General features: G+C 62.9%; 54 protein-coding genes and 1 tRNA gene (2 of these 55 cut by a window edge). 19 read left to right on the plus strand and 36 right to left on the minus strand.

The genetic code is table 11. The annotated features are described in order from the left end of the window. A tRNA-Met gene (locus tag AC1RMG_RS09750) sits at nt 1-17 on the minus strand; it reaches 160 nt to the left of the window's first position. A 295-nt stretch (nt 18-312) separates the two neighbouring features. On the opposite strand from AC1RMG_RS09750, the gene dinB reads away from it, so the two are divergent. Beyond that, nucleotides 313-1,380, plus strand: coding sequence for a DNA polymerase IV (gene dinB, locus AC1RMG_RS09755; RefSeq protein WP_493169107.1), 1,068 nt, complete (start codon nt 313-315; stop codon nt 1,378-1,380). Between the two features lie 64 nt (nt 1,381-1,444). Here the strand turns inward: dinB and AC1RMG_RS09760 are convergent, their stop codons facing one another. The 4 genes from AC1RMG_RS09760 to AC1RMG_RS09775 form a co-directional block, all read right to left on the minus strand. Then, the gene (locus AC1RMG_RS09760) at nt 1,445-2,398 is read right to left on the minus strand and encodes a hypothetical protein (protein ID WP_011059599.1); all 954 of its coding nucleotides are present in this window, start codon (nt 2,396-2,398) and stop codon (nt 1,445-1,447) included. A 17-nt stretch (nt 2,399-2,415) separates the two neighbouring features. Next, nucleotides 2,416-4,131: a proline--tRNA ligase gene (locus AC1RMG_RS09765; protein ID WP_493169109.1), complete on the minus strand. Its 1,716-nt coding sequence runs from the start codon at nt 4,129-4,131 to the stop codon at nt 2,416-2,418. Between the two features lie 129 nt (nt 4,132-4,260). Continuing rightward, nucleotides 4,261-5,826 carry an AmpG family muropeptide MFS transporter gene (locus AC1RMG_RS09770; RefSeq protein ID WP_125062673.1) on the minus strand — a complete coding sequence of 522 codons (1,566 nt, stop codon included), beginning with the start codon at nt 5,824-5,826 and terminating at the stop codon, nt 4,261-4,263. Nucleotides 5,827-5,868: 42 nt separating this feature from the next. Further along, the gene (locus AC1RMG_RS09775) at nt 5,869-6,222 is read right to left on the minus strand and encodes an MGMT family protein (protein WP_015634389.1); all 354 of its coding nucleotides are present in this window, start codon (nt 6,220-6,222) and stop codon (nt 5,869-5,871) included. A gap of 160 nt (nt 6,223-6,382) precedes the next feature. On the opposite strand from AC1RMG_RS09775, the gene AC1RMG_RS09780 reads away from it, so the two are divergent. Next, entirely contained in the window at nt 6,383-7,390 is a 1,008-nt protein-coding gene (locus tag AC1RMG_RS09780) for a DUF481 domain-containing protein (RefSeq protein WP_026020131.1), read from the plus strand. Nucleotides 7,391-7,494: 104 nt separating this feature from the next. Here the strand turns inward: AC1RMG_RS09780 and AC1RMG_RS09785 are convergent, their stop codons facing one another. Continuing rightward, entirely contained in the window at nt 7,495-7,704 is a 210-nt protein-coding gene (locus tag AC1RMG_RS09785) for a cold-shock protein (RefSeq protein ID WP_002554837.1), read from the minus strand. 352 nt (nt 7,705-8,056) lie between these two features. Here AC1RMG_RS09785 and dcd point away from each other — a divergent pair, with 352 nt between their 5' ends. Next, complete coding sequence (dcd, locus tag AC1RMG_RS09790; RefSeq protein ID WP_011059604.1) at nt 8,057-8,623, plus strand: dCTP deaminase; 567 nt, start codon at nt 8,057-8,059, stop codon at nt 8,621-8,623. A gap of 106 nt (nt 8,624-8,729) precedes the next feature. Beyond that, nucleotides 8,730-8,942, plus strand: a complete 213-nt coding sequence (locus tag AC1RMG_RS09795) for a hypothetical protein (protein WP_011059605.1) — start codon at nt 8,730-8,732, stop codon at nt 8,940-8,942. Nucleotides 8,943-8,994: 52 nt separating this feature from the next. On the opposite strand, the gene AC1RMG_RS09800 is transcribed toward AC1RMG_RS09795, so the two are convergent. The 7 genes from AC1RMG_RS09800 to AC1RMG_RS09830 all read right to left on the minus strand — a co-directional run bounded on the left by AC1RMG_RS09800 (nt 8,995) and on the right by AC1RMG_RS09830 (nt 16,820). Next, the gene (locus tag AC1RMG_RS09800) at nt 8,995-9,759 is read right to left on the minus strand and encodes an ABC transporter ATP-binding protein (RefSeq protein ID WP_015634391.1); all 765 of its coding nucleotides are present in this window, start codon (nt 9,757-9,759) and stop codon (nt 8,995-8,997) included. A gap of 14 nt (nt 9,760-9,773) precedes the next feature. Next, nucleotides 9,774-10,892, minus strand: coding sequence for a succinylglutamate desuccinylase/aspartoacylase family protein (locus AC1RMG_RS09805; protein ID WP_011059607.1), 1,119 nt, complete (start codon nt 10,890-10,892; stop codon nt 9,774-9,776). Nucleotides 10,893-10,915: 23 nt separating this feature from the next. Then, the gene (locus AC1RMG_RS09810) at nt 10,916-11,626 is read right to left on the minus strand and encodes an ABC transporter permease (protein WP_011059608.1); all 711 of its coding nucleotides are present in this window, start codon (nt 11,624-11,626) and stop codon (nt 10,916-10,918) included. Beyond that, nucleotides 11,623-12,351, minus strand: coding sequence for an ABC transporter permease (locus AC1RMG_RS09815; RefSeq protein WP_011059609.1), 729 nt, complete (start codon nt 12,349-12,351; stop codon nt 11,623-11,625). The genes AC1RMG_RS09810 and AC1RMG_RS09815 overlap by 4 nt, the downstream gene beginning before the upstream one ends. Nucleotides 12,352-12,407: 56 nt before the next feature. Next, nucleotides 12,408-13,190, minus strand: a complete 783-nt coding sequence (locus AC1RMG_RS09820) for a transporter substrate-binding domain-containing protein (protein ID WP_493169112.1) — start codon at nt 13,188-13,190, stop codon at nt 12,408-12,410. Between the two features lie 325 nt (nt 13,191-13,515). Next, complete coding sequence (locus AC1RMG_RS09825; protein ID WP_053149396.1) at nt 13,516-15,945, minus strand: penicillin acylase family protein; 2,430 nt, start codon at nt 15,943-15,945, stop codon at nt 13,516-13,518. Between the two features lie 233 nt (nt 15,946-16,178). Next, on the minus strand, nt 16,179-16,820 hold the full coding sequence (locus AC1RMG_RS09830; RefSeq protein WP_015634395.1) for a glutathione binding-like protein: 642 nt from the start codon (nt 16,818-16,820) through the stop codon (nt 16,179-16,181). A gap of 141 nt (nt 16,821-16,961) precedes the next feature. Between AC1RMG_RS09830 and AC1RMG_RS09835 the strand changes: the two genes are divergently transcribed. Then, entirely contained in the window at nt 16,962-17,531 is a 570-nt protein-coding gene (locus AC1RMG_RS09835) for a cysteine hydrolase family protein (protein ID WP_125062677.1), read from the plus strand. 38 nt (nt 17,532-17,569) lie between these two features. On the opposite strand, the gene AC1RMG_RS09840 is transcribed toward AC1RMG_RS09835, so the two are convergent. The 4 genes from AC1RMG_RS09840 to AC1RMG_RS09855 all read right to left on the minus strand — a co-directional run bounded on the left by AC1RMG_RS09840 (nt 17,570) and on the right by AC1RMG_RS09855 (nt 19,305). Continuing rightward, a complete protein-coding gene (locus tag AC1RMG_RS09840; RefSeq protein WP_007923047.1) occupies nt 17,570-17,770 on the minus strand; it encodes an SEC-C metal-binding domain-containing protein in 201 nt (66 codons plus the stop codon). 6 nt (nt 17,771-17,776) lie between these two features. Continuing rightward, nucleotides 17,777-18,262, minus strand: coding sequence for an LEA/WHy family protein (locus tag AC1RMG_RS09845; RefSeq protein WP_015634397.1), 486 nt, complete (start codon nt 18,260-18,262; stop codon nt 17,777-17,779). A 64-nt stretch (nt 18,263-18,326) separates the two neighbouring features. Beyond that, nucleotides 18,327-18,803, minus strand: a complete 477-nt coding sequence (locus tag AC1RMG_RS09850; RefSeq protein ID WP_011059615.1) for a YchJ family protein — start codon at nt 18,801-18,803, stop codon at nt 18,327-18,329. A 4-nt stretch (nt 18,804-18,807) separates the two neighbouring features. Then, complete coding sequence (locus AC1RMG_RS09855; RefSeq protein ID WP_174394836.1) at nt 18,808-19,305, minus strand: DUF6231 family protein; 498 nt, start codon at nt 19,303-19,305, stop codon at nt 18,808-18,810. A gap of 190 nt (nt 19,306-19,495) precedes the next feature. On the opposite strand from AC1RMG_RS09855, the gene AC1RMG_RS09860 reads away from it, so the two are divergent. From AC1RMG_RS09860 to AC1RMG_RS09870, 3 genes are all read left to right on the plus strand, one after another. Continuing rightward, on the plus strand, nt 19,496-20,185 hold the full coding sequence (locus AC1RMG_RS09860) for a PA1041 family peptidoglycan-binding anchor lipoprotein (protein ID WP_011059617.1): 690 nt from the start codon (nt 19,496-19,498) through the stop codon (nt 20,183-20,185). A 249-nt stretch (nt 20,186-20,434) separates the two neighbouring features. Next, nucleotides 20,435-20,713, plus strand: coding sequence for a DUF1145 domain-containing protein (locus tag AC1RMG_RS09865; RefSeq protein WP_011059618.1), 279 nt, complete (start codon nt 20,435-20,437; stop codon nt 20,711-20,713). After that, nucleotides 20,706-21,464 (plus strand): hypothetical protein, encoded by a 759-nt coding sequence (locus AC1RMG_RS09870; protein WP_026020132.1) that lies wholly within the window; start codon nt 20,706-20,708, stop codon nt 21,462-21,464. Before AC1RMG_RS09865 ends, AC1RMG_RS09870 begins: the two co-directional genes overlap by 8 nt. A 58-nt stretch (nt 21,465-21,522) precedes the next feature. Here AC1RMG_RS09870 and AC1RMG_RS09875 read toward each other — a convergent pair whose 3' ends face one another. Beyond that, complete coding sequence (locus AC1RMG_RS09875) at nt 21,523-21,987, minus strand: CopD family protein (protein ID WP_011059620.1); 465 nt, start codon at nt 21,985-21,987, stop codon at nt 21,523-21,525. A gap of 99 nt (nt 21,988-22,086) precedes the next feature. On the opposite strand from AC1RMG_RS09875, the gene dinG reads away from it, so the two are divergent. The 5 genes from dinG to pdxH all read left to right on the plus strand — a co-directional run bounded on the left by dinG (nt 22,087) and on the right by pdxH (nt 30,080). After that, a complete protein-coding gene (gene dinG / locus AC1RMG_RS09880; protein ID WP_015634399.1) occupies nt 22,087-24,231 on the plus strand; it encodes an ATP-dependent DNA helicase DinG in 2,145 nt (714 codons plus the stop codon). Nucleotides 24,232-24,324: 93 nt separating this feature from the next. Next, entirely contained in the window at nt 24,325-26,712 is a 2,388-nt protein-coding gene (locus tag AC1RMG_RS09885; RefSeq protein WP_493169115.1) for a beta-galactosidase, read from the plus strand. A gap of 160 nt (nt 26,713-26,872) precedes the next feature. Continuing rightward, nucleotides 26,873-28,018 (plus strand): EstA family serine hydrolase, encoded by a 1,146-nt coding sequence (locus tag AC1RMG_RS09890; RefSeq protein WP_011059623.1) that lies wholly within the window; start codon nt 26,873-26,875, stop codon nt 28,016-28,018. Nucleotides 28,019-28,158: 140 nt separating this feature from the next. Beyond that, complete coding sequence (locus tag AC1RMG_RS09895; protein WP_053149407.1) at nt 28,159-29,409, plus strand: OmpA family protein; 1,251 nt, start codon at nt 28,159-28,161, stop codon at nt 29,407-29,409. Between the two features lie 23 nt (nt 29,410-29,432). Next, nucleotides 29,433-30,080, plus strand: coding sequence for a pyridoxamine 5'-phosphate oxidase (gene pdxH, locus AC1RMG_RS09900; protein ID WP_011059625.1), 648 nt, complete (start codon nt 29,433-29,435; stop codon nt 30,078-30,080). Between the two features lie 12 nt (nt 30,081-30,092). On the opposite strand, the gene AC1RMG_RS09905 is transcribed toward pdxH, so the two are convergent. After that, a complete protein-coding gene (locus tag AC1RMG_RS09905; RefSeq protein WP_011059626.1) occupies nt 30,093-30,329 on the minus strand; it encodes a hypothetical protein in 237 nt (78 codons plus the stop codon). Nucleotides 30,330-30,503: 174 nt separating this feature from the next. On the opposite strand from AC1RMG_RS09905, the gene AC1RMG_RS09910 reads away from it, so the two are divergent. Then, nucleotides 30,504-30,968 carry an outer membrane lipoprotein gene (locus tag AC1RMG_RS09910; RefSeq protein WP_011059627.1) on the plus strand — a complete coding sequence of 155 codons (465 nt, stop codon included), beginning with the start codon at nt 30,504-30,506 and terminating at the stop codon, nt 30,966-30,968. A 79-nt stretch (nt 30,969-31,047) separates the two neighbouring features. Here AC1RMG_RS09910 and nhaA read toward each other — a convergent pair whose 3' ends face one another. Then, on the minus strand, nt 31,048-32,235 hold the full coding sequence (gene nhaA, locus AC1RMG_RS09915) for a Na+/H+ antiporter NhaA (RefSeq protein ID WP_011059628.1): 1,188 nt from the start codon (nt 32,233-32,235) through the stop codon (nt 31,048-31,050). A 321-nt stretch (nt 32,236-32,556) separates the two neighbouring features. On the opposite strand from nhaA, the gene AC1RMG_RS09920 reads away from it, so the two are divergent. Beyond that, complete coding sequence (locus AC1RMG_RS09920) at nt 32,557-33,651, plus strand: PLP-dependent cysteine synthase family protein (protein ID WP_011059629.1); 1,095 nt, start codon at nt 32,557-32,559, stop codon at nt 33,649-33,651. Nucleotides 33,652-33,783: 132 nt separating this feature from the next. On the opposite strand, the gene AC1RMG_RS09925 is transcribed toward AC1RMG_RS09920, so the two are convergent. The 3 genes from AC1RMG_RS09925 to AC1RMG_RS09935 form a co-directional block, all read right to left on the minus strand. Continuing rightward, nucleotides 33,784-35,397, minus strand: coding sequence for an NAD(P)/FAD-dependent oxidoreductase (locus tag AC1RMG_RS09925; protein ID WP_011059630.1), 1,614 nt, complete (start codon nt 35,395-35,397; stop codon nt 33,784-33,786). A gap of 113 nt (nt 35,398-35,510) precedes the next feature. Beyond that, on the minus strand, nt 35,511-36,188 hold the full coding sequence (locus tag AC1RMG_RS09930) for a COG3650 family protein (RefSeq protein ID WP_041120567.1): 678 nt from the start codon (nt 36,186-36,188) through the stop codon (nt 35,511-35,513). A gap of 195 nt (nt 36,189-36,383) precedes the next feature. After that, entirely contained in the window at nt 36,384-36,983 is a 600-nt protein-coding gene (locus AC1RMG_RS09935; protein WP_011059632.1) for a short chain dehydrogenase, read from the minus strand. A gap of 102 nt (nt 36,984-37,085) precedes the next feature. On the opposite strand from AC1RMG_RS09935, the gene AC1RMG_RS09940 reads away from it, so the two are divergent. After that, the gene (locus AC1RMG_RS09940; protein ID WP_019094469.1) at nt 37,086-37,994 is read left to right on the plus strand and encodes a LysR family transcriptional regulator; all 909 of its coding nucleotides are present in this window, start codon (nt 37,086-37,088) and stop codon (nt 37,992-37,994) included. A 70-nt stretch (nt 37,995-38,064) separates the two neighbouring features. On the opposite strand, the gene AC1RMG_RS09945 is transcribed toward AC1RMG_RS09940, so the two are convergent. The 9 genes from AC1RMG_RS09945 to AC1RMG_RS09985 all read right to left on the minus strand — a co-directional run bounded on the left by AC1RMG_RS09945 (nt 38,065) and on the right by AC1RMG_RS09985 (nt 45,715). Then, on the minus strand, nt 38,065-38,574 hold the full coding sequence (locus AC1RMG_RS09945) for a DoxX family protein (RefSeq protein WP_493169118.1): 510 nt from the start codon (nt 38,572-38,574) through the stop codon (nt 38,065-38,067). A gap of 2 nt (nt 38,575-38,576) precedes the next feature. Beyond that, nucleotides 38,577-39,347, minus strand: coding sequence for an HvfC/BufC N-terminal domain-containing protein (locus tag AC1RMG_RS09950; protein WP_011059635.1), 771 nt, complete (start codon nt 39,345-39,347; stop codon nt 38,577-38,579). Further along, nucleotides 39,344-40,234 carry an MNIO family bufferin maturase gene (gene bufB / locus AC1RMG_RS09955; RefSeq protein ID WP_368994217.1) on the minus strand — a complete coding sequence of 297 codons (891 nt, stop codon included), beginning with the start codon at nt 40,232-40,234 and terminating at the stop codon, nt 39,344-39,346. The genes AC1RMG_RS09950 and bufB overlap by 4 nt, the downstream gene beginning before the upstream one ends. Nucleotides 40,235-40,259: 25 nt before the next feature. Further along, the gene (locus AC1RMG_RS09960; RefSeq protein WP_011059637.1) at nt 40,260-40,562 is read right to left on the minus strand and encodes a BufA1 family periplasmic bufferin-type metallophore; all 303 of its coding nucleotides are present in this window, start codon (nt 40,560-40,562) and stop codon (nt 40,260-40,262) included. 152 nt (nt 40,563-40,714) lie between these two features. Then, a complete protein-coding gene (locus tag AC1RMG_RS09965) occupies nt 40,715-41,416 on the minus strand; it encodes an ABC transporter ATP-binding protein (RefSeq protein WP_015634412.1) in 702 nt (233 codons plus the stop codon). Beyond that, entirely contained in the window at nt 41,417-42,184 is a 768-nt protein-coding gene (gene livG, locus AC1RMG_RS09970; RefSeq protein ID WP_011059639.1) for a high-affinity branched-chain amino acid ABC transporter ATP-binding protein LivG, read from the minus strand. Further along, on the minus strand, nt 42,181-43,437 hold the full coding sequence (locus tag AC1RMG_RS09975) for a high-affinity branched-chain amino acid ABC transporter permease LivM (protein WP_011059640.1): 1,257 nt from the start codon (nt 43,435-43,437) through the stop codon (nt 42,181-42,183). The genes livG and AC1RMG_RS09975 overlap by 4 nt, the downstream gene beginning before the upstream one ends. Next, on the minus strand, nt 43,434-44,357 hold the full coding sequence (livH, locus tag AC1RMG_RS09980; RefSeq protein ID WP_011059641.1) for a high-affinity branched-chain amino acid ABC transporter permease LivH: 924 nt from the start codon (nt 44,355-44,357) through the stop codon (nt 43,434-43,436). Before livH ends, AC1RMG_RS09975 begins: the two co-directional genes overlap by 4 nt. 230 nt (nt 44,358-44,587) lie before the next feature. Then, entirely contained in the window at nt 44,588-45,715 is a 1,128-nt protein-coding gene (locus AC1RMG_RS09985) for a branched-chain amino acid ABC transporter substrate-binding protein (RefSeq protein WP_011059642.1), read from the minus strand. A gap of 340 nt (nt 45,716-46,055) precedes the next feature. Between AC1RMG_RS09985 and AC1RMG_RS09990 the strand changes: the two genes are divergently transcribed. Continuing rightward, nucleotides 46,056-46,361, plus strand: a complete 306-nt coding sequence (locus AC1RMG_RS09990; RefSeq protein WP_493169121.1) for a DUF2288 domain-containing protein — start codon at nt 46,056-46,058, stop codon at nt 46,359-46,361. 274 nt (nt 46,362-46,635) lie between these two features. Here the strand turns inward: AC1RMG_RS09990 and AC1RMG_RS09995 are convergent, their stop codons facing one another. Beyond that, on the minus strand, nt 46,636-48,816 hold the full coding sequence (locus AC1RMG_RS09995; protein ID WP_011059644.1) for a hypothetical protein: 2,181 nt from the start codon (nt 48,814-48,816) through the stop codon (nt 46,636-46,638). 198 nt (nt 48,817-49,014) lie between these two features. On the opposite strand from AC1RMG_RS09995, the gene AC1RMG_RS10000 reads away from it, so the two are divergent. Beyond that, entirely contained in the window at nt 49,015-49,911 is an 897-nt protein-coding gene (locus tag AC1RMG_RS10000; protein ID WP_401018632.1) for an NAD(P)-dependent oxidoreductase, read from the plus strand. Here AC1RMG_RS10000 and AC1RMG_RS10005 read toward each other — a convergent pair. Both AC1RMG_RS10005 and AC1RMG_RS10010 read right to left on the minus strand, forming a co-directional pair. Then, nucleotides 49,802-52,081 (minus strand): putative bifunctional diguanylate cyclase/phosphodiesterase, encoded by a 2,280-nt coding sequence (locus AC1RMG_RS10005; protein WP_493169123.1) that lies wholly within the window; start codon nt 52,079-52,081, stop codon nt 49,802-49,804. The genes AC1RMG_RS10000 and AC1RMG_RS10005 overlap by 110 nt on opposite strands. A gap of 142 nt (nt 52,082-52,223) precedes the next feature. Further along, a complete protein-coding gene (locus tag AC1RMG_RS10010) occupies nt 52,224-52,592 on the minus strand; it encodes a YkgJ family cysteine cluster protein (protein ID WP_015634416.1) in 369 nt (122 codons plus the stop codon). A 327-nt stretch (nt 52,593-52,919) separates the two neighbouring features. Between AC1RMG_RS10010 and AC1RMG_RS10015 the strand changes: the two genes are divergently transcribed. After that, nucleotides 52,920-54,302 (plus strand): spinster family MFS transporter, encoded by a 1,383-nt coding sequence (locus AC1RMG_RS10015; RefSeq protein WP_011059648.1) that lies wholly within the window; start codon nt 52,920-52,922, stop codon nt 54,300-54,302. Between the two features lie 84 nt (nt 54,303-54,386). Here AC1RMG_RS10015 and rapA read toward each other — a convergent pair whose 3' ends face one another. Beyond that, nucleotides 54,387-55,217 carry the 3' end of an RNA polymerase-associated protein RapA gene (gene rapA, locus AC1RMG_RS10020; RefSeq protein ID WP_015634418.1) on the minus strand. Its footprint extends 2,019 nt past the window's final position, so 831 of the gene's 2,850 nt are visible here — the last part of the coding sequence; its start codon lies beyond the right edge, outside the window; it ends in the stop codon at nt 54,387-54,389.

The raw sequence follows: 55,217 nt of genomic DNA on the forward strand, positions 1-55,217 counted from the left end.
GACTGCTCCATCCCGCGTCTGTGTGGCCGAATTCTACAGAGCTGGCAGATCCTGTCAATCATTAAATTTTGAAAATTGCTTCCGGTTCAATCGCTTAGCTTCCTTGAAGGGGCTTTTCAGAAGGCTCGGGCCTAGCTAGAACGGGGCTTGTAGCTCTATTGATGGCGTTGCTGTCATTGAGCAAATAAATTCAGCCGGACCTGATGAAGGTCAGCGCGAAGATGCAAGGTACTGGTGCTATATACAGGTGTCGGTAGATACTTGCCTTCTGCTTTCATTGCGACCTGTGCCTTCCATGATCTCTGCCTTTATATGATGCAGCGCAAAATCATCCACATTGACTGCGATTGCTTCTACGCCGCCATCGAAATGCGCGATGCCCCGCACCTGGCCAGCAAGCCGCTGGCGGTGGGCGGGTCTGCGGATCGACGGGGGGTGATTGCTACCTGCAATTATGAGGCGCGGGCCTATGGGGTGCGCTCGGCCATGTCCTCCCGGCACGCCCTGACCCTGTGCCCGGACCTGGTGATCGTCAAGCCGCGCATGGAGGCCTATCGGGAAGCCTCCAAAGAGATCCATACGATCTTTCGCGACTACACCGACCTGATCGAGCCCCTGTCGCTGGACGAGGCCTACCTGGATGTTTCCGAAAGCCCGAGCTTTGCCGGCAGCGCCACGCGTATCGCCCAGGACATTCGCCGTCGGGTTTCCAATCAGTTGCACATCACCGTGTCGGCCGGGGTGGCGCCGAACAAATTCCTGGCGAAGATCGCCAGTGACTGGAAAAAGCCCAACGGTCTGTTTGTGATCACCCCTGACCAGGTGGAGGATTTCGTCTCCGAGCTGCCAGTGAGCAAGCTGCACGGTGTGGGCAAGGTCACGGCGGACAAGCTTGGGCGCCTGGGCATTGTCGACTGCCTGCAATTGCGGGACTGGAGCAAGCTGGCGCTGGTGCGCGAGTTCGGCAGTTTTGGCGAGCGTCTGTGGAGCCTGGCCCGGGGCATCGATGAGCGGCCAGTGCAGAACGATAGCCGGCGGCAGTCGATCAGCGTGGAGAATACCTACGACGTGGACCTGCCGGATCTGGACAGTTGCCTGCAGAAGTTGCCGGAACTGATGGAGATCCTGGCGGGGCGCATGGCGCACATCGACAGCAGCTACCGGCCGGGCAAGCCTTTCGTCAAAGTGAAGTTTCATGATTTTACCCAGACCACCCTGGAACAGGCGGGGGCGGGGCGTGACCTGGAGAGTTATCGGCAATTGCTGACCCAAGCCTTCAAGCGCGGCGGCAAGCCGGTGCGCCTGCTGGGAATTGGCGTGCGTTTGCAGGATATGCGCGGCGCTCATGAACAGCTGGAGCTGTTCCGAGGGGGGGGGTAGGGGCTGGCCGGTTGCGATCCATCCGAGGCATCGCTTTCGCCGGCAAGCCGGCTCCTACAGGGGGTCAGTTGCTGCCGGGGTCGGCCACCAGGCGGCCGGCATTCTTGGTCAGGGACTTGAGGAACTCGTTCTGCAGCTCCGGATCGTTGCGGGTCAGCTCGATCAGGCTTTGCTCCAGTTCGCTGGCTTCTTCCTCCAGGCCCAGCTCCGACAGGCGCTTGACCCGGTGCACCCACTGGCTCACCTCATCATCTTCCAGGTCGTCGTAGATCAGTGCATGGGCTTCCTGCAACTTGCTGCGCAGGCCGCTGCTGATGCTCAGGGAGGAGTCCGAATGCACTTCGTCCTGAGCGTCTTCGACACTGATCTGCAGCTTGCCGATGTGATTCAGGTCCTGCTCGGAAAACGGATTGTCCAGCAGGTTCAAGCGCAGCACGCCATTGCGGTCGGTGCTCAGCTCGTAGGTCTGCTTGCCGGCCTTGACCTGCACCGGACGCTCGCTCCATGGCAGGCTCGAATACTCCAGGCGCTTGTCGCGCTGGACTTCATCGATGGCTGCCAGGTTCTGCTGGGCACGGCCATGGGAGGGCATGTTCATGAACGGGTTGAGTCCGGACACGCCGTAGCTGATCCAGTCTTTGGTCACGCTGTCCGGCAGGTTGCCCAGGGCGAACACATTGACCACATTGGCCCCGACGCCCGCCACCAGTGCCACCGCGCCCAGCGGGATCTCGTAGATCTCGCGCCAGGGTTGGTAGGGCGTGTAGCGATCGTAGCGGCGGGTGACCTCGAACTCGGTGACTTCGAAGGTCTTCTGTTCGTGAATGCGCACTCGGCGTTGCGGCAGCTCAAGCACCTTAGGCTCACCGACATCGATCTGCAGGCTGTGATCGAGCAGTTTGCGCTCGACACGTTCCTCGTGTTCGCTGCGTTGCGACATCTGGTTGGCACAGCCGCTGACCAGCAGGGCGCCGCATAAAGCGGCGCCCCCGAGGCTTAAGGTGTTTCGCTTGAACATGACTTCTCTATCTGGTTTCAGCGACGGATACGGGCTTGGAGGAAGGACAGCACGTCGGCCACGGGCAGTGCTTGCGCCTCGGCTTCGGTACGGCTCTTGTATTCCAGGTTGCCTTCGGCGAGGCCGCGGTCGCTGACCACGATCCGGTGAGGAATGCCGATCAGCTCCATGTCCGCGAACTTGATGCCCGGGCTGGTCTTCTTGTCACGATCGTCCAGCAGCACTTCGAAGCCGGCAGCGGTGAGTTCCGCGTAGAGCTTGTCGGTGGCTTCGCGAACCTGCTCGGTTTCGTAGCGCAGTGGCACCAGGGCAATCTGGAACGGCGCCAGGGTGTCGCTCCAGATGATGCCGTTGGCATCGTTGTTCTGCTCGATGGCAGCAGCCACCACACGGGATACGCCAATGCCGTAGCAACCCATTTCCAGGGTCACCGGCTTGCCGTTTTCGCCCAGCACTTCGCACTTCATCGCCTTGCTGTACTTGTTGCCCAGCTGGAAGATGTGCCCGACTTCGATGCCGCGCTTGATTTCCAGGGTGCCCTGGCCGTCCGGGCTCGGGTCGCCGGCCACCACGTTACGCAGGTCGGCCACGGTCGGAACCGGAAGATCGCGTTCCCAGTTGACGCCGAAGTAGTGCTTGTCGTCGATGTTCGCACCGATACCGAAGTCGCTCATCAGCTCGACCGAGCGGTCGATGATGATCGGCAGCGGCAGGTTCAGCGGGCCGAGGGAACCGGCGCCGGCGCCAATGGCGTCACGCAGTTCGGCATCGGACGCCATGACCAGCGGGCTGGCAACGCCAGGCTGGTTGGCGGCCTTGATTTCGTTGAGTTCGTGGTCGCCACGGATGATCAGGGCAATCAGCTTGCCTTGCTCTTCGGCGTGGACGATCAGGGTCTTGATGGTCTTTTCAATCGGCAGATTGAATTTTTCCACCAGCGCGGCAATGGTCTTGGTGTCTGGCGTATCGACCAGGCGCAGTTCTTCGGCTGGCGCTGGGCGCGAGGTTTCGCGAGGCACGGCCTCGGCCTTCTCGATGTTCGCCGCGTAGTCGGAGCCGTTGCTGAAGACGATATCGTCTTCACCGGATTCGGCCAGCACGTGGAATTCGTGGGAGCCGGCGCCGCCGATGGAGCCGTTGTCCGCTTCAACCGGGCGGAACTTCAGGCCCAGGCGGGTGAAGACATTGCAATAAGCCTGGTGCATGCGGTCGTAGGTGACCTGCAAGGACGCCTGGTCGGCGTGGAAGGAGTAGGCGTCCTTCATGATGAACTCGCGGCCGCGCATCAGACCGAAGCGTGGGCGGATTTCATCGCGGAATTTGGTCTGGATCTGGTACAGGTTCAGCGGCAGCTGCTTGTAGCTGCTCAGCTCGTTGCGAGCCAGATCGGTGATCACTTCTTCGTGGGTCGGGCCGGCGCAGAAATCGCGACCGTGACGGTCTTTGAAGCGCAGCAGCTCCGGGCCGTATTCTTCCCAGCGACCGGATTCCTGCCACAGCTCAGCCGGCTGAGTGCTCGGCATCAACACTTCAAGCGCGCCCGCGGCGTTCATTTCTTCGCGAACGATGGCTTCAACCTTGCGCATCACCCGCAAGCCCATCGGCAGCCAGGTGTACAGGCCGGAAGCCAGTTTACGGATCATGCCGGCGCGCAGCATCAGCTGATGGCTGATCACGACCGCGTCGGAAGGCGTTTCTTTCTGTGTGGCGAGCAAATATTGACTGGTGCGCATGGTAGGCCGTTGTCGGTTGCTGAAGACTGGAAGTGACGGAGCATTGTACGGGCGAGTTCCGCTGGCGTACAGGATTGCGCTCGGAGGGGGCAGGGGCTACTGCGAAAAGTGCGCAACCCCCGGGATTTTCTAGGATTCTTCGCCGACTGCAGTGCTGTTGGCGGAGCTTTCGGGCTCGGGTTTCGGCCCGGCGCGGCGGCTCTCCTGGAACCAGTGAATGGCGATCAGGATCAGTGTCGGTACCCCGAGGATCGCGGTGATGAGAAAGAAGTCGTGATAGCCGAACTTTTCCACCATGACTCCGGAATAGCCGCCGATCAGGCGCGGCAGCAGCAGCATGATGGAACTGAGCAGGGCGTACTGGGTGGCGGAGAACTTGAGGTTGGTCAGGCTCGACAGGTAGGCGACGAAGGCTGAAGTGGCCATGCCTGAACTGAAGTTGTCCAGGGAAATGGTGACGATCAGCATCTTCAGGTTCGGGCCCATGTCGGCAAGCATGAGGAACAGCAGGTTGGTCCCGGCCGATGCGGCGCCGCCGATGAACAGGATCGGCAGGATGCCGAACCGCACGATCAGCAGGCCGCCCATGCCGGCGCCGAGCAGGGTCATGATCAGCCCGAAGATCTTGCTGACCCCGGCGATCTGGTCTTTGGTGAAACCCTGGTCGATGTAGAACACGTTGGCCATGACGCCCATGACCGTGTCCGACATGCGATAGGTGGCAATCAGCCCCAATAGCAGAAAGGCTTGCCAGCGATAGCGCAGGATGAAGTCGTTGACCGGCGTCAGCACCGGCGCCAGGCCCCGGCGGCCCATGGCCGAGAGGCACAGGGTGCTGAGTGTGATGTAGAGGATGGCCCGCAGGAAGGCGCGGTCTTCCAGCAGCAGGTCCAGCAGGCTGACGCCGTCGAAGATCACGCTGGCGAAGTCGGTGTTGTACAGCTGGGTGAAGGTTGCGGGAACGGAAACCAGTAGCACGATCAGCACGAATACCGAGATCAACTGGTGAGCGAAGCTGTAGCGCCCGGCGGACAGTTGGGTGCGCAGCGGCACCGCGGGTTCACGCATCAGCAAGGTGGTGATCAGGGCCGGGATCATCAGCGCCCCGAACAGCACGTAGGTGCCGGTCCAGGCCGAGTGCTTGTAGCTGAAACCGGTGGAACCGAAGCCCTCGGCGAAAAACAGTGCGCCGGCAGTGGCCAGCAGCACGGCAACTCGATAGCCGGACATGTAACTGGCTGCCAGGGCGGCCTGGCGGCTGTCGTCGGCGATTTCCAGGCGGTAGGCGTCGATGGCGATGTCCTGGGTGGCCGAGGCGAATGCCACGATCACCGCAATGGCAATCAGCCAGGAAAGGTGCTTTTGCGGGTCGCAGAAACCCATGCCGATCAGGCCGAGAATCACCAGGGTTTGCGCCAGTACCAGCCAGGAACGACGTCGACCGAGCTTGCCCAGGAGGGGCAGGCGCCATTGGTCGAGCAGGGGCGACCATACCCACTTGAAGGCATAGGCCAGGCCGATCAGGCTGGCATAACCGATGGTTTCACGGGCCACACCGGCCTCGCGCAACCAAACCGAAAGAGTCGAGAACACCAGCATGTAAGGCATGCCGGCGGCGAAACCAAGCAGCAACAGCACGAGCGTCGAGGGGCTGGCATAGGCGGCAAGTGCGGCGCGCCAGGTTTTACGGGGCATGGGCTGAAGTCTGCCTCAGATTACGGAAACAAAGCGCGCACTCTAACCGCTGTGCTCCACCGGGCGCCAGCCATGGCGCTGAATATCCACGCGATTGTTCAGGATAGAGACACCTTCGCCACGCAGTCTGGCCCGCTGTTCGTCGCCCGAGGGACTGCCGGCCGGCAAGCTCAGGCGACCACCGGCGCCGAGCACTCGATGCCAGGGCAGGCTGGTGTCGGCGGGTAACTGGCTGAGGGTGCGCCCGACCCAGCGTGCCGCCCGTCCCAGGCCTGCCATCTCCGCCAGTTGGCCGTAGCTCACCACCCTGCCTTCGGGGACCTGGGCCAGGGTCAGGTACAGCGCCGTACGTCGGATCTGTGCAGGGCTTTGCGGCTCTTCGCTGTGTTCGGTCACATTCGCGGTTCCAGATAATAGAGGAGGGACGCTGGTCGGCTGTGGTGATCAAAGCCGGATGAGTATTGAACTCACTCTCAATACCCGGGTCAGTCCTGACTAAGGCTTGTTCAGCAGGAATAATGCCGTTTTTTTCGCAAGATCGAGTCCTCTATTGCTTATGTTGCCTAGAACTTTGCTGTGTTTCGCGGTGCTCAGCGCCTCCATGCCTGTATTGGCCGATACCGTGTGGTTGAAGAACGGTGATCGCCTGAGTGGCAAGATCAAGGTGTTCGACGGCGGCAAGCTGTTGATCCAGACCGACTATGGCGGCGCCATCAATATTGACTGGAAGCAGGTCAAGACTCTGGAGAGCGACCAGGAGCTGCTGGTCAAGCAGGATGCCTACACCGGGGAGAAGGCCAAGTCGCTGCAGGCGGCGGACGAAGGCAAGGTGATCCTGGCCAACGGCGAGGCGCCCAAGACGGTGGAGCTGGCGAGCATCCAGCAGATCATGAAGCCCAAGCCGCTGGTGGAAGACATGGTCTGGAAAGGCAACGTCGATGTGGCCATGGACTACAAGCGCGCCGAAAAGAACACCGATGACTACGACATCGACTTCAAGACCTCGGCACGTCACGGGGCCTGGCGCCACAATGCCCAGGGCGAATACAACCGTGAGTTCCAGGATCATGTGGTGACCACGGACAACTGGAGCGCCGAGTACGCTCTGGACCGTTTCATCACGGAAAAGTGGTTCTGGGAAGGGCGCCTGACCTACAAGCGGGACAAGGTCGAGGACCTGGCGCGGCAGCGGGTGGTGGGTACCGGCCCCGGCTACCAGTTCTGGGATGATGAGCTGGGTGCGTTCTCCCTGGGCTCGCTGCTCAACCGTACCGATTACGAGTACGCCGATGGCGGCAAGGACAACTTCTATTCCCTGGCGATGAAGTGGGACTACAACCGTTACCTGATCGGCAAGCGGGTGGAGTTCTTCACCAATGGCGAGGTGGGGCGGCCGCTTTCGGGGGTGGCCGACTATGCACTGGATGCCGAGATGGGGCTGCGCTACAAGGTCACCGACTGGGCTTCATTGAACCTCAAGGCGGAAAAAGACCTGATCCGCGGTACCGAAGACAGCGATCTGGACAAGACCCGCTACACCGTGGGCTTTGGCGTGACCTGGTAACCCGGGACGCATGGGCGCCTTTTCAACGAGGGCGCCGACAAAAGTGACGGGCACAAAAAAGCCCCGCTGTTGAGGGCGGGGCTTTTTTACTGGATCAGTACAAGTTAGATAACTTGAACTTCTTCAGCTTGCATGCCTTTCTGACCGCGGGTAGCGATGAAAGAAACCTGTTGGCCTTCTTTCAGGCTTTTGAAGCCGTCGGATTGGATAGCTTTGAAGTGTACGAACAGGTCGTCACCGGATTGTGGAGTGATGAAGCCGAAGCCTTTTTCATCGTTGAACCACTTAACGGTACCGGTTTGGCGATTAGACATGGTGTATCTCCTTGGACAAAGTTAACTGCGACTCAGGAAAAGCCCTGGCCGAGACTGAGTGCAAAGAGCAGGAAAAATTCTTGGAGATGGTTGGATCGAAATTCAACATCGTGTAGAGATTCTCAGTGACACAAGCAGCACAGTGGCGCCACCTTAACCCTTTTTCCTGAACGTGCCAATGGTCAGTGCGAAGGTTTCTCGGTTTTCGTGACTGACGGCGGGGCGCTCGTCGCCCAGCCCTTGAAAATCGTGGCGTGAGGCGAGAAAAACGTCCCAGACTTTGAACCCGACCTCGCGCCCCGGTAAGATGCCAGACCGTTTTTTTTCACCTCGCTATTTCAGGACACCCGCCATGAGCATCAAATCGGACAAGTGGATTCGCCGCATGGCGCAAGAGCACGGCATGATCGAGCCCTTCGTAGAGCGCCAGATGCGTGGCGAAGGCCAGGATCGGCTGATCTCCTTCGGGGTGTCGAGCTACGGCTACGACGTGCGTTGCGCCGACGAATTCAAGGTGTTCACCAACATCAATTCGGCCACTGTCGATCCGAAGAACTTCGATGAAAAGAGCTTCGTCGACATCAAGAGCGACGTCTGCATCATTCCGCCGAACTCCTTTGCCCTGGCACGCACCGTCGAGTACTTCCGCATTCCGCGCAACGTGCTGACCATCTGCCTGGGCAAGAGCACCTATGCCCGTTGCGGCATCATCGTCAACGTGACCCCGCTGGAACCCGAGTGGGAAGGCCACGTGACCCTGGAATTCTCCAACACCACCACCTTGCCGGCGAAGATCTACGCCAACGAAGGCGTGGCGCAGATGCTGTTCCTGGAGTCGGACGAAGAGTGCGAAGTGTCCTACAAGGACCGTGGCGGCAAATACCAGGGCCAGCGTGGCGTGACCCTGCCACGCACCTGAGTTCGTCTGTCTGACGAATAGCGGGAATTCCTGAGCCGGCAGGCACTCTATTGGAGGTACTGCCGGTACGCGCAAGGCGTACCCGGCACAGCTCAGGAGTGCCCTCATGAAGATAGATCCGCGAATCAGTGCCACCTTGGCCAGGCTGGAACCCAATCAGGTTGGCGTACTGGCCTGGACCCTGCTGGCGCATCCTCCCGTCAGCATGGCCGGTGGCATTCCCGGCCAGCCGGATCCCGATTCCCCGCAACCCCTTGAACCCACCGAGCCGGGCGAACCGACCCTGCCCGACGAGCCGCCTCCCGCGCCTGTCGCCTGAAGCCCGTACCGCGCCCGCCCGGCCCAGAGCCTGAACGGGCGCGGTACCGCTGTTACTTCAGGTTGCCGCTGAGAAACTGCTGCAAGCGCTCGCTTTTCGGGTTGCCCAGCACGTCCTCCGGAGCCCCTTCTTCTTCCACCAGGCCCTTGTGCAGGAACAGCACCTGGCTGGACACCTTGCGCGCAAAACTCATCTCGTGGGTGACCATGATCATGGTCCGCCCCTCTTCGGCCAGGCCCTGGATCACCTTGAGCACCTCGCCTACCAGCTCCGGGTCCAGGGCCGAGGTGGGTTCGTCGAACAGCATGACCTCCGGCTCCATGGCCAGGGCCCGGGCGATGGCCACCCGTTGCTGCTGGCCGCCGGAGAGAAACGCCGGGTACTGGCTGGCCACCCGTGCCGGCAGGCCGACCTTGTCCAGGTAACGCCGGGCGCGTTCCTCGGCCTCCCTGGTGCTGACCCCCAGCACCCGGCGCGGGGCCATGGTGATGTTTTCCAGCACGGTCATGTGGCTCCACAGGTTGAAGTGCTGGAACACCATTGCCAGGCGGGTGCGAATCCGCTGCAGCTCGGCCGGGTCGGCCACGTGCATGCCGTGGCGGTCGCTGACCATGCGGATCTGCTGGCCATCCAGGCTCATGGCGCCGTCATCCGGGGTTTCGAGAAAGTTGATGCAGCGCAGGAAGGTGCTCTTGCCCGAGCCGCTGGCGCCGATCAGGCTGATCACGTCGCCGGTCCTGGCCTTGAGGGAAACACCTTTGAGCACTTCATTGTCGCCATAGCATTTATGCAGGCCTTCAACGGTCAATTTGTACATGGGGGCGTGCATCCTCAAGGCGAAAGTAGGTAACCGCTGCGATAGGCCTCGCGACCGGCGACATGGGCGATCACCATGCCTGCGGTGGCCATGCGTCGCAGCGAGCGGGCGTACATGAGCCCGGCGTTGTTGCAATGGATGGGGGTGACCCGGTCGTGGATCGGGTCGATGATTTCGGCCACCAGTTGCCCGGCCTCCAGGTATTCCCCCGGCAGGGCGTTGAACACCAGCAGCCCGCCTACCGGGGTCGCCACCGGTTCGACGCCGGCCAGGGGCGTGGCCGGGAAGGGCAGCTCGGGCAGTGGCGGCGCTTCACCGGCGATGGCCCCAAGCCGGGTCAGGTAGTCGATCAGGGCCTGGCAGTCGAGGCTGGCCAGGCCGTGGTTGACGTCGCCCTGGCCGCGCAGCTCGACGGTCACCGCAAAGCTGCCTGTCGGGATGGCGAAACGCTCGCCGAAGCGCTGTTGCAGTTGCCACCACAGCAGGCTGAAGCATTCGTCGAACGACCAGGCCGCGGAGTCGGTGGCCAGCAGGCAGGCTTCGGCGCCCAGGTAGCGAGCCAGCGGCTCCACCCGGGGCCAGGCTTCGGGGGTGGTGTAGAGATGCGCCACAGCCTCGAAGTCGCAATGCAGGTCCAGCACCATGTCGGCATCGCAGGCCAGCCGTTGCAGGGTCAACTGCAGGGACTGCAGTTGGGTTTGCGGCCGCTGGCGCGCCAGGGCATCGATCAGGTGACGGCGGATCAGTTCAAGGTTGTGTTCAGGGTCGGCATTGAGCAGCCCTTCGATGGCATCGCCGACTTGTTCGCCCAGGTCGGCGAAGCCGCGGTTGAAGTTCTGCCCGCTTTCCAGCTGGTAGCGGCCCAGGGGCACATCCATCAGCACCTGTTCCAGGCCCACCGGATTGGCCACCGGCACCAGGACGATTTCCTGGCGCAGGCGCCCGGCGGCTTCCAGCTCCGCCAGGTGTTGCTTGAGGTGCCAGGCCACCAGCATGCCGGGCAACTCGTCGGCGTGCAGGGAGGACTGGATATAGACCTTGCCGGCGGCCTGGGGCGGGCCGAAGTGAAAGCTGTGAACCTGGCGCGCGGTGCCCGGCAGCGGGGCGAGCAGGTCGTGGATTTCGTGGCGCATTGACGGTTTTCCTGCAGCAAGTCCTAGTGGGTCGGCCCGAGGAAAGCCAGCCAGCGGCGTTCGGCGAGGCGGAACAGGCCCACCAGGGCGAAGGTCACGCACAGGTAGATGATGGCGGCGATGCCGAACGACTGAAATGTCAGGAAGGTCGCCGAGTTGGCGTCGCGGGCGATTTTCAGAATGTCGGGAATGGTCGCGGTGAAGGCCACGGTGGTGGAGTGCAGCATCAGGATCACTTCGTTGCTGTAGTAGGGCAGCGAGCGGCGCAGGGCCGAGGGCATGATCACATAGGCGTACAGCTTCCAGCCGCTCAGGCCATAGGCCTTGGCCGCTTCGACTTCGCCGTGGGCCATGCTGCGGATCGCTCCGGCGAAGATCTCCGTGGTGTAGGCGCAGGTGTTCAGGGCGAAGGCAAGGATGGTGCAGTTCATTGCATCGCGAAAGAACGCATCCAGGACTGGCTGTGCGCGAATCGCGGCGATGCTGTAGATCCCGGTGTAGCAGATCAGCAACTGGATATAGAGCGGTGTGCCACGAAACAGGTAGGTGTAGAACTGCACCGGCCAGCGGATGTAGCGCTTGGGCGAGACCCGGGCGATGGACAGCGGGATCGACACCAAAAAGCCGATGCAGATCGAGGCACTGAGTAGCCACATGGTCATGGCCAGGCCGGTCACGTGGTAGCCATCGCTATAAAGGAAGGGACGCCAGTATTCCTGCAGGAGTTCGATCATCGCACGGCCTCCCGGGCGCCGGCGGCGTAGCGCCGTTCAAGCCTGCGCAGGACAAAGTTGGAGGCACTGGTGATCAACAGGTAGATCAGCGCCGCCAGAACCAGGAAGTAGAAGAGTTGGTAGGTGCTCTTGCCGGCGTCCTGCGCAGCCTTGACCAGGTCGGCCAGGCCAATGATCGATACCAGGGCCGTGGCCTTGAGCATCACCATCCAGTTGTTGCCGATGCCTGGCAGGGCAAAGCGCATCATTTGCGGAAAGACCACGAAGCGAAAGCGCTGGCCGCGTTTCAGGCCATAGGCGGTGGCCGCTTCCACCTGGCCCCGGGGCACGGCAAGGATCGCCCCGCGAAAGGTTTCGGTGAAGTAGGCGCCATAGATGAAACCCAGGGTGATCACCCCGGCGCTGAAGGGGTTGATCTCGATGTAGTCCCACTCCATGAAATCGGTAAAGGAGGTCAACCAGGTTTGCAGGCTGTAGAAAATCAGCAGCATCAGGACCAGGTCCGGTACGCCGCGGATCAGGGTGGTGTAGAGCTGGGCCGGAACCCGCAGCAGGGCAACGCTGGACAATTTGGCGCTGGCGCCGATCAGGCCCAGCAAAACGCTGACCAGCAGCGACAACACCGACAACTTGATGGTCATCCAGGTACCTTCCAGCAGCAGAGGGCCGAAACCCTTCAGGCTGAGCGCGGAAAGCCCCAGGTTTTTTAGAAGTTCTTCGAGCATCGATCTGTGACCCGTAGCGATAAAAAAAGCGCCCATCGAGGATGGGCGCCGACAGGTTATTTACCGCTGTAGAGGTTCAGGTCACCGAAGTGTTTTTTCTGGATGGTGGCGTAGGTGCCATCATCGTGTAACGCTTTGATACCTTTATCCAGAAGCGCTTTCAGCTCTTTGTTACCTTTCGAGATACCCACTGCGGTCCTGGCCGGCAGCAGCGGGTCGTCCACCGGCTTGCTGATCTCATAGTCAGCGCCTTGCGGTGACTTGAGGAAGCCCAGTTCGGCCTGCAGCATGTCCTGGATCGAGGCATCGAGGCGCCCGGAAGTCAGGTCGGCATAGACCTGGTCCTGGTTCTGATAGGCCTGGGTCTTGACCCCGGCCTTGTCCAGCACGGCCTTGGCGTAGGCTTCCTGGATGGTGCCCTGCTCGTAGCCGACGGTCTTGCCCTTGAGCGAGGCGGTGTCTTCGCTCAGTCCCGAGCCTTTCTTGAACACGAATGCGGTGGGGCCGGAAAACAGTTCGTTGGAGAAGTCGATGACTTTCTCGCGAGCCGGGGTGACGGTCATGGACGAGATCACACCGTCGAATTTATTGGCCTTGAGGCCTGGAATCATGCCGTCGAAGTCACTTTCGACCCACTTGCACTTGACCTTCAGCTCGGCACAGATGGCATTGCCCAGGTCGATGTCGAAACCCACCAGGCTGCCGTCGGCGGCCTTGGATTCGAAGGGGGCGTAGGAAGGGTCGACGCCGAAGCGCAGTTCCTTGTATTCCTTGGCCAGCGCGGAGCCGGCGGCCATGCAGAGAGCCAATGCAGAAAGGGTCAGCAATGCTTTTTTCATTATTCAATCCCTAAGAACCAATATGAGCGCTTGTGGCGCATGAGTACTGTTACTGGACCGCATAAGACTTAATGAAAGTAGCAATTTCCGAACCAGAGTCCCGAACAGGTGTTTTAAAAGCGCTGGAAAGCAGCGACACGAGGGAACCCGTGCGCCGAGATGGGGCGTGATTTTTGGCAGGCGCCAATAAGGTGCGAAGGGGTGGGCAATCTACGATGGGCGAACTGACAGGGCTGCCAGTGCCAAGCGCGGTTGAGGGCGCCGGTGAGCTGTTCGTTTTGGAGCAGGCCCGCTTGCACAGGACGTGCAAGCGGGTGGGGGAAGGTTACTTGCCTGGAACCAGGGTCAGGCGGGTCTTGCCGTAGCTGCGCTCGAAGTTCTGCGGTTGCATCGGCAGGCTCAGGTACTGGGCCTTGAGCCAGCCGTCGATGCCGTTGGCATAGTTGGGGCTCACCGGGTTGCCGGACTGGCCGCTGCTGTTGAGGCCCATCAAGGGTTCGCTGAGGCCGAAATCCACGATCAAGCGCAGGGCCGGTGTATCGGTGATGGCAAAATCCTGCCCCCAACGGTACGCGGCGCTGTTGATGGTGTTGTGGTCGCCCCCGGCCTGAAGCGGGCCACGGATCTGCCGGCCATTGGCGTTGGTCCACTGGTAGCTGTGCAGCTTGCCCCATTGCCAGGCCTTGCGGTCGGCGCCCAGCAGTTGCTCGCCGGAGCTGATGGCGGCTGCCAGGCTACGGGCGAGGATGGCTGGCTTGTCTTCCTTTTGCGCGGTGCGCGAATCGTCCCAGAACGGGCTGTCTTCCTGGCCCAGCAGGTGGTCGGCCTGGGCCGAGTAGGAAAGGTTGCCGTTGGCGACGAAGGCTTGCCAGGCGTCACTGGACTCGGGGCCGAGCTTGTCGAGGAAGATCTGCTTGGCGCTCTCCTGCAGGAACAATTCGTACAACGCCGCGTCGGCCGAGCCGGCGCTGACCTTGCCGTCGAACGCCAGCAAGCGGCTATAGGCTTCCCTGGCCTTGGCGCGTTCGGTATCGGGCAAGGCCTCGATGGCCTGCTTCAGCGGCTGGGCCATGCCCGGAGCTTCGAACATCTTTTTCAGTTTGGCGGCGAACAGCGTGCTTTGGTCGTACTGCAGGGCGATCAGGCTGCGGTTGTCCTGCTTGCCGCTGGAGGCCAGACCGGCCATGCGCTCGGCCCGTTCCGGGGCGTGCCAGGAATTGGACAGCTGCATGCCGTAGCCCCGCGAGATCACTCGCTGGTTGGCGGTGGCGATCCAGCCCTGGGGCGGGTCCTGGTCGTAGGGGTGGAGCATCGGGTCGGCGTAGCCGTCCCAGTCGTAACGGCCATCCCAACCCGGTGAGGGCAGCAAGCCTTCGCCTTCGCGGCGGTTGGGGAAGCGCCCGGTGACTTGCCAGCCGATGTTGCTGGCGTCGGCAAACACCATGTTCAGGGCGATGGCGCGGATTTCCCGACTGGCATCCGAGGCCTTCTCGACGTTCTGCGCCCGGGACAGGTCGAAGAAGGCGTCCAGGGTCTTGTCGTCCTTGAGCTCCGGCGTCTGCAGGGCCAGGCCGAAACCGTTACCGAGCGCTGCCCCCAGCGCGCTGTTGAGCAGCGGGCCATGGCGGGTTTCGTACACGGCTTCGCGAATCGGCCGCTGGCCTTTGACGAAGTAGGTTTCGTTGCGCACGGTCACCGGCTGCCATTTGCCGTTGTTCTGGTAGTACAGGGCGTTGCCCTGGCGCTTGAGCTTTTCCAGGAACAGGTCCTGGTTGTCTCCCTCCACCGAGCTCATGCTCCAGGCCACCTTGCCGTTGAAGCCCTGGAGAATCGCCGGCAGGCCAGCGATGGAAGCGCCAGCGGCCTGGTATTTCGGCGCGCGGATCTGGGCGTAGTACCAGGCTTGCAGGTGGCTGTCGGCGGCCAGCAGGCTGCGGCCGGTGCGGCTGCGCTGTGGGGCGATGGCCAGGTTGCTGCCGCCGCGGGTGCCCAGGCTGTTGAGCTGGGCCAGACGGTTGATGGCGCGGCTGACTTCGTTCAGGCCCGGCACAGTGAGATTCAGGCCCTTGAGCTTGTCCGCTTCGGCCAGGGGCAGGGGTTCATCGGGATAGCTCGGAGTCAGCCACGGTAGTTTGTCGCTGCCGACTTTCTGCGCCAGCACCAGGGCGTTGATCTCTTCTTGCAGGTTGGCGGACTGGCCGAAGTTCAGCAGGCAGAAGATCAGCGCCGAATCCTCGGCTTTCCAGTATTCGGGGGTGTAGCCCTGGGCTGCTAGGTCCGGCGGCAGCTTGTCGCGATAGCGGAACAGGTAGGCGTTGACGCCCCGGGCATAGACCTCGAAGAAGCGCTTGATCCGTGGCGACGAAGCCTTGTACAGCTCATCGGCGCTTTTCTTCAGGTTGATCGCGCGCATCAGGCGGTCCACTTCCAGTGCGTCGGCACCGGACATTTCGGCCAGGCGGCCCTGTGCCAGCAGGCGCAGGGTCACCATCTGGCCAATGCGGTCGCTGGCGTGCACATAGCCCAGGGTGAACAGGGCGTCATGGAAGCTGCTGCTTTCGATCAGCGGTACGCCGACCGCGTTGCGCCGCACGGAAACGTTCTGTGCCAGGCCCTTGAGCGGTTGCACGCCAGAGGTGGGGGGCAGGGTGTCTTGAGTGTTCCAGGACTGGCAACCGGCCAGGCTCAGAGCACTGGCCACTGCCGCGGCAACGCCGAACCGGGGAAGAAAATGTGAGAAGGCTGGCGAGGCCATGGCAAAGCTCCTGCGGGGGGTAGCGTCGATAAAGGCGCTACGTTAGTGAGCAGGCGAGTGCCGCGCAAGCGGGGGCAGGAGGTATTTCTCGACGACGCTGCAAATAGCGATCGCCGGCGCGTCGGCGCCTGGCAAAACCCGTAGGAGCCGGCTTGCCGGCGAAGAGGCCTTCTGGCCTTGGCTGGCCCTTGCGGGCACCGTGACTGGCAAGCCAGCTCCTGCAGGCACAAGGTTTAGGAGGCGGGATTGACCTGCTCTACCAGGGCATAGGCCCGCTCGGTAGCCGGTCGGGCCTGGATGCTGTTGAACCAGCGCTGCAGATGCGGGAAGTCCTCGAGTTTCTGGCTCTGCTTCTTGTAGGAAGCGATCCAGGGATAGATCGCCATGTCGGCAATGCTGTAGTCGCTGCCGGCGACGAACTTGCGGTCCGCCAGGCGCCGATCGAGCACGCCGTACAGGCGCGCGGTTTCATCCACATAACGTTTGATGGCGTAGGGGATCTTTTCCGGGGCGAACTGGCTGAAGTGATGATTCTGCCCAGCCATCGGCCCCAAACCGCCCATCTGCCAGAACAGCCATTGCAGGGCTTCCTGGCGCCCGCGCAGGTCCTGGGGCAGGAACTGGCCGGTCTTTTCCGCGAGGTACAACAGGATCGCCCCGGACTCGAACAGCGACAGTGGCTGGCCGCCATCGGCGGGTTGGTGGTCAACGATCGCCGGAATGCGGTTGTTGGGCGCGATCTTCAGGAATTCGGGCTTGAATTGCTCACCCAGGCCGATGTTCACCGGGTACAGGGTGTAGGGCAGGCCGGCTTCTTCCAGGAACAGGGAGATCTTGTGGCCGTTGGGGGTGGTCCAGTAATACAGGTCGATCATGGAACGCTCCAATTGGGATGTATCTGTGCTTAAGGACAGCAAACTCCGGCATTAGGTCGTCCTGTCTGCATTCGATGGCTTGCCTGAACAGCTAAGTGATGCTCAAGTGCGGCAAATTCAATGACCTCGACAGAGAAAAACATGCCCCTTCCGGCCAGCACCGCACTGATGCTCATCGACCAGCAGCAAGGCATCCTCCAGCCTCGGCTTGGCCCGCGCAACAACCCCGAGGCGCAGGTGCGGATGCTCGAACTGCTGGCCCACTGGCGCGCCCACGGCTGGCCGGTGATCCATGTGCAACACCTGTCGCGTTCGCCGGATTCGGTGTTCTGGCCCGGGCAGTCGGGGGTGGAGTTTCAACCGTGCTTTGAGCCCCGGGACGGGGAATGGCGGGTTCAGAAGCAGGTGCCGGATGCGTTTTGCGCCAATTCGCTGGAAGCGGATTTTCGGCGCGAGGGGATTGCCGGGTTGGTGATTGTCGGTGTTGCCACCAACAACTCTGTGGAGTCGACGGCGCGTACGGCTGGCAACCTGGGCTTTGCCGTGTGGGTGGTGGCCGACGCCTGCTACACCTTCGACAAGCCCGACTTCAGCCGTCGGGCCCGTAGTGCCGAGGAGGTGCATGCCATGTCGCTGGCCAATCTGGATGGCGAGTACGCCACCGTCCTGGACCTGTCGCAGTTGCTGGCCCAGGAGGCCGGGCGCAGCTGAAGGCGCAAGTGCTCAGGCAGGCCCCGCCCGCGCTCAGGTCAGGCGCCGTGGCACTTCTTGAATTTCTTGCTGCTGCCGCATGGGCAAGGGTCGTTGCGGCCAACGTCTTTCAGTGCGTTGCGTACCGGCTCCTGGTGGGCGTGGTTGCAGTGCGGGCCGTGAACATGGCCATGGTCGTGATCGTGGTGGTCATGATCGTGGTTGCAGTCAGGTCCATGGACATGAGGTTGCTGGGTCATTGCGGGTTACTCCGGGATAAAATCGCCGGGAATTATCACGCCATTGCGCTTCAGGTGCACGTCCTGGCCGATGAATAATCCGATTTCCAGTTCCCCTTCGAGGCGGTAGGGGATAGGTCGCTCGGGCTTGCGCAGCAATTTCACCACATCGCGGATCTGCGGCCACAGGTTGGTCCGCACCGGCACCTTGAAAAAGCGGCTGCTGTGGGGCGTGACGGTGAACCAGTGTTCGTGCTCGCCTTCGCTGAGCAGGAAGCGCTCCAGGTAGACCTTGTAGGTCAGGCGACGCACGGTCAGGTCGCTGTCGTTGGGGTTATCCACCCGCAGGTGCAGGGTGAAGCGTTGTTCCAGCAGGTTGGCCTTGACCACCTCGACCTTGACCAGATGCACCGTCGGGTCGACGGACTCATCGCTGAACCAGGAGGCACAACCCGTCAGGCCCAGCGCGCCGAGCAGGCACAAGGTTCGTAACGCACGCAGCTCACCGATCATTGCAAGACTCCCTCTGGATGCCGGTGCCCATCCTGGGCCCGGGTTGGTATCGGCCAGTCGCGGCTCAGCGGCTGAAGTAGCTGGCGCAGCACTTCTTGAACTTGTGCCCGCTGCCACAGGGGCAGGCGTCGTTGCGGCCGGATTTGAGGGGAACCGTGGGGTCGATGAAATACCAGCGTCCCTGGTTCTGCACGAAGGATGAGCGTTCGCGGTGGCTATGCTCGCCCTGGCTGTCGTGCCAGCGGGCAGTAAAGGTGACAAAGGCATGCTCGGGCTGGCCGCCGAAGACTTCCGAGCTTTCGACCTGCAACCCCAGCCAGGTGCTTTGGGCGCTCCAGTCGCTGATGGACTGGCGATCCAGGCCCGCCTGTTGCGCCGGCAGGGTGGTGGCCAGCAGGTAATCCACCTGCCCCAGCACATAGGCGCTGTAGCGCGAACGCATCAGGGCTTCCGCGCAGGGCGCGGGATGGCCGGCATGGTAGTGGCCGCAGCAGGCATCCAGCAGGTTGCCGCTGCCGCAGGGACAAATCGAGGCACTCATTGTGTTACCACCAATACTTTCCAAAGTTTTCCGGGTTTGCCCAGAAGCGTGAATTGAGCCAATCGGGCACTTGCTTGTATTCAAGCAGATCGTAGGTGAACAGGGTCAGGACCTGTTCATCGCGCTGAAAGCGTTCGCTGGCCTGCAACGCCAGGGAATAGAAGTCGGTTTCCTGCCAGCCGCAGGCCTGCAGATCGGCCAGCACGGCGATCCGGCTGGCATTGAGGTTGCGGATGCCTCCCAGCAGGTTCAGGCCGTCGCGCTTGGGCAAGTGCTCCAGGCAATCCACGGCCAGGGCCAGGTCGAAACGCCGCGCTGCCAGTTCCGCAGGCAGAGGGCCGGGTGCCGCCTGGGCCACTTGGGTCGAGGGGTGGGCCTCCTTGAAGGCAGCCAGGGCGGGGAAGTCGCTGGCACCGATCAGCAGCAGCTGTTGTGGTGCGTAGCGATCCAGCAAAGCCGCCAGGGCCTGCTGCGGGGTACGGTCGGAAATGCCGGCGCTCATCTTAGCTCCTCGGTCAGAACGCTAAAGACTAGCGTGCCGGCATCTGCGGGCCTAGAGCGGTTCACCACTAAATCGGCGAACCTCCCGTGTTTACGGGGCGAAACCGGTGATAGCCAGGTGCTGGCGCAGATGAAATGCGCGGTCTTTACTCCGTGAATCGGCCTTGAGCCGATCCCTCAGGAGAAATCAGATGAGCATCATTCGGACGGCAGTACCCCTGGTTCTGTTAACCAGTGTGTTGACTGGTTGTGCAGGTTTGCAGAAAACCGACTGGCCGATCTGCGCCGCGGTAGGTGGCGTCACGGGCGCGGCGCTGGGCGCCACCGAAAGCTCCTCGTGGGCGGGCGGCGGCGCACTGGTGGTCGGTGGCCTGGCGGGTGCGTACTGCTGGGTAAAAGGTGATGGCGACGAGGACGGCGATGGCGTGCCGGACAGCCGCGACAAGTGCCCACACACACCCAGAGGCGTCCAGGTCGATGCCAACGGCTGCCCACCACCGCCACCGGTGGTAGAAGAGGTGGTAGTGGTCAAGGAAGAAACCATTGTCATTCGTGATGTGCACTTCCATTTCGACTCGGCCAAGCTGACCGATGCCGACAAAACCAAGCTCAACACCATTGTCACCCGACTGAAACAGGAGGCGTCGAGTGCCCAACTGCGAGTGACCGGCCATACCGACAGCGTCGGCAGCGATGCCTACAACCAGAAACTCTCGGACAAGCGCGCCCACTCGGTCGTGGAGTACCTGATCAGCAACGGCATTCCCCGCAGCAGCTTCGTCTCGGTAACCGGTGCCGGTGAAAGCAAGCCAGTGGCGGATAACAAGACCGCCGAAGGCCGGGCGATGAACCGTCGTACGGAAATCCAGATCAACCGCTGAAACCCCAGGGCCTGTGCGGCGACGAGCCGCACGTGGCCGCCTCTGCTCCTGTGCCAGGACCATGCTGATGGCGCAGGAGCCTTTGATCCCGGTGCCTTCTCGGCGATGGGCTCAGCCTGTCTGTAACGGGCGATCCTCGTCGATCCGGTGGCTAAACAGCCACTTCGTGAAGAATTTTCATTCCCCTCTGGCTTACCCCCGGGATAAGTCGTTACTGTGCGCGCAAAGAATAATTCACGAGGGGAGCGTATGAAGGTTTTATGGGGGCTGGGGAAGTTTCTGACCTTGGTTTTCTGGTTGGTGGTGCTGATCAACCTGGCCAGGCCGTTGATCAACCCGCTGCATCTTCTAGTGAATCTGGCGGGCAGCCTGTTGCTGCTGACCCATTTGCTGGAACTGCTGCTGTTCAACGGCAGCCTCAAGGATCGGCCACATCCCTGGCGTGACCGGCTGTACATCCTGCTGGTGGGGATCTTCCACCTGCAGACTCTTCCTGCTCCTGTCGTTGTCGAGGCCGACCATGCGTAAGCTCTGCCTGCTGGCTCTTTTCTGCAGCCCCCTGGCCATGGCCCAGGTGGTCAAGGTCGAAACCAACTCCCTGATGCGTCTGCCCAATACCGCCAGCACTCTGCAACTGGAGCGGCTGGAAGTGGCGGACTATGGCACCTTGCTGATCCCGGCCAATGTCACCGAACTCAAGGTGGACGAACTGCGGCTGGGGCATGAGGCGCGGATCGCCATCGTCCCTACCGAACAGAGCCTGCACTTGACTGTCCGCCGTGCGGAGCTGGAAGCGGGCAGCCAGATCACTTCCCGCGGCGCGCCGGGTACCTACCTGAAGGCCGCCAAGCCGGGGCGCAACCTGAACCTGCGCATCGAGTCGTTACAGGCCGAGACGCTGTCCGTGGACGCCCGGGGTGGTGCCGGTGCGCCGGGTTATGTCGGTCTGGATGGCGCCAATGGCCAGGAACCGGGCTGCACCTGGGGCAGCGCGGGGCGTGGGGCTGACGGTGACAATGGCGGCGATGGCCGTCCTGGTGCGGCAGGCGCCCAGGTCCGGGTGGAACTGCCGCGGGACTTCCCCAGCGAGCAGATCAAGGTCTGGGTCGATGGTGGCGCAGGCGGGCTGGCCGGTGCCGGTGGCAAGCCGGGTGCGGGCGGCAAGTCCAAGGGGTGCCTGGTGTACCGCACCGACGGTGGCAAGAGCGGACGGCCCGGCGCCCAGGGGCAGCCCGGCCCGGCCGGCGAGCCTGGCGCGCTGACGGTGCAGCGCCTGTAACGTAACGTTTGCGTTGAACCTTGCCCGGCCGCCCGCTTCTGTAGCGGGCGGCCTGTTTTCAGAAGGTCGGCCGGGCCGCCGCCAGGGCGACCAGCACCAGACCGATGATCAGGTTGCTGCCCACCAACCGGCGGATCTTGCCCAGCGCCGCGGCACCAGCGGGCCAATCCTCGGCCGCTACTGCCTTGCGCAGCTCCGGCAACTGCAAGGACTGGATGCGGATGAACAGGGCGGTCATCACCAGGTACAGGCCCATCATGATCTGCACATACTTGGGCGCGGTTTCAAAGCCGCTGAAGCGCAAATGCAGCAGGCCGATACCGCTGATCGGCAACAGCACCACGGCGATCCACACCCAGACGAAAAAACGCGGAAACACTTGCGCCCACAACTTCAGCCGCGCCGGCCCCTCCAGGGCCACCATGGCCGCCGGGCGCAGGACCATCCAGGCGAAGAACATGCCGCCGACCCAGACCAGGGCGGCCAGGACATGCAGGGTGTAGGCAAGGGCGAAAGGGGTCATTCGGGTACTCCGTTCTGCGCGGGATGAATTAGCGGGGTATGATAGCGGCCGATTCGAACCACTGAAAATTTATCCAGCGTTTTGTGCGCCCGAAAAACCATGATCAGCAACGAACTCAAAACCACGATCCAGGGCGCCTACTCGCGTTTTCTCGAAGCCAAGAGCCTCAAGCCGCGTTACGGCCAGCGCCTGATGATCGCCGAAGTGGCCAAGGTCCTGGGTGATATCGACACCGACGACGAAGGCCGGCGCAGTGGCGACCCGGCGGTGGTCGCCGTGGAAGCCGGCACCGGTACCGGCAAGACCGTGGCCTACAGCCTGGCGGCAATTCCCACGGCCAAGGCCGCCGGCAAGCGCCTGGTGATCGCTACCGCCACCGTCGCCCTGCAGGAGCAGATCGTCTACAAGGACCTGCCCGACCTGATGCGCAACAGCGGGCTGAACTTCAGCTTCTCCCTGGCCAAGGGCCGCGGTCGCTACATGTGCCTGTCCAAGCTCGACATGCTGCTCCAGGAAGGCCACGCCCAGACCGCCACGGCCCAGCTGTTCGAGGAAGAAGGCTTCAAGATCGAAGTGGATGAAGCCAGCCAGAAGCTGTTCACCAGCATGATCGAAAAACTCGCCGGCAATAAATGGGACGGCGACCGCGACAGCTGGCCCACGGCCCTGGAAGACGCCGACTGGGCGCGCCTGACCACCGACCACAGCCAGTGCACCAACCGCCATTGCCCGAACTTCGGCCAGTGCGCCTTCTATAAGGCTCGGGAGGGCATGGGCAAGGTCGATGTGATTGTCACCAACCACGACATGGTCCTGGCCGACCTGGCCCTGGGCGGCGGCGCGGTGCTGCCGGACCCGCGCGACACCCTCTATGTGTTCGACGAAGGTCACCACCTGCCGGACAAGGCCATTGGCCACTTCGCCCATTACACCCGCCTGCGCTCCACTGCCGACTGGCTGGAGCAGACCGCCAAGAACCTCACCAAGCTGCTGGCCCAGCACCCGTTGCCGGGTGATCTGGGGCGCCTGATCGAGCAGGTGCCGGAGCTGGCGCGGGAGATCAAGACCCAGCAGCAGTTCATGTTCACCGCCTGCGAGCAGATCGCCGATTTCCGCACCGGCGAAGACATGGAAGGCCGCGAGCGGCCACGCCACCGTTTTGTCGGCGGGCTGATCCCCGAGCATATGCGCGAGATGGGCCTTGAGTTGAAAAAGGGCTTTTCCCGTCTCACCGACCTGTTCACCCGCCTGACCGAGTTGCTCAAGGAAGGCATGGATGGCGAGGTCAACATCGGTATCGCCAGCAACCAGGCCGAAGAGTGGTACCCGCTGTTCGGCAGCCTGCTGGCCCGTGCCTCGGGCAACTGGGAACTGTGGACCGCGTTCACCATCGAGGACCCGGAAGACAATCCGCCCATGGCCCGTTGGCTGACCCTGGCCGAAAGCGGCTCGCTGTTCGACATCGAGGTCAACGCCAGCCCGATCCTCGCTGCGGAAATGCTCCGGCGCAATCTGTGGAACGTGGCCTACGGTGCCCTGGTTACGTCGGCGACTCTGACTGCCCTGGGCACTTTCGACCGTTTCCGCATGCGTGCCGGCCTGCCGAAAAAGGCCGTGACCGCCGTGGTGCCGAGCCCTTTCCACCATGCCGATGCCGGGGTGCTGCGGGTGCCCGACCTGCGGGCCGACCCGCGGGACGCGCCGGCGCATACCGCGGCGATCATTCGCGACCTGCCGGAACTGGTGGAGGGCTCGCGAGGCACCCTGGTGCTGTTCTCCTCGCGCAAGCAGATGCAGGACGTGTTCGACGGCCTGGACCGGGACTGGCGCAAGCAGGTGTTCATCCAGGGCAACCTGTCCAAGCAGGAAACCCTGAACAAGCACAAGGCGCGGGTCGACGGTGGCGATTCCAGCGTGCTGTTCGGCCTGGCGAGTTTCGCCGAAGGGGTGGACTTGCCCGGGGCCTACTGCGAACACGTGGTGATCGCCAAGATCCCGTTCTCGGTGCCGGATGACCCGGTAGAGGCGGCGCTGGCGGAGTGGATCGAAGCCCGTGGCGGCAACCCGTTCATGGAAATCTCGGTGCCGGATGCATCCCTCAAGCTGGTCCAGGCCTGCGGTCGCCTGCTGCGCACCGAACAGGACCGCGGCACCATCACTCTGCTGGACCGCCGTCTGGTCACCCAGCGCTATGGCAAGGCTATCCTCAATGCCTTGCCGCCGTTTCGCCGAGAAATATCTTAAGCACGGCCCGCATATTTGCGTGCCGTGCTGTCTATTTCATGTCACCGCTTCAGCACCGGCCGTTCATCGGTCTTTAGGGAGAGCCAGGTTCATATGATTCGCCGTTCGTTGCCCGCTGTATTTGCCCTGTTGTTTGCCGCGCCCGTCTGGGCGGCCCCTGCCGGACAACAGACGCTGTTCAACTTTGTCCGACCTGCTGCTGTGGTGCAGGTGGCGACACAGGATGCCAGCCTGCCGCAATCCAACGCAGAGCAAACGGCCGAAGGCGAAGTGCTGCGGCGCATCATCTTCAACCCCACGAGCCGGCCGAGCCTGAGCCTGGCGCCCCAGAGCGGGGCCTGGGACTGGTCGCAGTCGGGAATGATGAGCCTGCGTATCCAGAGCGCGATGAACTGGGCCCTGACCCTCTACGTGACCATCCAGAGCAATGATGGCAAGACCCTGGTCAGCCGCGTCGACCTGCCGGCCGGTCCGGCGCAGACCCTGCTGGTGCCACTGGTGGCCAGCAGTCCGCTGAGCCAGGGCATGAAGGCCGCGCCACCGATGCCGATGACCCTGGACGGCCAGCGCATCCTGCTGGCCAGCAGTGAAGGGCAGCTGGACCGCAGCCAGGTGGTGTCGGTGACCTTGTCCATGGACAACCCCAAGGCGGCCCAGAGCATTCTGCTGGAGCGTTTCGGCGTGCAGGACAGCGAGGGGGTGATCAAGGCGGTCTACGGTTCCCTGGTGGATGCCTACGGTCAATCGACCCGGGCCCGCTGGCCGGAAAAGATCACCAGCGACGATCAGCTCAAGGCGGCCGACGCCAAGGAGCAGCAACAGCTCCAGGGCTGGCTGGGAGAGCGCGAGAAGGCTTCTCTGGACAGCTACGGTGGCTGGAACAAGGGGCCGAGCTTCAAGGCCAGCGGTTTCTTTCGCACGGAAAAACGAGATGGCCGCTGGTTCCTCGTGACCCCGCAGGGGCATCCGTTCTATTCCCTGGGGGTCAATACTGTGGCGCCCGACAACAACCAGACCTATGTCGCGGGCCGAGAATGGATGTTCGGCGCCTTGCCCAAGGACGACGAACCCCTGGCGGCGTATTACGGTGAAGGCGACAACCGTGGCGGCAATGGCGCCGACCAGGGCCGTGGCTATGGTTCAGGGCGCTGGTATGACTTCTATCAGGCCAACCTGCAACGGACCTACGGCAAGCCCTGCACCGCGGACAGCGCCACTGCGCAGCAGACGCCGGCCGACACCTCGCCGGCGCCCCAGGCAACTCCTTGCGTGGCACCGGCCTTCGACCAGAAACGCTGGGTTGGCCACACCCTGGACCGCTTGCAGGCCTGGGGCTTCAATACCATCGGCAACTGGAGCGCTCCGGCCCTGGGGCTGGCCGACCGGGTGCCTTACACCTTGCCGTTGTCGATCGTGGGTGATTACGCCAGCATCAGCACCGGCAGTGACTGGTGGGGCGGCATGCCGGATCCTTTCGACCCGCGCTTTGCCATGGCCACCGAACGTGCCGTGGCCATTGCCGCCCGCGACCATCGGGACGACCCCTGGCTGATCGGCTACTTTGCCGACAACGAATTGGCCTGGGCCGGCCCCGGCGACGATGCCAAATCCCGCTATGCCCTGGCCTACGGCACCCTGCGCCTGACCACCGACGTACCGGCCAAGCGCGCGTTTCTCAAGCAACTGCGGGACAAGTACCGCAACCAGGCCGGGCTGTCGAAAGCCTGGGGCATCGACCTGCCGGCCTGGGAGTTGATGGAAGACCCGGGGTTCGTGCCGCCGTTGCCGAGCCCGGAGCACCCGGAGATCGAGGCTGATTTCAAGTATTTCCAGAAGGTCTTCGCCGATACCTACTTCAAGACCATCTCCGACTCGCTGAAATGGCACGCCCCCAACCACCTGCTGCTGGGCGGGCGGTTTGCCGTGAGCAACCCTGAGGCCGTGGCTTCCTGCGCCCAGTACTGCGATGTCCTGAGCTTCAACATGTACACCCTCAAGCCCCAGGACGGTCAGGACTTTGCCTACCTGCGTAGCCTCGACAAGCCGGTACTGGTGACCGAGTTCAACTTCGGTTCCCGGGATCGCGGTCCGTTCTGGGGCGGTGTGACCGAGCTGGCCCGGGAAGAGGACCGTGGCCCGGCCTATGCCAACTTCCTCAAGCAGGCGGTCAGCGAGCCGTCGATTGTCGGCGTGCACTGGTTCCAGTACCTGGACCAGCCGGTGACCGGGCGCCTGCTGGACGGTGAAAACGGCCATTTCGGCCTGGTGGGCATCACCGATGTGCCGTTCCAGGGCTTTGTCGACAGCGTGCGCAAGAGCAACCTGCAGGCCATTGACCAGTTGGGCAAGGCCGCGGAGCAGGCTCGGGTCGAGGCGGAGCAGGCCGTGGCTGGCGAGCATGGGGGCGATGGTGCTGACAAAGGCCGCGCCGGCAAGGGCCCGGGCGGGCACGCCGGAGGCCATGCCGGCAACGGTCATTGACGTTCACAAGGCCTGAGCGGCTTTCCGGGAAACCCCGGGCAGCCCTCTGAAACGAGGGTTTGCCGGTGACAGCCGGCAGCTCGCCGGCTGTTCCCAAATGCCTTCGGGGCTGGAACAATGCGCGCCACGTTGTCGAGCTTTGTTGCAGGGGGAGTCAGGGGTGCAGATTCAAGGTCATTACGAGCTTAAATTCGAAGCGGTACGCGAGGCGTTCGCCGCCCTGTTCGAGGACTCCCAGGAGCGCGGCGCGGCGCTGTGCATCCAGGTCGGCGGGGAAACCGTCATCGACCTGTGGGCCGGTACCGCGGACAAGGACGGCGCCGAGGCCTGGCACAGCGACACCATCGCCAACCTGTTCTCCTGCACCAAGACCTTTACCGCAGTCACCGCGCTGCAGTTGGTGGCCGAGGGCAAGCTCAAGCTGGATGCGCCCGTGGCCGACTACTGGCCGGAATTCGCCGCGGCGGGCAAGGCAGCCATTACTTTGCGCCAGTTGCTCTGCCATCAGGCCGGCCTGCCGGCAGTGCGCGAGCTGTTGCCCGCGCAAGCCCTGTACGAATGGCAGACCATGGTCGATGCCCTGGCCGCCGAGCAGCCCTGGTGGACGCCCGGTGAGGGGCACGGCTACGCAGCCATCACCTATGGCTGGCTGGTGGGCGAGTTGATCCGGCGTGCCGATGGGCGCGGGCCGGGGGAGTCCATCGTGGCCCGGGTCGCCAGGCCTTTGGGGCTGGACTTCCATGTCGGCCTGGCCGATGAGGAGTTCTACCGCGTGGCGCATATCGCCCGTGGCAAGGGCAATATGGGCGATGCTGCGGCCCAGCGCCTGCTGCAAGTCACCATGCGCGAACCCGATGCGATGAGTACTCGGGCGTTTACCAATCCACCGTCTATCCTGACCAGCACCAATAAACCCGAGTGGCGGCGCATGCAGCAGCCGGCGGCCAACGGCCACGGCAATGCCCGCAGCCTCGCCGGGTTCTACAGCGGCCTGCTGGACGGCAGTTTGCTGGAAGCCGACATGCTCGAAGAGCTGACTCGGGAACACAGCCTGGGCATGGACAAGACGTTGCTGACCCAGACCCGCTTCGGCCTGGGTTGCATGCTCGACCAGCCCCAGGTTGCCAATGCCACCTTTGGCCTGGGCGCGCGGGCGTTCGGGCATCCGGGGGCAGGGGGCTCCATCGGTTTTGCTGACCCGGAGCATGATGTGGCGTTCGGTTTTGTGACAAATACCCTGGGGCCCTATGTATTGATGGACCCTCGGGCACAGAAGCTGGTGCGGGTTTTGTCGGATTGTCTGTAAAAAGGTTGCTGTTAAGAACTTTTTTGCTTAAACATGCTTGGAAAGCTGCAGGATGGAACCCTGTGGCTTTTATAATTTCCAAGCGTCTGTTTGTAACGGTTGTTTAGACCGAATTTTTTATCTCATTTTGTGGATATCCCATGTCGTCGAACAAGTCTCTAGCCTTGGCCATCTGCCTGACCGTCACCGGTTGCGCGCAAACCCCACAAAATGAAGCGGATGGCGGCCATTGGTGGTCATTCGGCTCCGATAAGGCCAGCAGCAAGGAAACCCCAGCTGCGCCTGAAAAACCGGTTGCCACCACTGAAGCCGCACCTGCCGCTTCTGCAAGCAAGCCTGCGGTAGTGGCCAAGGCCGCTGCACCGGCCCCTGCTGCCAAGAACACAGCCGCTGGCAAGCACCCGGCCCCTGCCGCCAAGGCCGCTGCTGGCGCCAAGCCGGCGCCTGTCGCTGCTGCCGAGCCCGCTCCAGCTCCAGCGCCGGTCGTTGCCGCAGCCCCTGCCGCTCCTGCCGCCAAGGCCGAGAGCAGCAAGTGGTGGTGGCCGTTCTCCTCCAAGGATTCTTCCGACAAGCCAGTGGCCGAAGCGAAGAAGGCCGAGCCTGCCCCAGCGCCGGCAGTGGCAGCGGCAGCCGACTCCGAAACCCACTGGTGGTGGCCGTTCCCCAAGAGCCAGCCCAAGCCTTTGAGCAAGGTCAATGTAGCGGACATCCCGATGCCCGACCCGAAAATCACCCAGGCCTGGCTGGACGACTACGAGCCACGCCTGCGCGAAGCGGTGAAGGACAGCAAGCTGCAGATCGAGCGTCGTGAAAACGTGCTGGTGGTCACTGCGCTGGTAGATGCCTCGTTCAACCCGGATCGTCCAGCCATGCTGCTGCCGGTCACCCTGGGTCCGTTCACCCGCGTCGCCAAGGCGGTGGAAGGTGATCCGAAGACTGCCGTATTGATTCTCGGCCATGCCGACGCCACCGGCCCGACCCTGGCCAACCAGAAACTGAGCCGTGATCGTGCCCAGTCCGTAGCGGCAATCTTCAGCCTCAGCGGCCTGAAGCAGGACCGCCTGATGCTGCGTGGCATGGGTTCGGTGATGCCGCGTGCCGCCAACGACAGCCCCCAGGGTCGCTCGCTGAACCGTCGGGTGGAAATCATGCTGACCCAGCGCAGCACCATGCTGGGCCTGCTGAGCAAGTACAACCAGCCGACGCCTTCCGAGACTGAAATGGTTGCCGTACAGGATGCCGTGCCTCCAGTACCCGCGGCTTCTGCCAAGAAAGCGGCGCCTGCGAAGAAGGCTACCGTGGCCAAGAAGCCGGCAGCCAAGAAGGCTCCGGTGAAGAAGGCCGCCGCCTCTTCGAAGACCGCAACGGCTACCGCCCAGGCTAAAAACTGATTTTCAAGGATAAGGAAGCAGGCATGACTCAGTCCCTGGCTGATATGCGCCGCGACTACACTCGCGACGGCTTGTCCGAGGCGCAGGCCCCGGCTGAACCTTTTGCGCTGTTCCACCAGTGGTTTGCCGATGCGGTGAAAACCGAGCAACCGCCGGTGGAAGCCAATGCCATGACCGTGGCGACCGTCGATACCGATGGTCGCCCTCACTGCCGCATCCTGTTGCTCAAGGGCCTGGATGAGCAGGGCTTCACCTTCTTCACCAACTACGAGAGCGCCAAGGGCCAGCAGCTGGCTGCACGGCCCTTCGCCGCCATGACGTTCTTCTGGCCGACCCTGGAGCGTCAGGTGCGGATTGAAGGGCGGGTGGTCAAGGTCACTCCACAGGAGTCCGATGCCTATTATCAGGTGCGTCCCCTGGGCAGCCGGCTGGGAGCCTGGGCTTCACCGCAGAGCCGGGTGATCGCCGATCGTGACGAACTGCAAGAGTTGCTCAAGGCCACTGAGGCTCGCTTCAGCGATAGCCAGCCCGATTGCCCGGAACACTGGGGTGGCTATCGCCTGCTGCCGGAGCGCATCGAGTTCTGGCAGGGGCGCCCCAGCCGACTGCATGACCGTTTGAACTATCGCCTGCAAGGCCAGGAGTGGGTCCGCGAACGTCTGGCTCCTTGATCGGATTGCAGGTCACTCGCCGGGGTAGCCGGCCGCAGCGGTTTCCAGCCATTGCGGCAGGTCCCGGCGTTTTACTTTCTGGCGCTGGGCCTCGGCCAGTTGCTCCAGCATGAATTGCTTCTTCTGGGCATCGGTTCCGGCCAGGGAGAGGGCCAGGTCCCGATCGGTCCAACGCTTGATGCGTACATACAGCCACCAGTGGAAATACAAGCCAGCTGCGGTGGTCGCGATGATGATGAAGTAGTCCATGGAAAATCCTTTGTTCGGTGGCGCTATGCAGGGAGCTGGAGCTACCGTAATGAGAAAGCCTGGCGTTTACGCAGCCTGTACTTTGGCTGAATGAAAGCAATTTTATCCGGGCGACGCCGTGACAGGCGTCAAGCTGCGGAGTCTAATGATTATCTGTCCTTTGGAGTTGATCCTATGCGTAAGTCTGTTTTGCTGGTTGCATCCTTCACCACGATGGCAATGTTGCTCGGTGGCTGTGCCTCCAACCTGACCGGTGACTCCTATTCCCGTGATGAAGCGCGTCGTGTGCAAACCGTGCGCATGGGCACCATCGAATCCCTGCGTCCGGTGAAAATCGAAGGCACCAAGACCCCGATCGGCGGCGCTGCAGGTGCTGTGATCGGCGGCGTTGGCGGCAGCGCCATCGGCGGCGGCCGTGGCAGCATCGTCACCGCAGTCATCGGTGCAGTAGCCGGCGGCCTGCTGGGCTCGGCCACTGAAGAAGGCCTGACCCGTACCCAGGGCGTTGAAATCACCGTGCGTGAAGACGACGGCAGCATGCGTGCCTATGTGCAGCAGGTTCAGGAAAACGAAGTGTTCCGCGTGGGCGACCGCGTGCGCATCATGACGGTCAACGGTACCAGCCGCGTTACCCGCTGACCCTCCCTGCTACAAAACAAAACCCCGGCCAGGCAACTGGTCGGGGTTTTGTGTTTTCAGCCTGGCCAAGCGCTGCGGATCAGGACGCCAGGGTGTTGTTCCTGCGGCTGGCAGCGGCGGTGACGGCGTAACCGATCAGGGCCGCAAACAGTGAACCGGTCAGGATGCCCATGCGGTCCATGCCGGCGTATTCGCTGCTGCCGGGCTCGAAGGCCAGGGAGCCGACGAACAGGCTCATGGTGAAGCCGATACCACACAGAATCGCCACGCCGAGCACCTGGCCCCAGTTGGCCCCGGACGGCAAGGCAGCGATACCGGTTTTCACTGCCATCCAGGTCAGGCCGAAGACGCCGATGGTCTTGCCCAGCAGCAGGCCGACCGCGATCCCCATGGGAACATGGTGGGTGAAGCTCTCGAGGGTCACGCCGCTCAGCGACAGCCCGGCATTGGCGAAGGCGAACAGCGGCAGGATGCCGAACGACACCCAGGGATGCAGGGCGTGTTCCAGCGCCTTGAGCGGCGAGGGTTCGGCGTTGCGGGTGCGCAAGGGTATGCAGAAGGCCAGGGTCACGCCGGCCAGGGTCGCGTGGACCCCGCTCTTGAGCACGCAGACCCAGAGGATCAGGCCGATGATCATGTAGGGTCCGAGCTTGACCACGCCCATCCGGTTCATCGCCACCAGGGCGGCGATGCAGGCGCCAGCCAGCATCAGCGACAGGGTCGACAGCGTGCCGGAGTAGAAGATCGCGATGATCACGATCGCTCCCAGGTCATCGATGATCGCCAGGGTCATCAGGAACAGTTTCAGCGAGGTCGGCACCCGCTTGCCCAGCAAGGCCAGCACCCCGAGGGCGAAGGCGATGTCGGTGGCGGTGGGAATCGCCCAGCCATTGAGGGCGGGCGGGTTGTCACGGTTGAGGAACCAGTAGATCAGCGCCGGCACCAGCATGCCGCCGATGGCCGCTGCGCCGGGCAGGACGATCTGCGACGGCTTGGCCAACTGCCCCTCCAGCACTTCGCGCTTGACCTCCAGGCCTATCAGCAGGAAGAACAGTGCCATCAGGCCATCGTTGATCCACAGCAGCAGCGGCTTGGCGATCTTCAGGGCGCCAACCTGAGCCACCACCGGGGTTTCCAGCAGGCCGTTGTACAGCCAGGACAGGGGGGAGTTGTTGATAATCAGGGCCAGGATGGCAGCGGCGATCAATAACAGACCGCTGGCAGCTTCCATGGCAAAGAAACGAGTGAAAGTGCTACGCAGAGGCAAGGTCGCTCTCCATCTAAAAACTAAAAAGGTGGCACACCCTAACCCGTACAGTTAGTTGTTAAAACAAAAGTTATATTCTTTTTTGTTATATGCAGAAGGCAAGCGGGCTGCTGAAAAATCCCCCTTGCAGTTGTGTTTCCAATTGCTTCATAGCTGTACCTGTAAGGGGGGCAGGATATTTCCTAACATGTCCGTCCGCAGCGGCTGACGGGGCATTTTTTCCAGGAAAAGGCGCCTGCCCGTCGCGAGCCTGGATCACCTATGCTGGGTGCATTTCATCTTCTTGCGCCGGTACGGCGTGCGATCCAACGAGAATAGAGCATGAGCGACAATCGCCAGTGGGCCCGTGAGGCCATCCGTATCATCGAAGCCGACTTCCAGCGTAGCGCCGACACTCACCTGATCCCGCTGCCGTTGCCGGGCCTGCCGGGCATCGAGCTGTATTTCAAGGATGAATCCAGCCATCCCACCGGCAGCCTCAAGCATCGTCTGGCCCGCTCGCTGTTCCTCTATGCCCTGTGCAATGGCTGGCTCAAGCCCGGCGCGCCGGTGATCGAGGCCTCCAGTGGCTCCACGGCGATCTCCGAAGCCTATTTCGCCCGGCTGCTGGGGCTGCCGTTCATTGCCGTGATGCCGGCGACCACTTCCCAGGAGAAAATTGCCCAGATCGCCTTCTATGGCGGCAAGAGCCACCTGGTGCAGGACCCGACGCAGATCTACGCCGAGTCCGAGCGCCTGGCCCGAGAGAGCGGCGGCCATTTCATGGACCAGTTCACCTATGCCGAGCGCGCCACCGACTGGCGGGCCAACAACAACATCGCCGAGTCGATATTCCAGCAGTTGCGTTTCGAGCGGTACCCGGAGCCCAGCTGGCTGATTTCCAGCCCGGGCACGGGTGGTACCACCGCGACCCTGGGGCGCTACGTGCGCTATCGCCAGCACTGCACTCGGGTGCTGTGTGCCGACGCCGAGCGCTCGGTGTTCTTCGACTATTACCAGAGTGGCGACGCCAGCCTGCGCCTGGACTGCGGTTCGCGGATCGAGGGCATCGGCCGGCCGCGGGTCGAGGCTTCGTTCCTGCCCAAGGTGATCGATGCCATGGTCAAGGTGCCGGATGCCCTGTCCCTGGCGGCCATGCATTATCTGGCCCAGCGCCTGGGTCGTCGGGTTGGCGGCTCCAGCGGCACCAACCTGATCGGCGCGCTGATGGCCGCGCAGCAGATGGTTGCGGCCGGCGAGTCGGGGTCGATCGTGGCGATTCTGTGTGATGGGGGCGAGCGCTATGCGACCACCTACTACGATGAGCAGTGGCTGGCAGAGCAGGGTTATGAACTGACGGTGTTGATCGAGGCGGTAGCCGCCAGTGTCGAGCGTGGTGAGGCGCTACCTGCCAGCGTATTGCGCGCCGGTATCTGAACTTGTCGTAGGCGCCGGCTTGCCGGCGAAGAGGCCCTTGAGCCTTGCGTTGTTCTGGACGACGCCTTCGCTGGCAAGCCAGCTCCTACGGTAGGCGGTAGGAGCCGGCTTGCCGGCGAAAGGGCCCGTCCCTCAGGCCTGGATGCCGAGAATGTCGCGGGCCACGGCTTCGGCAATGCGAATCCCGTCGACCCCGGCGGAGAGAATCCCACCGGCATAACCGGCGCCTTCACCGGCCGGGTACAGCCCCTTCACATTCAAGCTCTGCATCGAGGCGTCGCGGGTAATGCGCAGCGGCGATGAGGTGCGGGTCTCGATACCGGTCAGCACCGCGTCATGCAGCGAGTAGCCCTTGATCTGCCGTTCGAAGGCCGGCAGGGCTTCACGAATGGCCTCGATGGCAAAGTCCGGCAAGGCCAGGGCCAGGTCACCCAGGGTCACGCCGGGCTTGTAGGACGGCTCGACGCTGCCCAGGGCGGTGGTGGGCTTGCCGGCGATAAAGTCGCCCACCAGCTGCGCCGGGGCCTGGTAGTTACTGCCACCCAGGACAAAGGCGTGGGACTCCAGGCGCTCCTGCAACTCGATGCCTGCCAGCGGGCCGCCCGGGTAATCCACTTCCGGGGTGATGCCCACGACGATGCCGGAGTTGGCGTTGCGCTCGTTGCGCGAGTACTGGCTCATGCCATTGGTCACCACCCGGTTCGGCTCGGAGGTCGCCGCCACCACGGTACCGCCCGGGCACATGCAGAAGCTGTAGACCGAACGGCCGTTCTTGGCGTGGTGCACCAGCTTGTAGTCGGCGGCGCCGAGTTTCGGGTGGCCGGCGTACTTGCCCAGGCGCGCGCTGTCGATCAGCGATTGCGGGTGCTCGATACGAAAGCCCACCGAGAACGGCTTGGCTTCCATGTACACGCCGCGGCTATGGAGCATGCGGAAGGTGTCGCGGGCGCTGTGGCCCAGGGCCAGGATCACGTGCCGCGAATGCAGTTGTTCGCCGCTGGCCAGTTCCACACCTTGCAGTTGACCGTCTTCGATCAGCACGTCGGTAACCCGCTGCTCGAAGCGCACTTCACCGCCCAGGGCGATGATCTGCTGGCGCATGTTTTCCACCACGCCGGTGAGGCGGAAGGTGCCGATGTGCGGCTTGCTGACGTAGAGGATCTCGTCCGGCGCACCGGCCTTGACGAACTCGTGGAGCACCTTGCGGCCGTGGTGTTGCGGGTCCTTGATCTGGCTGTAGAGCTTGCCGTCGGAGAAGGTCCCGGCGCCGCCTTCGCCAAATTGCACGTTGGACTCGGGGTTGAGCACGCTCTTGCGCCACAGGCCCCAGGTGTCCTTGGTGCGCTGGCGCACTTCCTTGCCACGCTCGAGGACGATCGGCTTGAAGCCCATCTGCGCCAGCAAGAGGCCGGCGAAGATCCCGCAGGGGCCGAAGCCCACCACGATCGGCCGCTGGCTGAGGTCGGCCGGAGCCTGGCCCACCACCTTGTAGCTGACATCCGGCGCCGGGTTGACGTTACGGTCGTCGGCGAACTTGAGCAGCAGCGGCGCTTCGTCGCGCACGCTGAGGTCGATGGTGTAGATGAAGCACAGCTCGGAAGACTTCTTGCGCGCATCGTAGCTGCGCTTGAACAAGGTGAAATCGAGCAGCTCATCGCTGGCGATCCCCAGGCGCTGCACGATGGCGGCGCGCAGGTCTTCATCGGGATGGTCGATCGGCAACTTGAGTTCGGTGATTCGTAACATGACAGGATCCGGGGTAGGCGGTGCGCAACAGTGCGCCGGCTTGCTTTGCACAAACCGGCGATTATAAGCCGCAAACCACCTTGGCCGTGAGGCTAAAACCGCTGCTCGTCGAATCAGTCGTTGCGCGAGCCGCCGAAATAGCCGCAGCCGCGCTGCACCTGGCCGTCCACCCGCAGCTCTGCGCTCAGGTGCTGAACGCTGCCGGTGACGGGGTCGACGCAGCGTTGCGGGGCCACCCACAGCTCCACGCGCTGGTGATTGGCTTCACTGGTGAGGTTGAAACGGCCATCCCCCAGCTGTTCTTCCAGATAAGGCAGGGCCAGGGTCGGCTGGCCGGCGCGTTCGATCATCATGCCCTTGGCGCTGACATCGACGTTCCACGCCGGGTTCTTGCTACCGGCCCGCAGGATCAGGCGCTGGAAGTTCGGATCGCTGCACGCGCTGGCGGAGCGCTCGACGCGGTACAGTTGGCGCAGGTCCAGCTGGCCGTCGCTGCTGGCACTGGCGGAGAACTTGCCCCGCAGGTCGGCAAACAGCTTGCCCTGCTTCTCGGCCAGGGTCGCCGCTTCCTGCAGCACACTGGTGTTGCCGCCATCGTTGACCACATAACGGCGGTCTTCGGTGCAGGGTTTGAACAGCAGCTTGCCATCGGCGGCACTGAGTTCACCCTGCATCCGGGTCAACCCGGCCATGGACGGCGCCTGGGGCTGTTGGTTGAACATCGGCAGCATCTGGCAGCCGGCAAACAGCGGCAACAGGGCGAAACAAAGCAGGGAACGGGCGGTGCGCATCATTGGGCCTCCAGGCGGAAGTCCGACACGTTACGCAGCCCGCCCGGCCACCACAACCCCGGATTGAACGCAGCAGCGCCATCCACTGTAGGCGCCGGCTTGCCGGCGAAGAGGCCCAGGAGCCTTGTGTGGTTCGGGAGGACGCCTGCGCAGGCGAGCCAGCTCCCGCACAAGCCGGCTTTTGCACAAACGGGCTTAGCCGACGCGATAGGTCTGGCCGGTCTGCAGGCCTTCCACGCTCTTGGCGTAGGCCAGGGCCACGTCGGCCGCCGGCACCGGCTTGAAGCCGCGGAAGTAGGGCGCGTAGCTGCCCATGGCTTCCAGCAGCACGTTGGGGCTGATGGAGTTGACCCGCAGGCCCCGGGGCAGCTCGATGGCAGCGGCCCGCACGAAGCTGTCGATGGCGCCGTTGACCAGGGCGGCCGAGGCGCCGCTGCGGATCGGGTCATGGCTCAGTACGCCGGTGGTGAAGGTGAAGGAGGCGCCGTCGTTGGCGTACTCGCGGCCGATCAGCAGCAGGTTGACCTGGCCCATCAGCTTGTCCTCGAGGCCCAGGCTGAAGTGCTCGGCAGTCATTTCCCCCAGCGGCGCGAAGGTCACGTTACCGGCTGCGCACACCAGCGCATCGAAGCGCCCGGTCTTTTCGAACAGCGCGCGGATCGACTGGCTGTCGCTGATATCCACCTGGAAATCACCGCTGGTACGGCCGATGCGCACCACTTCGTGACGTTGTTCCAGCTCCCGCGCGACCGCCGAACCAATGGTGCCATTGGCACCGATCAAGAGAATCTTCATGGGCTGTTCCTCGAAAAGGGGGTGAGGTTGCAGTCTAGAGTGGTTTTTTTCATGGATTAACGCGCTAATAGGCAACCTTTGGTTTTCAAATGGAAACAATCCATGAGCGAGATGGATGACCTGGCGGCATTTGCGGTGCTGGTGGAAGCCGGCAGCTTTACCCAGGCGGCCCAGCAGTTGGGGTGCAGCAAGGGCCAGCTCTCCAAACGCATCAGCGCCCTGGAAGCCCGCTACGCCGTGGTACTGCTGCAACGCACCACCCGACGTCTGGACCTGACCGCCGCCGGGGCGGCGCTTCTGCCTCAGGCCCAGGCGCTGGTAGTCCAAGTGGAGCGGGCCCATCAGGCCCTGGCCCGGCTCAAGGACGATATGGCCGGGCCGGTGCGCCTCACTGTCCCGGTCTCCCTGGGGGAAACTTTTTTCGATGGCCTGCTGCTGGAGTTCTCCCGGCACTACCCCCAGGTGCAGATCGAGCTGGACCTGAACAACAGTTACCGCGACCTGGCCCGGGAGGGTTTCGATCTGGCCGTGCGCTCGGAGGTGGCCAACGACCAGCGCCTGGTGGCCCGGCCGCTGTTGGCCTGGCATGAAATGACCTGCGCCAGCCCGGCCTACCTGGAGCAATACGGCGAGCCGCGCACGCCTCAGGAGCTGGCCGGGCATCGCTGCCTGCTCAATAGCCATTACAGCGGTCGGGAAGAGTGGTTGTACCACCAGCGCCATGAGCTGTTGCGGGTGCGGGTCAGCGGCCCCTTCGCCAGCAACCACTACAACCTCCTGAAGAAGGCTGCCCTGGTGGGCGCGGGGATCGCCCGGCTGCCGTCCTATGTGCTGCACAGCGAACTGGCGGACGGCCGCCTGCGCTGGCTGTTGCGGGACTACCAGACCCGCAGCATGCCGATGTACCTGGTGCACTCCTATCAGGGCGGCCTGCCCAAGCGTACCCAGGTGCTGGCCGATTACCTGATGGACTGGTTTCGTCGCAGCGGTGAGGCGCTGGATCGTTTGTAGCTTCCTCCGGCTTTACCGTCGTTTGTGAACTTGAAGGGCCTGCGGCCCTGTTCGCAGCCTGCGGCAGCGGCTAAAGAGGACGGTGGCGAAAATGCCGGGCCAGCAGGTGGTCGAGGGAAAACACGCCCGGGCCGCGGGCCATCAACAGCAGGAAGATCGCCGCCCAGGTGCCGTGGGTCGGGTAGGCGTCCGGGTAGACGAAGAGCTGGATGGTCAGGGTCATCCCCAGCAGCGCCAGGGCGGAAAAGCGCGTGGCCAGGCCCAGCAGGATCAGCATCGGGAAAAAATGCTCGGCAAAGGCCGCCAGGTGCGCCGCCACTTCCGGCGTCAACAGGGGCACGTGGTACTCGCTCTTGAACAGGGGAATGGTCGAATCCGCCAGGCGCGGCCAGCCCAGCTGGAAGGTGCCATCGACCAGGTCGACGGCCAGCCCCTCGACCTTGGTCTGTCCGGATTTCCAGAACACCGCGGCAATGGAAAAACGCGCGATAAAGGCGATCAGGCTGTAGGGAATGCGCTCAAACCCTTGAATGATCCGATTCACCAGTCCGGCAATGGGTGTTTCTGTCTGGGTGCTCATGGTCAGGCCTTCTTCTGGGGTTGCAGGTCGATAAGAGCGCCGTGGCCGAGCAGCAGGCCCAGGCACTGGCCCAGGTCGAAGTCGGCCTGGGCGTCCAGGGCATGGGCCGCGGCGATTTCCAGCGGCCAGTGGTTGCGTAGGGCTTCAATGAAGGTCATGGCGCCGGTATCCACGGCGATCACCTCGACCTCCAGGGCGTTGCGCAGCACCAGGGCGTTCTGCCCCTGCTGCAGGTCGAAAGCCGGCCAGGGCTGGTCGCTCTGGTGCGCCGCCCACAGGCTCACTACGGCGTAGCCGGAGTGCAGGGTGCGCAGTGACGGATGCAGGAGCAGTTGCGCCTGGCCGAGGCGGTCGGGCTGGTTCATCGCCGCCAGTAGCCGTGACGGCTCCAGGGGGCGGGCGTCGGCGGCGTGGTAGGCCTCGACCCGCAGCCGTTCAAGGCGGGCCATGTCGGCCAGGTAGGGCAGGCCGGCGGCCGGCCCGAAGCCCTGGATAAAGTCGCCCAGGTCCCGGCCATAGTCGTTGAGCAGAGGGCTGGCGGGGGCGAAGTCCCGGATGTAGAGCGCGGCCATGGCGTTGAAAAACTCGCGACCAACCAATTGCATGACGACCGGGTATGACTCGGCCAGGGCGTTGCTCAACGAGGCCTGCACATTGTTGCGATAGACCGCGAAGCGGCTGGCCGGATCGGCGCCGTTGCTGCTGGACAGCCCCTGTGGGCAGCCCGGTTCGGCGCTCAGCAGGGCCCTGGCGAATTCCCCCTGGCCGCTCATGGCTGCACCTGGGCGCCGAGCAACAGCGCTTCTGCCTGGCAGGCCTCGGCCATCAGGGTGGCAAAGGCCGGCAGGTGGTTGTCGCGCTCGATCAGGGTGGCCATCGGGCCAATGAGCCCCAGCACCTCCTGGTACAGGGCCCAGACCGCAGCGTCGACCGGGGCACCGTGATCGTCGATCAACAGACGGTCACCGAGGCTGTCCCGGTCTTCGGCGAACCCGGCCAGATGAATCTCGCCCACCGCCTGCAGCGGCAGTGCTTGCAGGTAGGCCAGGGGATCGCGCTGGTGATTGATGCACGACACATAGAGGTTGTTGACGTCCAGCAGCAGGCCGCAGCCGCTGCGCTGGACCACTTCGCGGATGAAGTCGGTCTCGTCCAGGGTCGAGCGTTGGAATTGCAGGTAGGTGGCCGGATTTTCCAGCAGCATGGTTCGTCCCAGTTGGTTCTGCACCTGGTCGATGTGCTCGCAGACCCGGCGCAAGGTGGGCCCGTCGTAGGCCAGGGGCAGCAGGTCGTTGAGGAACACCGGGCCGTGGCTGGACCAGGCCAGGTGTTCGGAAAAGGACTGGGGCTGATAGCGTTCGATCAAGCCGGCCAGCCGCTCCAGGTGAGCCAGGTCCAGGGGGCCTTCGCCACCGATGGACAGGCCGACACCGTGCAGCGACAGCGGGTAGCGTTCGCGGATCAGGCCCAGGTAATGGTGGAAAGGGCCGCCCGCCACCATGTAGTTCTCCGCATGCACCTCGAAGAAACCGATGTCGGGCTGCTCTTCCAGCACGTGTTTGAAATGCTCGGTCTTGAGCCCCAGCCCGGCGCGGGGCGGCAGGCTGGAGGTGCGCGCCTGAATGTCGTGGCCAGGGTGGTGCAGCGGGGCGGTGTTCATCGTCGACACTCAGGCAGGCGCAGGATCAGGACTTGGCTTTGAAGGCTTCGAGCTGGCCGAAACCGGTAGGCGAGGTACTGCTGGCGGTTTTCTCGCAGCTGCCCTTGGGTACCAGCTTCCAGGCGTTGGCCTGGTCGTTGACCTTGGAGGTCCCGGCGCAGGTGGTGCCGGCGCCCGCGGCGCAATCGTTTTTGCCCTTCATGGCCACGCCGAAGCACTTTTCCATGTCGTCCGCGGCATGGGCGGTGGTGGGCAGGGCGGCGACGCTGAGGGCAGAGCCCAGGGCCAGGACCAGGGCAGTGGCGGACAGGGTACGAGTGTTGCTCATGATGTTTCTCCAGTGCGGTTGGGGTAAGGAAGCATCTGTGCTTGCTTACCCCTCTAGAGAAGGCTCATGGGGATTCGTTACAGCCCGGGGCAGTTTTTTATCCCGGAATAAAAAAAACGGCCCCGAAGGGCCGTTTTCAGTGACGCAGGTGCTTAGCCGCCCAGGTAGGCTTCACGCACCTTCGGATCGGTCAGCAGCGATTCACCGGTGCCTTGCATCACCACCCGGCCGTTCTCCAGCACATAGGCACGGTCGGCGATCTTCAGCGCCTGGTTGGCGTTCTGCTCCACCAGGAACACCGTCACGCCGTCGCGGCGCAGCTGTTCGATGATGTCGAAGATCTGCTGGATGATGATCGGCGCCAGGCCCAGGGACGGTTCGTCCAGGAGCAGCAGCTTGGGCTTGCTCATCAGCGCACGACCGATGGCGAGCATCTGCTGTTCACCGCCGGACATGGTGCCGCCGCGCTGGGTGAAGCGCTCCTTGAGCCGTGGGAACAGCTCCAGGACCTTGTCCATCTGCTCCTGGTAGTCGCCCTTGTCGGTGAAGAAGCCGCCCATGGCGAGGTTCTCTTCCACGGTCAGGCGGGCGAATACCCGGCGGCCTTCCGGCACCACGGCAATGCTCTTGCGCATGATCTGCGCCGAGCTTTGCCCCACCAGTTCTTCACCCAGGTAACGGATGCTGCCGCTGTGGGCCTGGGGCGAGCCGCAGAGGGTCATCAGCAGGGTGGACTTGCCGGCACCGTTGGCGCCGATCAGGGTGACGATCTCGCCCTGGCGGATCTCGACGTTGACGCTGTGCAACGCCTGGATCTTGCCGTAGAAGGTGGAAACGTTTTCGAACTGCAGCATTTACGCTTCCCCCAGGTAGGCTTTGATCACTTCGGGATTGTCGCGGATCTGTTCCGGCGTGCCGTCGGCCAGGGGCGTGCCCTGGTTGATCACCACGATATGGTCGGAAATGCTCATGACCAGTTTCATGTCGTGTTCGATCAGCAGCACGGTGACGTTGTGCTCTTCACGCAGCACGCTGATCAGCGCTTTGAGGTCCTCGGTTTCCTTGGGGTTGAGGCCGGCGGCTGGCTCGTCGAGCATGAGGATCCGCGGGCGGGTCATCATGCAGCGGGCGATTTCCAGGCGCCGTTGCTGACCATAGGCCAGGGTGCCGGCGGGGCGGTTGGCGAACTCCCGCAGGTTGACCTTGTCCAGCCAGTAGCCGGCGTACTCCATGGCCTCGCGCTCGCTCTTGCGAAACGCCGGGGTCTTGAACAGCCCGGAGAGGAAGTTGGTGTTCAGGTGCCGGTGCTGGGCGATCAACAGGTTCTCGACCGCGGTCATGTCCTTGAACAGCCGCACGTTCTGGAAGGTACGCACCACGCCCTTGCGGGCGATCTTGTGGCCCGGCAGGCCTTCGATCGGCTCGCCGTCCAGGAGGATGCTGCCGGCGCTGGGCTGGTAGAAACCGGTCAGGCAGTTGAACACCGTGGTCTTGCCGGCACCGTTCGGGCCGATCAATGCCACCACTTGTTTTTCCTTGACGGTCAGGGCTACGCCGTTGACCGCCAGCAGGCCGCCGAAGCGCATCGACAGGCCGGTTACTTTGAGGATCTCACGGCTCATTTGCGCAGCTCCATGTGAGGACGTTGCATGGGCAGCAGACCTTGAGGACGCCAGATCATCATCAGCACCATCATGGCGCCGAACATCAACATCCGGTATTCGCTGAATTCACGCATCATTTCAGGCAAGAGGATCATCACGATCGCCGCCAGGATCACACCCAGCTGCGAGCCCATGCCACCCAGCACGACGATGGCGAGGATGATCGCCGACTCGATGAAGGTGAAGGATTCCGGGGTCACCAGGCCTTGGCGCGCGGCGAAGAAGCTGCCGGCGAAACCGGCGAACGCGGCGCCCAGGGTAAAGGCCGAGAGCTTGATCACGGTGGGGTTCAGGCCCAGGGCACGGCAGGCGATCTCGTCTTCACGCAAGGCTTCCCAGGCACGGCCGATGGGCATGCGCAGCAGGCGATTGATGACGAACAGCGCCGCCAGTGCCAGCAGCAGGGCCACCAGGTAGAGGAAGATCACCTTGTTGATCGAGTTGTACTGCAGGCCGAAGAACTCGTGGAAGGTCTGCATGCCTTCTGCTGCCTTGCGCTCGAAGGTCAGGCCGAAGAAGGTCGGCTTCTCGATGTTGCTGATGCCGTTGGGGCCGCCGGTGAGATCGGTCATGTTGCGCAGCAGCAGACGGATGATCTCGCCAAAGCCCAGGGTCACGATTGCCAGGTAGTCACCCCGCAGGCGCAGCACCGGGAAGCCCAGCAGGAAGCCGAAAGTGGCCGCCATCAGGCCGGCGATCGGCAGGCAGATCCAGAAGCTCAGGCCGAAGTAGTGCGACAGCAGCGCATAGCTGTAGGCGCCGACGGCGTAGAAACCCACGTAACCCAGGTCCAGCAGGCCGGCCAGGCCGACCACGATGTTCAGGCCCAGGCCCAGCATCACGTAGATCAGGATCAGCGTGGCAATGTCCACCGCCCCGCGGGAGCCGAAGAACGGCCAGACCAGGGCGCCAAGGATCAACGCCAGGATGATCCAGCGCTGGGTGCTGGGCAGGGTCAGGAAGTTGCTGGCCTTGGCCGGGATCAACGGCATGCTGGGAGAGGACTTCCAGGCGGCGCTGATCTGGCTATGGAACAGCACCCGCAGGAACATCAGCACCGAGCACACCGCGATGGTGGCAAGAATGGTCGGGCTGGTGTTGTGGACTTCCAGGTTGATGCCGACGATGGTCAGTTTCAGGCCCAGCACCGGGTAGGCGACAGCCCAGACCAACAAGGCGCTGAACAGCGCCGATTTAAGATTCCTAGTCATACTTTCTCAACCTCCGGACGGCCCAGAATGCCGGTCGGACGGAACAACAGCACCAGAACCAACAGGCCGAACGCCACGACGTCCTTGTACTGGTCGCCGAACACGTCGGCACCAAAGGCTTCGGCCACCCCCAGCACCAGCCCGCCGAGCATCGCGCCCGGAATGCTGCCGATGCCGCCCAAGACCGCTGCGGTGAAGGCCTTCAGGCCCACCAGGAAACCGGCGTTGGGGTTGATCACACCGTATTGCATGCTCAGCAGCACGGCGGCGATGGCCGCCAGCGCGGCGCCGATCACGAAGGTCAGGGCGATGATGTTGTTGGTATTGATCCCCAGGAGGTTGGCCATCTTGATGTCCTCGGCACAGGCGCGGCAGGCGCGACCCAGGCGAGAACGGGAGATGAACAGCGTCAGGCCGAGCATGGCGATGAGGGTCACCACGAATACCACGATCTGCATGTAGGAAATCAGCACTTCATGTGCGCCGCCTGGCCCGATGGAGAAGTTGCCCGGGATCAGGTTGGGAATGGATTTGTCCTTGGAGTCCTGCGCCAGCAGAACGGTGTTCTGCAGGAAGATCGACATGCCGATGGCGGAGATCAGCGGGATCAGGCGGTTACTACCCCGCAAGGGGCGGTAGGCGATCCGTTCGATGCTGTAGCCGTAGGCACTGGTGACGACGATGCTCGCGATGAAGGCTGCGGTCATCAAGAGCGGGACGCTGTCGAGTCCCATCATGGCCAGCCCGGCGATGGCGATGAACGCCACGTAGGAACCGATCATGTACACCTCGCCGTGGGCGAAGTTGATCATTCCAATGATGCCGTAAACCATCGTATAGCCGATGGCGATCAGGGCATACGTGCTGCCAACGGTGAGACCGTTAACCAGCTGTTGGAAAAAGTGATAGATGTCAGGCATTACAACGCTCCTAAAAACCTGATACGCATTTCACTGGTGGAGTCATTTTCCCGCCCAGGCCCCGTGGATCTGCACCCACTTCGGGCTGGGTTTTGCCAGCGAACCGCTGATGACGGTTTTGAGATTTTCAGGTGGGCGGGATTCCGGATCACGGAACACAGGCCCATACATTCGTAAAACAAAGCCCACGGCACGCCGTGGGCTTTATTGGCAGTCAGTCAGGCCGCGCCTTACTGAGGGGAAACTTCGGTTTTAGGTTTGCCGAAGTGCCACTCGTAGACCACGAACTTGAAGTCTTTCAAGTCGCCCTTGGCGTCGAAGCTCAGGTCGCCGGTAGGGGTTTTGAAGGTGCCGGCGTGGATGGCTTCAGCCACCTTGGCCGCGTCTTCGCTCTTGGCGTTGGTGATGGCGCCGGCGATGACTTCAACTGCGGAGTAGGAAGGGAATACGAAAGGACCGCTCGGGTCTTCTTTCTTGGCCTTGAACGCGTCAGCCAGGGCCACGTTGGCCGGGTCCTGGTCGAAGGATTTAGGCAGGGTGACCAGCAGGCCTTCGGAAGCATCCTTGGCGATCTGCGAAATGGAGTCGTTACCCACGCCTTCCGGGCCCATGAACTTGGCCTTCAGGCCTTTTTCCTGGGATTGGCGCAGGATCAGGCCCAGCTCAGGGTGGTAGCCGCCGTAGTAGACGAAGTCGACGTTGGCCTGCTTGAGCTTGGCGATCAGCGAAGAGAAGTCCTTGTCGCCGGCGTTGATGCCTTCGAATACGGCGACCTTGGTGCCTTTCTTCTCCAGGGTCTGCTTCACGGCGGTGGCGATGCCTTCACCGTACTGCTGCTTGTCGTGGAGCACGGCAACCACTTTGGGTTTCACGTGGTCGGCGATGTAGTTACCGGCGGCAGGGCCCTGGGCGCTGTCCAGGCCAATGGTGCGGAACACCATCTTGTAACCACGGGCGGTGATGTCCGGGCTGGTGGCAGCCGGGGTAATCATGATCACGCCTTCGTCTTCGTAGATGTCGGAAGCAGGTTGAGTGGAGCTGGAGCACAGGTGGCCGACCACGTACTTGACGCCATCGTTGACCACTTTGTTGGCGACTGCCACGGCTTGCTTGGGATCACAGGCATCGTCGTATTCAACGGCTTCGAGCTTCTTGCCGTTGACGCCGCCTTTGGCGTTGATCTGTTCGATGGCCATTTTCGCGCCACTGAACTGCATGTCGCCGTATTGGGCTACAGGGCCGGTCTTGGGGCCGGCGATACCGATCTTGATGGTGTCAGCTGCGAACGAATGGCTGGCAACCCCGGCCAGGACCATAGCGGCAAACAGTTTGGAAATCTGCTTAGTAGCCTTATTCATAGTGCTCCACTCTTACTGTTGTAATTTTTATAGTTCCGGCGGCCTTGGTCGCAGAACCGAATCAGATATTTCGTGAATACCCGTCGGAAAATGCCCCTGGCAACTGTACCGGTACAGTGTAGAGCGCCGGTTGTTCGCTTGAAAAGCTGGCTGCTGGGGGCAAAAACGCGGGGTGTCGCTTAATTGAAAGAAAAAGACAGATTTGCGGCGTGGCTTGCGCCCGGTTCGGCGTCAGTCCCTGGCGCTTCTGAGCTTCTCGATCGGTGTCGCGCTTGCTTCTGGGTTTTTCTGCCAGAGCCCCGACGTTATGATTGCGCCGATTTCATTTCTGGACAGTCCCATGACTCAAGAACCTAGCACCCTCTATGCCAAGCTGCTTGGTGAGACCGCATCTATCAGCTGGAAGGAACTGGAGCCGTTCTTCGCCAAGGGTGCCCTATTGTGGGTCGAGGCCGACCTGGATCTGATCGAGGCGGCCCAGGCCGTGGCCGAGAACCAGGCAGAAAAAGTGGCGGCCTGGCTGGCCGAAGGAAAGGTCGAGAAACTGTCTGCGACGCGGGCATCCGATCTGCTGGAACGTGATCCGACGCTGTGGGCGGTGGTGGTTTCACCCTGGATCCTGATCCAGGAAAGGGCATCGCACTAAGAGCGTGCACCGATAAGGGGCGGGTTTTTGTCGGACAAAAGTGTGTAGCCGAGTAACCGTGAATCCAGTGATGGCACCTTGCCGTAGAGAAAGGCCCCACGGGCTTTTCCCTCAGGGTGACGTTCACGGAAGGGGAACAGTTTCAAGCCCAGCCGACGAGCTGCTTAATTGTTTCGCGATGTGAGCAAATTGACCATTCGCCAGCCAGCCGGCTCCCACAGGACAGCAGGTTTTTCCCTGCCGTGCAGGAGCCGGCTGGCCGGCGAAGCCCTTCTTAATACGCGGTCTTGCCCGTGTGACTGTTGAGCGAGATGACCCGGGTCTTGCCGATACGGTGGCGGTAGATTTCCCGCAGGTACTTGATGGCCTTCTTCACGCAATCCCGGGACAGGCGGATGTCGTTGATCGAGACGAACTTGTCCTTGTCGTTGATCAGCTCGCGGTACTTCTTCTCGTACATCGGCTTGATCGCATACCAGTTGGTGTCGAGGATCTTCGCCGGGTTCTCGAATTCGTTGAGCAGATCGTCGATGCGGTCTTCATCGAACTGGTCACTGACGATGAAATCCAGCACCGAGTTGTCCAGGGTGTCGTCGAAACGGTATGGATTGCGCGCAAAGCAACGCTTGATAAAGGCCACGATCAGGGTCAGGAAGTCGTCCGACAGGCACGGGCTCTTGGCGATCAGGGTGGTCAGCGACAGGTTGGCCGAAGCGCCGATCACCAGCGCGTAGCGCTTGAGGGTGGTGTTGGGGAACAGGCTGTTGAGGTGGGTCTTGAGCCGGTTCAGGTCCATGTAGGACAGCTTGTAGTCCTTGGGCAGGGACACGATCGACACCACCGACGAGCAGTTCTTGAAGAAGTGCAGGTCGTGCAGCGCCGCGGCGTCGTAACCCGAGGCCTTGTACTGCTCCAGGGCCGCGCGATAGCGCTTGGACTCGATCGGCAGCAGGCTGATGCCCTCGATGGCCTGGGTCACCTTGTTGAAGTGCGGCAGGTCGATGGAGCGGAAGAACAGGTCGTCGATGTTCAGGCGCTGCGGCTCTTTCTCGAACACCTTGAACTTGTCGCCGGTGGGCACCGGCTGCTCCGGCACCACGGATTCGGCATAGGCGATCGCCACCGGGCCGGCCAGGCTCATGAACAGGTCGTTGGCATCCAGGCGGATGGTTTCGCCGATGTCGATGCCGGCCCGCCGGAAGTAGTTCTGGTCGTAGTCGGTGGTCACCGCCTGGGCGGTGAGGATGTTGAAGATCTGCTGGGAGATGTACTGGTTGGCGTGCTTCTCCATGGCGTTGACGTCGATGTTCTGGATGTTGCCGTCATCGCTTTCTTCGGCGTAGCGCATGATGTCGTTGGAGATCAGCATCATCGCGTTCCAGGGGCGGATCCGTCCCATGACGCTGGCTTCGCTGCTGTCTTCATTGTCGAAGTTGTAGGAGAAGTCCCACTCTTCCGAAAGGTATTTGCACAGCAGGCGGCCGGCGTTGATGTGCAGCGCCTCGGACATTTCGCTGCGATGGTCCGAAATGTTCGGTAGCACGCAGATGCCACTGGTGAAGATCGGCTCGAAGACGAAGGAGTGCCCGCTCTTGCTGTCGTGCTCGTCCATCGGCTTGGTGTCGAAGGTCTTGTTCATGTACGAGTACTGCTGGGCCAGGCCGAATTCCGAGGCCATGCCCGAGCCGGTACCGCCGCCGGCACTGAAGATCGAGAAGTACAGGCGCGACTGGTTGGCCTTGATCCCGCAGGAGTCGATCAGGTACGAGTGGATCATCTTCCAGTCGGGGCTGGAGAAGCGCTGGGTGTCCTTGTTGAGGATGATCTTGGCCAGGTACTGGCCGAGGATCGGCGCGTTACCGGCGCCACCGGCGTGGACTTCCGAGAGGTCCATGATCTTCATCTTGCTGTAGTCGCGGATGAAGCCGCTTTTCTCGCCCTTGCGCGAGAAACGGATGCGCCCGGCAATGTCCTTGTCCAGGTCGCCGAGCATCACCAGCGGTTCCACCAGGAACACCGGCTTGCTGGCCTTGTTCTGGCCCAGGCGCAGGTTCTGGCGGATCCACTGGCCCGGGCTGTAGCCGCCTTCGTAGGCCTTGTCTTCGTTATTGAATTCGTTGAGGTAGAACTTGCGGGCGTTGTACACCAGCTCGGCCACATCCAGGGCGATGTTGGAGCCGCAGCGGCCCAGGCCGATCAGGCAGACCGAAGGAAATTCCTGGTCGCGACGGTTGTCCGGCTCGCCTTCCAGGTGCGGTGGCCGCGGGAACACCGTGTCGCGCAGACCGTCGAGGTTGTCGAGGATGCGGTCGGTATTGGTTTCGGTGAAATACAGGTACTGCTGAGTCGACAGGGGGCGTGAACTGGACAATGGCTTCGGGTCTGAGGGGCTAGTTGTGGGGGAGGTCAGCGTCATCTCGGAGACTGCGTTGGCAGGTTTGTTTTTAGAAGTCATTGTGCGCCATATGCCTGGTCAGGTTGGCTCGTGGACGAGGTGTCGTCGAACCATCACGGAATGGGACCTCGTCGCTGCGTGGAGCGCGAATTTTGCCCAAGGCGTCAGGGTTTTTTCTGAGCGACGCTCGGGGGAATCCTTTCCTGAATCATGATGAATCGGCCAGTATTCGGTGATCTTTAATCAAATGAGGGCAATATGATGTCAGCGTTACCTTCACTCGGCTTTGCCGGAATCGGCCTGATGGGCTTGCCGATGTGCCGCCGGCTGCTGGCGGCGGGCTATCCGCTGACGGTGTGGAACCGCAACCCGGAAAAATGCGCGCCCCTGGTGGCTGCCGGGGCGCGACAAGTTGCCACGCCGGCGCAGCTGTGTGCCCATGCCGACCTGATGCTGATGTGCCTGGCCAATACCGAGGTGGTGCGCGAGGTGGTGTTTGGCCCCGAGGGTATCGCCCAGGGCGCCCGGGCCGGCCAGCTGCTGCTGGACCTCTCCAGCCTGGAACCCACGGCTACCCGGGAAATGGCCGCCGAACTGGCCGCGAGCCGCGGCGTGGCCTGGGTCGATGCGCCGGTGTCCGGCGGTACCCCGGGCGCCGAGGCCGGCAGCCTGGCCATCATGGTTGGCGGTGAGGCGACGGACGTCGAGCGGGTGCGGCCAGTGCTGCTGACCCTGGGGCAGCGGGTCACGCACATGGGGGCGGTGGGCGCCGGGCAGGTGACCAAGGCCTGCAACCAGATGATCGTCGCCTGCAACGCCCTGGTGATCGCCGAGGTGGTGGCCCTGGCCGAGCGCTCGGGGGTGGATGCGCGGCTGATCGCCGAGGCCCTGGCCGGTGGCTTTGCCGACTCGAAACCTTTGCAGATCCTGGCCCCGCAAATGGCTGAAAGCCGGTTCGAGCCGGTGAAGTGGCATGTGCGCACCCTGCTCAAGGACCTGGATGGAGCGGTGAAGTTTTCCCGCGAACAGGGCTCGGCGACGCCGATCAGCGGATTAGCTGCGCAGTTGATGCGTCTGCATGGTGGGCAGGGCTATCTGGAAAAAGATCCAGCGACCCTGATTCGCCTTTATCGGGACCCGGCGCCCGCGGATTGATCGGCGCGGCGTGGCGCTGGTCGAGCTCCTCCAGCACCCCGCGCAACTCCCGCAGCGGCACCGGATGGCTGAGCAGGTAGCCCTGCAGGTAGTCGCAGCCATGGTGCCGGAGAAACGCTTGCTGTTCCGGGGTTTCGACCCCTTCGGTGACCACCTGCAGGTGCAGGGTGTGGGCCATGATGATGATCGCCTGGACGATCTCCATGTCCTGGGTCGACTTGGGGATGTCCTGGATGAACGAGCGATCGATCTTCAGGGTGTTCAGGGGCAAGCGCTTGAGATAGGCCAGGGATGAGTAGCCGGTGCCGAAGTCGTCGATCGACAGCGACACCCCCAGCCCGCGGATCTGCTTGAGCAGCGCCAGGGTGCTGGCAATATTGCCCATCAGGGCGTTTTCCGTGACTTCCAGCTCCAGCCGCTGCGGCGCCACCTGGGCCTGGCGCAGGGCGCTTTCGATCTCCCCGGCGAGCTCTTCGCGGGTCAGGTTCAGGGCCGAGCAGTTGACCGCGATCTTCAGTTCGCCACCGCCATGGCGCGACAGGTAGGCCAGGTCCGCGCAGGCCTTGCGCAGCACCCAGTTGTCCAGCTCGGCGATCATGCCGTTGGCTTCGGCAATGGAGATGAAGCGATCCGGGGTCAGCAGCCCATGTTGCGGGTGCTGCCAGCGGATCAGGGCTTCGAGCTTGGTGACCCTGCCGCTCTTGAGGTCGTAGATAGGTTGGTAATACAGCAGCAGGCCCTGGTCGTCGCGCAGGGCGTTGCGCAATTCCTCTTCCAGTTGCAGTTCCAGGGTGGCCCGGGTCTTGAGGTGGGAGTTGAAGAAATGCAGGCTGTTGCGCCCGCAATCCTTGGATTGATACAGGGCCAGGTCGGCGTTCTTGAGCAACTCCTCGCAGGTCTTGCCGTCATCGGGGAAGACGCTGATGCCGATGCTGGTGGTCATCACCATGCGCCGCCCTCCCAGTTCGATCGGCTCCTTCATTTTCTGCATGATGCGCTGGGCCATCTGCCGGGCTTCTTCGCGGTCGTACAGATTGATGAGGATGCAGAACTCGTCGCCGCCCAGGCGTGCCACCACGTCTTCATGGCTGCGGGTGGAGCTCTTGATGTGCCCGGCGATGACTTTCAGCAACTCGTCCCCGGCATCGTGGCCGAGGCTGTCATTGATGCGCTTGAAGTGGTCGATGTCGAGGAACATCACCGCCAGCATGCCGCCAAAGGTGGTTTTCTCGATGAGCTTTTCGGCGAACAGCTGGTTGAAGCCGCGGCGGTTGATCAGGTTGGTCAGGGCGTCGTAGTGGGCCACCTGCTGCAGGGAAACCCGGGCCTGGTCCAGTTGCGAAAGCAGGGCATTGACCCGCCGCAGGTCCCGCTCCTTGTGTTGCAGCTTCTTGTCGGCGAGGGCCGCGCTGATGCCGCTGCCGATGATCAAGAGCACGATCGCGCTCAGGGTCAGGCCCAGTTGCAGATGCCCGTCGGATGTGGCGGGGGCGGGCAGGCTGCCGGCGGGCAGCACCAGGGTCATGGCCCAGATGCCGGTGAAGTGCATGAGCACGATGGCAGCGCCCAGCACCAGGCTGCTGGCGTACTTGAGCAACTGGTGGAACATGCCGCTGCCTTCGCGCAGGTGACGGGACAGCAGCAGCGCCGCCAGGCTGCAGGCGATCGCCACCAGCACCGACAGCGCCATCAGTAAGGGGTCGTAGTACAGGCTGGCGCTGCTGCGCATGGCCGCCATGCCGACGTAGTGCATGGCGGCGATGCCCAGGCCGATCCAGATCGAAGCAACGCCATAGCGCCACAGCGGCATGTGCGCGTGGCTCAGGGTGTTCATCGCCAGCCAGGCGGCGACCAGCGCGATCAGGAGCGACAGCAGGGTCAGGGGCAGGTCGTAGTGGATCTGCAGCGGCGCCTCGAACGCCAGCATGGCGATGAAGTGCATGGCCCAGATCCCCCCGGCCAGGCAGCAGGCTCCGACCCAGCGCCACAGGCGCTGGCTGGCCGGTCGTTCGGCATGACTGACACGTTCGGCCATGTCCAGGGTGGCGAAGCTGGCGGCACAGGCTACCAGGTAGGCCAGAAGCACCAGAACCGGGTTGTGGGTGCAATGCAGGACCACTTGCCCGGCCTGTGGAAGCTCGGTAATGAAATGCACGCCCAGCCAGTCCATAGCCTGCCCATCTCTGAGTCATCTGAGGTCGGCGGAGCCGCGCGCCAACGAGTGCTTGGAGTATAGAAGGCACCCGCTGGCTGCAATGGGAGGTGGCACGCTGCTGCTAATGATTTGCTTATGGGCCCTATCGCCAAAGGTGCTAAGCGCTTTCCTCGTACCAGGGCTCGGTGTCCGCCGGTTCCAGGGGGGCCAGGCCGAAGGCGGCGCGGGCGGCGTCGCAGTCGCTGTTGGGCTGGCCGTCGGTCCAGGAAGCCTCGAACTCGCGGCACGGGCTGGAGCGCTGGTCATAGATCGAACAGCTCACACCCTGGCCGACCTCGCCTTCAAGGGCGATGCAGCGCGGGGATTTGCAGTCGGTTCCGAGCATTGCCACCCGGCTGGGGCTGATGCTTTGCACCAGCTCGTCGGGGACAGTCCCGCCGGATGAGGCGCATTCGCCCCAGAAAAAAGACACACGAAAGTATGAACAGCAGGCACCGCAATTCAGACACGGACTGGCTTCGGACATTGGCGTATTCGATGGGGGAGGGGTTGATAAGGGGGGCTGGCAAGGCGGCTATTCTAGGCTTCGCATCGGCCTTGGGAAGGGGGGGCGCAAGGTATTTTTTCGGCCTTGGCCAAGCCCTTGAAAAGACTGGGAAAGGCCCGGGTTGCGGGGCTGTGGCGAAGTTCGGGCGGCTTGTTCCGGGGAGCCGCAAGTGCCATCCCCGCGCCTGCCTGCGATGCCTTGGTATCAGGCTGGCGAATGATTACAGACAGCGTGGGTGCGGCTGACTAGATTGCAGCTTCCAGGCCCGCTCGCGTCTGGCCCAATAACAATAAAAGAGATCGATCCATGGATAATTCGACTCAAGCGGCAAATGCCTGGCGCATTCTGTTCCTGTTGTTTTTGGCAAACCTGTTCAACTTCTTCGATCGCACCATCCCCGCCATCATCATCGAGCCGATCCGCATGGAATGGCACCTGAGCGACTTCCAGCTGGGGATCATCGGCACCGCCTTCACCATTGTCTATGCCATTGCCGGCTTGCCCCTGGGGCGCCTGGCCGACACCGGCTCGCGCAGCAAGCTGATGGGCTGGGGGCTGGCGGTGTGGAGCGGGCTCACCGCGGTCAACGGCATGGTCGGCAGCTTCTGGAGCTTTTTGCTGGTGCGCATGGGCGTGGGGATTGGCGAGGCCAGCTACGCCCCGGCCGCCAACTCGCTGATCGGCGACCTGTTCCCCGCTCACCGCCGGGCCCGGGCCATGGGCATCTTCATGCTCGGCCTGCCTCTGGGGCTGGTGCTGGCGTTCTTCACCATCGGTGCCATGGTCAAGGCCTTCGACAGCTGGCGGGCGCCGTTCTTCATTGCGGCGGTACCAGGGCTGGTGCTGGCGGTGTTCATGTTCTTCATCAAGGAACCCAAGCGCGGCGCGGCGGAAACGGTGAAAGTGGCCCAGGTGCGGATTGACCGGCCCATTCGCCGGGTGCTGGCGATACCGACCTTTCTCTGGCTGACTCTGGCCGGGCTGACGTTCAACTTCGCCACCTATGCCTGCAACTCGTTCCTGGTGCCGATGCTGCAGCGCTACTTCCTCATGCCCTTGCAGGAAGCCGCCATGGCCACCGGGCTGATCGTCGGGGTGACCGGCCTGGTGGGCCTGACCCTGGGCGGCTGGATCGCCGACAAGATTCATCAGCGGGTAGCCAATGGTCGTTTGTTGTTCGCGGCCTGCAGCCTGATCATCTCGACCCTCGCCACCGGATGGGCACTGCATGCCGGGCGGGTGGAGGTCGGGGTGTTCGTCGCGGTATTCAGTGTCGGGTGGCTGTTTGCCTACAACTTCTATACCTGCGTCTATACCGCACTGCAGGATGTGGTCGAACCGCGCTTGCGCGCCACCGCCATGGCCCTGTTCTTCGCCGGCCTGTACCTGTTGGGGGGCGGCCTGGGGCCGGTGGTGGTGGGGGCGCTCTCCGACCACTTCGCCCATTCGGCAATGTATGCCGCAGGCGCAGAGCTGATGACCGAGGAGTTCAAGGCCATCGGTCTGCACGATGCGATGTACCTGATTCCCGTGGCCCTGTTCCTGACCCTGCTGTTTCTGTTCCAGGCAGCGCGCTGTTTTGTCCGTGACGCCCAGCGGATGAAAGAGGGTCTGGCCTGTGGGGATGCCGCTGATGCCCCAGCAGAGGTGAGCCTGCCGGCGATCAACGATGGTGCAGTGAGCCGCTAGGGCGCGTTGCTGCATTGGCAGGCGACAGGCAAAAAAAAGGCCCGCACAGTGCGGGCCTTTTGTTCAGTGCTGACAACCGGGCTATCAGCCCGCCACCAGCACCCGGATCGCTTCCAGGCGCAGGGCGGCTTTTTCCAGCATGGCCAGGCCCTGTTCGCGCTGTTGACGCAGGGCCACCAGCTCGCTGTCACGGACAGTCGGGTTGACCGCCTGCAACGCGGTCAGGCGCGCCAGTTCTTCGTCGGTGTCGGCTGCCAGGCGGCGTTGCGCCTCGGCCACGCGTTCGGCGTGACGCGGTGCGACCTTGGCTTCGCCGGCGTTGATCTTCGGCGCCAATTGATCGCGCTGGGCCTGGATGAACTTGTTGGCGCTGGCCTTGGGCACGCTTTCCAGCTGGTCGTTCAGGGTCTCGAAGGCGACCCGCGCCGACAGGTCGTTGCCATTGGCGTCCAGCAGGCAGCGCAGGGCAGCCGGCGGCAGGTAGCGGCCCAGTTGCAGTGAGCGCGGGGCGACCACTTCACTGACGTACAGCAGCTCCAGCAGCACGGTGCCGGGTTTGAGCGCCTTGTTCTTGATCAGCGCCACGGCGGTGTTGCCCATGGAGCCGGACAGCACCAGGTCCATGCCGCCCTGCACCATGGGGTGTTCCCAGGTGATGAACTGCATGTCCTCGCGAGACAGCGCCTGGTTGCGGTCGTAGGTGATGGTCACGCCTTCGTCGTCGCCCAGGGGGAAGCTGGCGTCGAGCATCTTCTCGCTGGGCTTGAGGATCAGGGCGTTTTCCGAATGGTCCTCGCTGTCGATGCCGAAAGCGTCGAACAGGGTTTCCATGTAGATCGGCAGGGCGAACTGGTCGTCCTGTTCGAGGATCGCTTCCACCAGGGCGTCGCCTTCGCCGGCACCACCGGAGTTCAA

Source organism: Pseudomonas sp. GW822-FHT04H02 (assembly GCF_058800645.1).

Coding starts and splice junctions, on each gene's coding strand:
- AC1RMG_RS09860 (WP_011059617.1), top strand. CDS start 19,496: ATGAGCATCATTCGGACGGCAGTACCCCTGGTTCTGTTAACCAGTGTG.
- AC1RMG_RS09960 (WP_011059637.1), bottom strand. CDS start 40,562: ATGAGCAACACTCGTACCCTGTCCGCCACTGCCCTGGTCCTGGCCCTG.
- bufB (WP_368994217.1), bottom strand. CDS start 40,234: ATGAACACCGCCCCGCTGCACCACCCTGGCCACGACATTCAGGCGCGC.
- AC1RMG_RS09805 (WP_011059607.1), bottom strand. CDS start 10,892: ATGCGCCACGAAATCCACGACCTGCTCGCCCCGCTGCCGGGCACCGCG.
- livG (WP_011059639.1), bottom strand. CDS start 42,184: ATGAGCCGTGAGATCCTCAAAGTAACCGGCCTGTCGATGCGCTTCGGC.
- AC1RMG_RS09835 (WP_125062677.1), top strand. CDS start 16,962: ATGCCCCTTCCGGCCAGCACCGCACTGATGCTCATCGACCAGCAGCAA.
- AC1RMG_RS09950 (WP_011059635.1), bottom strand. CDS start 39,347: ATGAGCGGCCAGGGGGAATTCGCCAGGGCCCTGCTGAGCGCCGAACCG.
- AC1RMG_RS09940 (WP_019094469.1), top strand. CDS start 37,086: ATGAGCGAGATGGATGACCTGGCGGCATTTGCGGTGCTGGTGGAAGCC.
- AC1RMG_RS09870 (WP_026020132.1), top strand. CDS start 20,706: ATGCGTAAGCTCTGCCTGCTGGCTCTTTTCTGCAGCCCCCTGGCCATG.
- AC1RMG_RS09925 (WP_011059630.1), bottom strand. CDS start 35,397: ATGTTACGAATCACCGAACTCAAGTTGCCGATCGACCATCCCGATGAA.
- AC1RMG_RS09810 (WP_011059608.1), bottom strand. CDS start 11,626: ATGATCGAACTCCTGCAGGAATACTGGCGTCCCTTCCTTTATAGCGAT.
- AC1RMG_RS09895 (WP_053149407.1), top strand. CDS start 28,159: ATGTCGTCGAACAAGTCTCTAGCCTTGGCCATCTGCCTGACCGTCACC.
- AC1RMG_RS09935 (WP_011059632.1), bottom strand. CDS start 36,983: ATGAAGATTCTCTTGATCGGTGCCAATGGCACCATTGGTTCGGCGGTC.
- AC1RMG_RS09875 (WP_011059620.1), bottom strand. CDS start 21,987: ATGACCCCTTTCGCCCTTGCCTACACCCTGCATGTCCTGGCCGCCCTG.
- AC1RMG_RS09840 (WP_007923047.1), bottom strand. CDS start 17,770: ATGACCCAGCAACCTCATGTCCATGGACCTGACTGCAACCACGATCAT.
- AC1RMG_RS09795 (WP_011059605.1), top strand. CDS start 8,730: ATGAAGATAGATCCGCGAATCAGTGCCACCTTGGCCAGGCTGGAACCC.
- dinG (WP_015634399.1), top strand. CDS start 22,087: ATGATCAGCAACGAACTCAAAACCACGATCCAGGGCGCCTACTCGCGT.
- AC1RMG_RS09945 (WP_493169118.1), bottom strand. CDS start 38,574: ATGAGCACCCAGACAGAAACACCCATTGCCGGACTGGTGAATCGGATC.
- AC1RMG_RS09770 (WP_125062673.1), bottom strand. CDS start 5,826: ATGCCCCGTAAAACCTGGCGCGCCGCACTTGCCGCCTATGCCAGCCCC.
- AC1RMG_RS09995 (WP_011059644.1), bottom strand. CDS start 48,816: ATGACTTCTAAAAACAAACCTGCCAACGCAGTCTCCGAGATGACGCTG.
- AC1RMG_RS09830 (WP_015634395.1), bottom strand. CDS start 16,820: ATGATCGACCTGTATTACTGGACCACCCCCAACGGCCACAAGATCTCC.
- AC1RMG_RS09785 (WP_002554837.1), bottom strand. CDS start 7,704: ATGTCTAATCGCCAAACCGGTACCGTTAAGTGGTTCAACGATGAAAAA.
- AC1RMG_RS09815 (WP_011059609.1), bottom strand. CDS start 12,351: ATGCTCGAAGAACTTCTAAAAAACCTGGGGCTTTCCGCGCTCAGCCTG.
- AC1RMG_RS10010 (WP_015634416.1), bottom strand. CDS start 52,592: ATGTCCGAAGCCAGTCCGTGTCTGAATTGCGGTGCCTGCTGTTCATAC.
- AC1RMG_RS09780 (WP_026020131.1), top strand. CDS start 6,383: ATGTTGCCTAGAACTTTGCTGTGTTTCGCGGTGCTCAGCGCCTCCATG.
- AC1RMG_RS09850 (WP_011059615.1), bottom strand. CDS start 18,803: ATGAGTGCCTCGATTTGTCCCTGCGGCAGCGGCAACCTGCTGGATGCC.
- pdxH (WP_011059625.1), top strand. CDS start 29,433: ATGACTCAGTCCCTGGCTGATATGCGCCGCGACTACACTCGCGACGGC.
- AC1RMG_RS09825 (WP_053149396.1), bottom strand. CDS start 15,945: ATGGCCTCGCCAGCCTTCTCACATTTTCTTCCCCGGTTCGGCGTTGCC.
- AC1RMG_RS09820 (WP_493169112.1), bottom strand. CDS start 13,190: ATGAAAAAAGCATTGCTGACCCTTTCTGCATTGGCTCTCTGCATGGCC.
- AC1RMG_RS09845 (WP_015634397.1), bottom strand. CDS start 18,262: ATGATCGGTGAGCTGCGTGCGTTACGAACCTTGTGCCTGCTCGGCGCG.
- AC1RMG_RS09885 (WP_493169115.1), top strand. CDS start 24,325: ATGATTCGCCGTTCGTTGCCCGCTGTATTTGCCCTGTTGTTTGCCGCG.
- dinB (WP_493169107.1), top strand. CDS start 313: ATGATGCAGCGCAAAATCATCCACATTGACTGCGATTGCTTCTACGCC.
- AC1RMG_RS09910 (WP_011059627.1), top strand. CDS start 30,504: ATGCGTAAGTCTGTTTTGCTGGTTGCATCCTTCACCACGATGGCAATG.
- AC1RMG_RS09990 (WP_493169121.1), top strand. CDS start 46,056: ATGACTCAAGAACCTAGCACCCTCTATGCCAAGCTGCTTGGTGAGACC.
- AC1RMG_RS10000 (WP_401018632.1), top strand. CDS start 49,015: ATGATGTCAGCGTTACCTTCACTCGGCTTTGCCGGAATCGGCCTGATG.
- AC1RMG_RS09975 (WP_011059640.1), bottom strand. CDS start 43,437: ATGACTAGGAATCTTAAATCGGCGCTGTTCAGCGCCTTGTTGGTCTGG.
- AC1RMG_RS09965 (WP_015634412.1), bottom strand. CDS start 41,416: ATGCTGCAGTTCGAAAACGTTTCCACCTTCTACGGCAAGATCCAGGCG.
- dcd (WP_011059604.1), top strand. CDS start 8,057: ATGAGCATCAAATCGGACAAGTGGATTCGCCGCATGGCGCAAGAGCAC.
- AC1RMG_RS09765 (WP_493169109.1), bottom strand. CDS start 4,131: ATGCGCACCAGTCAATATTTGCTCGCCACACAGAAAGAAACGCCTTCC.
- AC1RMG_RS09920 (WP_011059629.1), top strand. CDS start 32,557: ATGAGCGACAATCGCCAGTGGGCCCGTGAGGCCATCCGTATCATCGAA.
- AC1RMG_RS09855 (WP_174394836.1), bottom strand. CDS start 19,305: ATGAGCGCCGGCATTTCCGACCGTACCCCGCAGCAGGCCCTGGCGGCT.
- AC1RMG_RS10005 (WP_493169123.1), bottom strand. CDS start 52,081: ATGGACTGGCTGGGCGTGCATTTCATTACCGAGCTTCCACAGGCCGGG.
- livH (WP_011059641.1), bottom strand. CDS start 44,357: ATGCCTGACATCTATCACTTTTTCCAACAGCTGGTTAACGGTCTCACC.
- AC1RMG_RS09760 (WP_011059599.1), bottom strand. CDS start 2,398: ATGTTCAAGCGAAACACCTTAAGCCTCGGGGGCGCCGCTTTATGCGGC.
- AC1RMG_RS09800 (WP_015634391.1), bottom strand. CDS start 9,759: ATGTACAAATTGACCGTTGAAGGCCTGCATAAATGCTATGGCGACAAT.
- AC1RMG_RS09985 (WP_011059642.1), bottom strand. CDS start 45,715: ATGAATAAGGCTACTAAGCAGATTTCCAAACTGTTTGCCGCTATGGTC.
- AC1RMG_RS09930 (WP_041120567.1), bottom strand. CDS start 36,188: ATGCGCACCGCCCGTTCCCTGCTTTGTTTCGCCCTGTTGCCGCTGTTT.
- AC1RMG_RS09905 (WP_011059626.1), bottom strand. CDS start 30,329: ATGGACTACTTCATCATCATCGCGACCACCGCAGCTGGCTTGTATTTC.
- AC1RMG_RS10015 (WP_011059648.1), top strand. CDS start 52,920: ATGGATAATTCGACTCAAGCGGCAAATGCCTGGCGCATTCTGTTCCTG.
- AC1RMG_RS09865 (WP_011059618.1), top strand. CDS start 20,435: ATGAAGGTTTTATGGGGGCTGGGGAAGTTTCTGACCTTGGTTTTCTGG.